Genomic DNA, 57,671 nt, shown 5'->3' with positions numbered 1-57,671 from the left:
CGCATGGCCCCTTTCGCCTGTGGGGGCAATGGTCTAACCTGAAATCCGCATAACCGATGGGATTGTCGAGATGACACAACGCCTGCACCTGGTCTTTGGCGGCGAGTTGGTGGACCCTGCGAAATCTGCCTTCAAGGATGTGGACAAGATGCATATCGTCGGTATCTTTCCCGATTATGCCTCGGCGTTTGCCGCCTGGAAAACCGAGGCCCAGCGCACCGTCGACGATGCCCATACGCGGTATTTCATTGCGCATCTGCACCGACTGCGCGACGAGGAAACCGCCGCCAGCCCGACCGAGGAACTAGGGTCCTAACCCGCAGCCCGATGGCCCGGAAATCGTTCTCTTTGCTGAACCGCATGCGCGCCTGGCTCAATCCGGCGGTTCTGCATAATACGCTGGTTGAAAACGAAACCTCGGGCGGCGGGGCGGCCTTGTTGCTCGACCGGCCGCTGCGCCCGGATCGCCCCCGCCCGGCGGGGCGTTTGATCTGGTTTCATGATTCATCGGTGGGCTCGGCCGCCCAGCTTGGCGATCTGGCCGCCGCGATGGATGAAGAGGCACCCGGGCTAAGCTTTCTGCTGACCAGCCATACGCATCAGGTGCTGTCACCCGCCGCCATGGACATCGCGATCCTGCAACAACGGCCGCCCGTTAACACGCCGGGCGGCGCGCGTGCTTTTCTGGATCACTGGAAACCCGATCTGGCGGTTTTCTTCGCATCGGCGCTGCCGCCGGCGCTGGTCGCCGAAGCGGCCCAGCGCGCCATGCCGATCTTCGCGATCTGCGATACCGCCCTGCCAGCATCGGCGCGGCCAATGTTGCGCCGCCTGGACAAAGCCTTTGCCGTTGATGACGCGCAGGCCGAAATTCTGCGCCGACGCGGCCTGCCCGACGAACGCACCGCAATTGTGGGCCCTCTTTATGCCAACCCGCCGGTGCCGCTGTGCAATGAGACCGAGCGTGAAAATTTCGCACGCCTGCTGGCTGGGCGCCCGGTCTGGCTGGCGGCCCAGACCACCGCGATCGAGGACGTCGCGATGATCGGCGCGCATGCGGGGGCGGCACGGCTGGCGCATCGGTTGTTGCTGATCCTGGTGCCCGATGACCCGATGCGCGGCACCGCCGTCGTGCAAGAGCTGCGCGCGCGGCGCTGGCGCGTCGCGCAGCGATCCGCAGATGAAGAGCCCGACGACGAAACCCAAGTTTACGTCGCCGACACCGAAGGGGAAATGGGGCTTTGGTATCGGCTGGCACCGGTTTCGTTCATGGGCGGCAGTCTGGATGGCACGGCCAGCCACCCCGCCGACCCCGCCATTCCGGCGGCATTGGGGTCGGCCATTCTGCACGGCCCCAATACCGGACCATACGCGCAGATGTATCAGCGGCTTGACATGGCCAAGGCCAGTCGTATCGCCCGGGATGGCGAGGGTTTGACGCGATTGCTGAATGTCGTCATGGCCCCCGACAAGGCCGCGGTTCTGGCGCAGGCCGCCTGGGAAGTGTCTTCGGGCGGAGCCGAAACCATATCACGCATTGCCGAAACGCTTCTGGCTGCGCTGGACGCGAAACAGGAGCACCCATAATGCAGGCGCCCGACTTCTGGTTCACCCATCCCGACCGGCCCGCCCTGGCCGCACGTCTGCTAACCCCTTTGGGCGCGATATATGCGGGGGCTACGGCACGCAGGCTGTCGGGCGACAGCGGGTTTCGCGCCACGGTGCCGGTGATCTGCGTCGGCAACCTGAACGCGGGGGGCACCGGTAAAACGCCGACAGTGATTGCCTTGGTGGCCTATCTGGCCGGACTTGGACGCCAACCGCATGTGGTTTCGCGGGGGCATGGCGGGCGTCTGACCGGGCCGGTCCGGATAGACGAAACCCGGCACAGCGCCGCCGATGTCGGGGACGAGCCGCTTTTGCTGGCGGCCTTTGCCCCGACCTGGATTGCACGCGACCGCGCGGCCGGAGTGCAGGCCGCGCAAAAGGCCGGGGCGGATGTGATCGTTCTGGATGATGGTTTTCAGAACCCCTCGGTCGCCAAGGATCTGTCGATCGTGGTCGTCGATGCCGTGACCGGTTTCGGAAATGGCCGGGTTCTGCCCGCCGGCCCCCTGCGCGAACCTGTCGATATCGGGCTGGCGCGGGCCGATCTTCTGCTCTCGATCGGCGAGGATGCCGCGCAGCGCCTGTTCGAGGACGCCTGGGCGGGCCAGATCACCGTGCCGCGCCTGACCGGCACGTTACGCCCCTTGCCCACGGGCATGGATTGGGCCGGATTGCGGGTTCTGGCCTTTGCCGGGATCGGACGGCCGGAAAAGTTCTTTGCGACATTGCGCGGCCTGGGCGCCGCGGTGATCCGGGCCGAAGCCCTTAGCGATCACCAACCCCTGACCGCCGCCCTTATGACACGCCTTGAAACCGAAGCGCGCCTGCGCAACGCGCAGCTTGTCACCACGGAAAAAGACGCCGTGCGGCTGCCGCGCAGCTTTCGCCCCAAGGTCGTGACGCTGCCGGTGCGGCTGGAGATTGCCGATATGCCCGCATTGATCGCCGCATTGGAAAAGATCGGTATTACCGCTTTGGATACCGCGCCCTGATCTGAGCACCGTCCTGGTCCAGCGCCGGGGCGGCCTTGTCCAGTATCAGTTCAGCGTTGGAAAAGCTCATCGGGCTGCGCAGGCCGGGCACGCCGGCTGCGTCGATCTGCATCTTGCGATGTATCACCTGAGGGTCGGCAAAGACATCGCCCATGTCATTGATCGGCCCCGCCGGAACGCCACGCGCTTCGCAGGCCGCCAGCAGGTCTGATCTGGTCTTGCGGCGGGTCTGGGCCGTCAGGGTTTCGGTCAGCGCCGCGCGATTGGCCAGGCGATCGGCATTGGTGGCAAAGCGTGAATCATGCGCCAGGGCCGCCAGCCCCAGCAGATCGCACAGCCGGGCGAATTGCGTGTCATTGCCGACCGCGATGATGATATGGCCATCAGCGCAATCGAATACCTGATAGGGAGCCAGATTGGGATGTGCATTGCCCATCCGCAGGGGCGCCGCGCCGGTGGTCAGGTAATTCATCGCCTGATTTGCGGTGATGGCGGTGGCAACATCCAGCAATGCCATGTCGATATGCTGGCCCTGCCCGGTTGCCTGACGTTGATGCAGGGCAGCCAGGATTGCGGCCGCGGCATAGACACCGGTGAAAATATCGGTGACCGCTACGCCGACCTTTTGCGGCTGGCCATCAGGTTCGCCGGTAAAGGACATCAGCCCGGACATGCCCTGGATCACGAAATCATAGCCAGCGCGATGGGCATAGGGCCCGGTCTGGCCGAATCCGGTGATCGAACAATAGATCAGCGCCGGGTTCAGCGCCGACAGGGCCGCATAATCCAGCCCGAATTTGACCAGCCCGCCCTGTTTGAAGTTTTCGATGACGATATCGGCATCCGTCACCAGATTGCGCACCAGCCGCAGATCATCCGCCTCACGAAAATCGACCGCAACCGACCGTTTTCCCCGATTGCAACTATGGAAATAAGCCGCAGAGCGATCCGCGCCCCGATCCACGAAGGGCGGACCCCAGCGGCGGGTATCGTCCCCGCCGGGGGCTTCCACCTTGATGACATCGGCACCCAGATCGGCCAGCATCTGCCCCGCCCATGGCCCGGCCAGAATCCGGGCCAGTTCGACCACCTTCAACCCGGCCAGCGGTGCGGCCATGGTTTATTCCGCCAGCGCGGCGTCAAGTTTCTTTTTCAGGTCGGCATAGCTGAGATTCCCCAGAATCTCGTCCCCGATCACCACTGACGGTGTGCCGGAAATGTCGTGCTCTTTTATCATCGCTTCGTAATGGGCATACATCGCCTCTGCCTTGGCCCCATCCGACAGGCACTGATCCAGTTGCGCCTCGTCCAGCCCGGTGGTCAGACCGATACGGCGCAAATTCTGCGAAATCGTCACGGGCTTGCCGTCACCGATCCATTCTTTCTGCTTGTCGAACAGCATGTCGACCACGCCGAAATACCGTGTGTCATCGCCACAACGGGCCACCAGCGCGGCCCAGATACCCGGCGCGTCGAAATAGACCTCGCGGTATTCGAACCGGACCTTGCCGGTATCAATATAGTCGGCTTTCAGGCTGGGATAGACTTCGTCATGAAACCGCGCGCAGTGAGGACATGTGAAAGATGCATATTCGATCAGCGTGACAGGTGCATCCTCTGCCCCCTGCACCATGTTCTGAATCACGATTTCGGACTTGTCCGAATCCGTCGCCGGCATTTGCGAATTCGTGGCGGTGCTGTCGGCGGCGAAGGCCGCGCCAGTATTGCCTGTCGGCGCTGCCAGCCAGAGTGCCCCGACAGCGGTCAGGGCAATTGCAGTATTTCGGATCGGCATGTGGTAGGGTCTCCTTACCGTTTCTGGCGGGATAGAACGTTTCTGCCCAGCGATTCAAGCGCAGCGCGCAAAGATGCATCGGTAACACCGTCTGACATCTGCGCGGCCTGCGCCACTGTCTGCGGGTCGGGCCGCCGGTCCGCACGAGGGGCCGGTTGAAAAACCGCCTGCCCTTCGGCAAAGCCGGTCGGCGCGGTCTGAGTCAGATGAATCCGCGAAATCGCAGCATAGCCATAGCAGGCATTCACCTTCTGGCGGATCTGTTCCTTCTGCATTTCCAGCATCGGGGCCTGCGCGCCGGTTGTCAGCACCGTCAGCGTCGCGCCAAAACCCTGATGCCCGTAATGGACTTTCACAGGCAGGGCGATACCGGCAATGTCTTCGCCCACGATCTCGGCCCAATGGGTCAACAGACGTGTCACGGCAAAACCGCGCGTTTCACCGGCATGGCGAATACGATCCGTCAGCAGGCTGGCGGTTCGCTCGAACCCCCGCTTGCGCCGTTTCGGCCCGTCTTGTGTCAAAGTGGTGGCCATGCTGCCTGTCATTCGTCGGTGTTGACGCTATTCTAGTGCACGACAGGCAGCACGCCAGACAAATAGCAGAACAGGGCATAAAGTTTGCGTTATTGCGATATGAGCACGGCATTGTTGGATTGGTATGATCGCCATGCCCGCGACATGCCCTGGCGGGTGGGGCCTGCTGCGCGGCTGGTCGGCATCCGCCCCGATCCCTATGCCGTCTGGCTGTCCGAGGTGATGCTGCAGCAAACCACTGTCGCGGCGGTGCGCGCTTATTTCCTGCGTTTCACCGCGCGCTGGCCTGACGTTGCCGCGCTGGCCGCCGCCGCAGATGCCGATGTGATGGGGGAATGGGCCGGCCTTGGCTATTACGCGCGGGCGCGCAACCTGCTGAAATGCGCCCGTGTCGTGGTAAGCGATCATGCCGGGCAGTTTCCCCGGACCCGGGCGCAGCTTCTGACCCTGCCCGGCATCGGCCCCTATACCGCATCGGCCATCGCGGCCATCGCCTTTGATGAACCCGCAACGGTTGTCGATGGGAATGTCGAACGGGTCATGGCACGGCTATTCGCGGTTGAAACGCCCCTGCCCCTTGCCAAACCGGAACTGACCGCGCTGGCCGAACGCCTGACACCCGTAAAGCGGCCCGGCTGTCATGCCCAGGCGGTGATGGATCTGGGGGCCACGATCTGCACACCCAAAGCGCCCGCTTGCGGCATCTGTCCGCTGCGCAATCCCTGTCAGGCCCGCGCCCAAGGCATCCAGGCCGAGCTGCCCCGCCGCAACCCCAAAGCGGCCAAGCCAACCCGCCATGGCATCGCCTATATCGCGCGGCGCGATGATGGCGCCTGGTTGCTGGAGCGCCGACCCGATCACGGGCTGTTGGGCGGCATGCTGGGCTGGCCCGGGTCAGACTGGGGCGATGCCCCGGCGCCATCACCGCCGCTGGCCACAAACTGGCGCGATCCGGGGGCCGAGGTGCGCCATACCTTCACCCATTTCCACCTGCGCCTTGCGCTGCAAGTGGCGGATGTGGCGGCCGACAGCATACCGACGCAGGGGCAGTTCATGGGTCCGGCTGAATTTCGCCCGTCTGACCTGCCCACTGTGATGCGAAAAGCGTTCGACATTGCGCAATCGGCTTTGAAACCGGACTGAGCGGGCGGTATCATCCGCCCATGATCCGTACCAACCCACCCTGCGCCCTGCCCTTCTGGCTGTCGCTTGCCCTGATCCCGCTGGCGGTGCTGGCGGCCCGGGCTGGGGGATGGGCGCTGGTCTTGCTGCCCCTGTCGGCATGGTGGCTGATCACGGCGCTGGACATGGCCTTTGGGCAGAGCTCCGACAACCCCGACCCCGACAGCGGCGCAGATCTGTTCTGGCACCGGCTTGTCACCCTTATCTGGGCTCCGATCCAGCTGCCGCTGATATTCGGCATGATCTGGTGGGCCACCCACAGCACCCACCTGAACACCGCCGAAATCATCGCGCTGTTTTTCGGCGTCGGCGTCATTTCCGGCACGATCGGCATGGTCTATGCCCATGAACTGATGCACCAGCGCAACCGGGGCGAACGCTGGCTGGCCGATCTGTTGCTGGCCTCGGTGCTCTACAGCCATTTCCGATCCGAACATCTGCTGGTGCATCACCCGCATGTCGGCACCCCGCGCGATGCGGTGACGGCCCGCTATAACGAAGGCTTTCATCGGTATTTCTGGCGGGTGCTTACCCATTGCCCGCAATCTGCTTGGCGGGCCGAGGCGCAACTTCTGGCGCGCGGCGGGCTGCCTGCCTGGCATATCCGCAATCCGTTCTGGCGCTACGGGGCGCTGCAAGGTGCGGCTGTGGTTCTTGCCTTCGCCATTGGCGGCTGGGCCGGGGTCGCGCTGTTTTTGTGGCAGGCGCTGGTGGCGATCTGGCAGCTGGAACTGACCAATTATGTCGAACATTACGGTTTGACACGCAAAAGGCTGGATAACGGGCGCTTTGAACCGGTCTTGCCGCGCCACAGCTGGAACGCGAACCATCGCGCGTCAAACTGGTTGCTGATCAACCTGCAACGTCATTCCGACCACCATACCAAGCCCGACCGCCGCTATCCGCTGCTGCAAACCTATGCCCCGGATGAGGCGCCCCAGCTTCCCTTCGGCTATCCGGCGATGACCGCCCTGGCCATGGTGCCACCCCTGTGGCGGCGGCGGATGAACCCGCGTGTGCGTGCATGGCGGCGGCAATTCTATCCCGAGATTTCCGACTGGGCACCCTATAACCGCTCCAAAAAGGTCTGACCCATCTTCTTGGCACAAATACTCGCGCCGCAGGCATGCGCCCGGAACGGGCGCATATATGAAAAAAGCCCCGCCGTTTGCACAGGCGGGGCCAGTAGGCGCCGTGGTGTCAGGCCACAGGCGCCGGCGGTAAACCGTATTTGAGGGAATTCAGTTGGGGCGATCTTCCATTTCGGCGCGGATCTGCTGGCGCAGAAGGTCGATCGGGATCGCCTTGCCGTCGCGCTTGAAGCACCAATAGGTCCAGCCATTACAGCTGGGCGCGCCTTCCAGCGCCGCCCCCACTTGGTGGATCGACCCTTTGACATCCTGGGCCACCAGCGTGCCATCGGCGCGCACCTTGGCCGTCTTGCCGCGCGGCGATGTCAGAACCTCGCCCGGGCGCAGCATGCCGCGTTCAACCAGCTGGCCAAAGGGCACGCGCGGCTCGGCCCGCTTCGATCCGGTGACCCCCAGCGATTCCGCGTCGAACTTGCGCACATTGGCGATGCGGGCCTCGGCAACCTTGCGATAGGCTTCCTCGCGTTCGATCCCGATGAAATCGCGGCCCAGTTTCTTGGCCACGGCACCCGTTGTGCCGGTGCCAAAGAACGGGTCCAGCACGACATCGCCCGGATTGGTGCTGGCCACCAGAACGCGGTGCAGCAGGCTTTCGGGTTCCTGGGTCGGATGGGCCTTGTCACCGGCGGCATCTTTGATCCGTTCATGTCCGGTGCAGATCGGCAGCACCCAGTCTGACCGCATCTGCACCCCTTCGTTCAGCGATTTCAGCGCCTCGTAATTAAACGTGTATTTGCTGGCTTCCTGCTTGCTGGCCCAGATCATCGTCTCATGCGCGTTGGTCAGGCGCTTGCCGCGGAAATTCGGCATCGGGTTCGACTTGCGCCAGACCACATCATTCAGCAGCCAGAAGCCCTGATCCTGCAACGCAGCGCCGACGCGGAAAATATTATGATACGATCCGATCACCCAGATCGCGCCATTTGGTTTCAGGATGCGCCGGGCAGCGGCCAGCCAATCGCGGGTAAACTTGTCATAGGCAGCAAAACTGGCGAATTGGTCCCAGGCATCGTCTACGGCATCGACGCGGCTGTTGTCGGGGCGATGCAGATCGCCCTTCAGCTGAAGGTTATAGGGCGGATCGGCAAAGATAAGATCGACCGAATTTTCGGGAAGTGCATTCATCACCTCCACGCAATCGCCGGCCAAAATCTGGTTGAGCGGAAGCGCGGACGCCCCCTTTTGTTTGGTCATGGTCTTCATCTCTGCCCCTGTCCCCGCGCCAGTTTCGGCGTCGCGTTGTTGTGGATAAAGATGAGTCAAAGGCGATTCGCCGTCAATTTCTTTTTTGAATCAATCACTTATAGATTTTTCTTGATACAAGATATTGTGGACAGGTTTGAACGAACGTCTATGGTGTGGGGTAACACCCAGATTTTGAAGCGCCAAAAGATGCGCTTTTGCGCCATAACCCATATTTGTATGCCAGCCATAGCCGGGATGCTGTTGCGCCAAATCCACCATGATCGCGTCGCGGCATGTTTTGGCCACAATTGACGCCGCCGCAATCGACAGGCTGCGCGCGTCGCCCTTGATGATCGCACGGCCTGCGCAGGGCAGATCGCGGGGCAACAGGTTGCCGTCGATCAGCGCCAGATCGGGGGCAACGTCCAGCCCGGCAATCGCCCGGCACATCGCCAGATGGGATGCGGCCAGAATGTTCAGCCGGTCGATTTCCTCGACGCTGGCATGGGCGATAGACACATCGGCCACGGCCATGATCTGTGCGGCCAGAAGCGCACGCCGGCCTGCGGTCAGTTTCTTGGAATCGTTCAGCCCTTCGGGGATGCGCGCCGGGTCCAGCCGGACAGCGGCAGCGGTCACCGGCCCGGCCAGCGGGCCACGCCCGACCTCGTCCACGCCCACGATCATCCGCGCCCCTTCGGCGCGGGCGGCGTTTTCAAAGCTGAAATCGGGCATCATGGGTGACATGGGCCATGTGATTCACGCTCTGGCCCATGGGCGCAAGAAAAATCAGCGGCGCAGGCTGCCGATCACATAGCCCTTTTGCAGCAGGCATGAGGCATCATAAGCATCCTGCCGCCCGTTGGGGCCGCGCAGGTCGATCGCGCAGGATCTGGGCAGGTTGGCCCGCAGGCCCGACCGATCCAGACAAGACCCGGTGAAAACATTCCGTGATCCGCCCTGCGATCGGACACGTTGCAGGCATTGCACCGGCAAGGCGGCTGCCTTCTTGCCATATCCTTTCTGCACAGGCGGGTGATAGGCTGCGGGCGGGCGGCGGTATTGCGGCTGTGGGTAATATGCCTGTGGCGCGGGTTGCCGGGTATATTGCTGGGGCGGGTTTCTGTTTTCCATCGTCTTGGCGATGCCAACCAACGCCGCGAAGCCCAATAACAGGGCCGCGGCCTTGTCACTGTTGGTATCGGCATGGGCGGGGGCCGCTGTCAGCCCTGAAAACGCCAGAGAAAGCGACAGTAAACCGGCGGTCATTTGCTTTTTCATATCTTGGTCCTTGGTCGATGTCCGTTGCGGGCCAGCCCCGCAGGCGACGTTATGGGCCAAGCATGGGCGCCAACCCCCATTGTCATGCAATAACAGCACAGTTCAGGCCCAAGCCGGCGTGGCTGTATCGCGATGATATTGAATAACCGCCCGCAGTGACCCATTGTGACCGCATGAAAAAGCGCATCTTCCTTATCCTTGGCCTGACCATGCTGACTGCCTTGCCAGCGCAGGCCGGATGCTTTGCCGATTACAAGGCCAAGCAGGACAGCCCCCTGCGCCTGCATTACGGCGTGATCGAATTGCCCGATGCAGCCTGCGCGTCACGCGCCGCCGCCAAGCAGGAAATCGAACGCCGCATTTCCCGTGACCGGTGGAAGCTGCTGAACGTCATGTCCGTCTTCGCCCAGGACGGGCTGGCCGAAAGGAAAGACAGTGCCGGGCAATTCTTCCTCAAATACTGACGGGCGGCGCCTCTCGGGGCATATCGTCCCGATGGGCGTTTCGGCGATCGTGTTGATCTTGCTGATCGCGGCGGTCCTGCTGTTCATCAACCTGCCCGACGCCAATGCCTTCAATATCCGGGTAGAGCGGATATTCGTCGACAATGACGGGCTGAACGCCCCCAGCGACATCCGGTTGCTGGAAATCCTGGCGCAATCCGGCACCGCCTTTTCCGATGTGCTGGCGTCTTATCGCATGATAATCTTGGTGCTGCTGATCTTTGCCACCGCGCTGCTGATCGCGTCGCTGGTATTTCTGGCGACGATCATAGCCCTAAACCGGCGGATGGACGAAATCGAGCGCGCGGGCATCCATATTACGTCGCTGCTGATCCGGCGGGCCGAAAACGCTGTGGTGCTGAACAACATGGAATTCCACCTGACCGAGGCCGCCATTGAAACACTGGCGGTTCTGGCCGAGGCGCGCATGGACGATGATGTGCTGACCGGCGCCGAGATCGAGGCGACGATTTCAGGCCGCAATGCCGCCGATTGCGACGAAGCCGCCGGCGCCACCCGCATCAAACGCCTGCGCGATGCGCTGGGCAATCAGATCGTGGGCGAACTGTTGGTCAAGAACATCGCCCGCAAGGGATACATGCTGTCGATCGACAAGGATGTCATTCGCATGGTGTGACTGGTGACCCCGGATGGATTCGAACCATCGACCTACCGCTTAGGAGGCGGTCGCTCTATCCCCTGAGCTACGAGGCCACGGGCGCAGTTGTCACCGCAAATCGGTTCTTGTTCAACCCTTCTCGATATTGCGTTGGGTGCTGCATGCGAAGGGGCTTGGAAATACGGATTGTTTACCGCTAACTATGAGAGCAGTCATATCCAGGGGCAAATCAGTGACACAATCCATGCCGCCGCGCCCGCGCCGCCCATTGACCCTTCGCGATGTCTCCGAGGCATCGGGGGTCAGTGAAATGACCGTCAGCCGGGTTTTGCGCAATCGCGGCGATGTCAGCCAGGCCACGCGCGACCGCGTTCTGGCGGCGTCGAAAAAGCTGGGCTATGTGCCCAACAAGATCGCGGGGGCGCTTGCCTCGCAGCGGGTGAACCTGGTGGCGGTCATCATCCCGTCGATGTCGAACATGGTTTTCCCCGAGGTCATGACCGGCATCAGCCAGGTTCTGGAAGACGGCCCGCTGCAACCCGTTGTCGGCATTACCCATTACAAACCCGAACGCGAAGAGGCGGTGCTGTTCGAAATGCTGTCCTGGCGACCTTCGGGCGTGATCATCGCCGGGCTGGAACACAGCGAGGCCGCGCGGGCGATGCTGATGAATGCCGGTATACCGATTGTCGAGATCATGGATACCGATGGCGAGCCGGTGGATTCGGTCGTGGGTATTTCGCATCGGCGCGCGGGCATCGAAATGGCACGGGAAATCGTCCAGGCCGGTTATCGCCGTATCGGGTTCCTGGGAACCAAGATGCCGCTGGACCATCGCGCCCGCAAAAGGTTCGAAGGCTTTACCGGGGCGCTGGCCAAGGCCGGGGTCGAGATGACCGATCATGAATTCTATTCCGGGGGGTCGTCCTTGCTGAAGGGCCGCGAAATGACGGCCGCGATCTTGCAGCGCAGCCCCGATCTGGATTTTCTGTATTACTCGAACGACATGATCGCGGCGGGCGGGCTGCTGCATTGTCTGGACAACGGAATTGAGGTTCCGGGCAAGCTGGGGCTGGCCGGGTTCAATGGCATCGAATTGCTGGATGGCATCAATCCGCGGCTGGCGACAATGGATGCCTGCCGGCGCGAGATTGGCACGAAGGCCGCCCAGATCATTGCCCAATGCACGCAAACAGGTGCCAGCAGTGCGGGCGAACGGGTCGAACTGACACCGCGCCTGCAGATCGGGGATACGCTGCGCCGCGGCTGACGGTGCCTGTGGGCGTGGTAGACAAGGCGGGTTCATTGGTGTTTAACGCCTGCAAATTCCACCCGTTTGCGCGGGATGACATGGGGCCAGCATGACGTCCGTCTCGATTGTTATTCCGATGAAAAACGAATCCGGCAATGTCGCGCCAGTGATCGCTGAAATCGTGGCCGCCTGTGACGGGCGCGCCGACTATGAGATCATCGTGGTCGATGACGGATCGACCGACGATACCGCGCAGCAGGTTCGTATGTTGCAGGCGAGTCATCCCAATCTGCGCCTGCTGCAGCATGCCCGTTCAGCGGGCCAGAGCGCCGGGGTTCACAGCGGCGCGTTGGCGGCGCGGGGACGTATCGTTTGTACGCTGGACGGCGACGGCCAGAACCCCCCCGCAGAACTGCCAAAGCTGTTTGCGCCGCTGCTGGACGATGTGACGGGGCGCTTGGGGCTGGTCGCCGGGCAACGGGTGGCGCGGCGCGATACGGCGTCGAAAAAACTGGCTTCGCGTTTTGCCAATGCCGTGCGGGCGTGGGTGTTGAAGGACGGCACCCGCGATACGGGCTGCGGGCTGAAAGGGTTCCGGCGCGATGCGTTTCTGGCCCTGCCCTATTTCGATCATATGCACCGCTATCTGCCGGCCTTGTTCCGACGGGATGGCTGGGATGTGTTACTGGTCGATGTGGCGCATCGCGACAGGCAGGCTGGCACGTCAAATTATAACAACCTGCAACGCGCATTGGTCGGGATCCATGATCTGATCGGCGTGGCCTGGCTGATCCGCCGCCGCAAGAAGGCCCGCGCCACCGAGGTAGACAATGGCTGAGTTCCTGTTTTCGCTGCTGCATGTGGATGGATGGCCCGAATTCTGGTGGGTGATCGTGGGGCTGGGCGGACAATTGCTGTTCACCGCGCGGTTTTTGGTGCAGTGGCTGGCATCGGAAAAGGCGCGCCGCTCGGTCATTCCCATGGCATTCTGGTATTTCTCGATCGGCGGCGGGATCATCCTGTTCGCCTATGCGGTATACCGCAAGGATCCGGTTTTCATTCTGGGCCAGTCGATGGGGCTGGTGATTTATATGCGCAATCTTTGGCTGATCCATGCCGAACGCCGCAATGGATGATCGAGGGCGCTGGATTCTACCTGCCGGGCTGATCGTTCTGGCAATCACGGCGCTGCGGTTGCTTCTGCTGGTCTTTAACCGAATGGATCTGTTCGTGGACGAGGCCCAATATTGGCTATGGGGCCGCGATCTGGCTTTGGGCTATTACTCCAAGCCGCCGATGATCGGCTGGGTGATCGGCCTGACGACACGGTTGGCCGGCAGTGATGCCGCGTTCTGGGTGCGGGCACCCGCGCCGGTGCTACACGGGATCACGGCGATGATCCTGGGCCATATCGGCGCAAGGCTGTTCGGGACCCGCGCCGGAGTTCTGACAGCATCCGGCTTCGTGACGCTGCCCATGGTGTCGCTGGCCTCGATCCTGATGTCGACCGACACGGTGATGTTCCCGTTTCTGGCACTGGCGCTTGCGGCCTATCTGCATCTGTTGCGGGGCGGCAGCCATGGAACGGCGCTGTTGGCGGGGCTGGCGCTGGGGCTGGCATTCCTGTCGAAATACGCAGCGATATATTACCTGATCTGCGCGGTACTGGCTGCCATCGCCTTGCCCGCGGCCCGGCCACGACCAGGCACCGCCTTGCTGATCCTGCTTGCCTTTGCCGTGGCGATTTCACCGAACCTGATCTGGAACGCCCAGAACGGGTTTTCGACGGTCGAACATACATTGGACAATGCAAATTGGGTGCGCGATCCGGGAACACGGGCGGGTTTGAATCCTGGCGCGCTTGTTGAGTTCCTGGTCAGTCAGTTCGCGGTGTTCGGGCCGGTTCTGTTTGGTGGCCTGATCTGGATAGCGGCGCGGTTCCGGTATCAGAGCCCCGATCGCAAGTTCCTGCTGATCTTTGCGCTGCCGGTGCTGGCGGTTGTCTGCGTACAGGCGTTGTTGTCGGGTGCCTATGCCAATTGGGCGGCGGCGACCTATCTGGCGGGCACGGTCGCGGTTTTGCCATGGCTGGCGCGCGGCTGGCGTGTCGGCTCGTTCGTGATCAATGGCGCGCTGGCGGTGGCGCTGCCCGTGCTGGGGGTATTTGGCGCGGCGGTCATCCTGCCCGGTGGCCAACCGGCCCTGGCGCGTTATATGGGACGCGCGGACATGAGCCGCGCGCTTATCGACACCGCGCGCGCCAATAATCTGGATACGATCGTGGCGCAGAACCGCGATGTGCTGGCCGATCTGTTCTATACCGGTCGCGACAGCGACATGCGGTTTTTCGCGGTGCCGGTCCGGGGTCGCGCACCCAACCATTATGCGCTGAAATACCCCTATCCGGGGGGCAGTGGCCGGGTTCTGTTCGTCAGCGACACCGCTGATCCGCCGGCCTGCGCCGCAGGCACAGAGGCCTTGGGGCGGATCGCGCCCCAAACCGGTGCCTATCGCGGGAAACCGAAGACGCTGTTTGCCATTCCGGCCGGGTGCTGGGCAGAGGGCTGAAGTTGGTCCGCCAGTCATTCGGATTTACGGAAAATTATCGGCAGCATGGCTGCGCAGATCAAGTGATGGTTAACCCGCACGCCCGATCCTGCACCTGATGATACCGGGTGGAAAAGGTGGTGCAGCGTGGGCTTTCTTACCCACAGGGGAACTGTTCTTGATGGTGTTCTTGCAACGCCATCGCTGATTGCCCGTCTGGACATCGACAGCGCGGGGCAGTTGGTGCTGACCGATAACGGCGCGGGCCATCATGTCGAATTCGGGCTGACCATCGGTATGCTGGCGCAGATGGTGGCCCATATCGTCTATCCTCCATCCCTGCCCAACACTGTTCAGATCGTGCTTGGTGGCGAGATGGTCCGGCTGGGGCAGGACGATATCGCGCTTGTCGCCACGTCCCCAGACCCGGCCAGCATTCCCCTATACGCGAACAGATCAGGCCTGCAAATCGACAGACTGTCCGCGATAGCGGTCGATCTGGCCGGGCAGACAGTTATTTATCTGGCACCGGCGTCAGGGTCCGGCATCGCGGGTTTTCAGCTGCATCCGAACGGGTCGCTGACGCCAGTCACAACCCTTGCCGATGGACCGTCGATCTATGCGGGGGGCATTGCCGCGATGGCCCGTGTGACGCTGGCCGGGGAAACCTATATCGTCGCGGCTTCGGCCACGCAGAACGGATTGGGCAGTTTTCAGGTTGCGGCTGACGGCAGCTTGACCCCGGTGCAATCGCTGGGCGCTGCCGAGCTGCTGCCGATTGCCACCCCGCAGATGCTGCAGGCGGTGCAGTTTGGCGGCACCACATTCGTGATAGCCGCGTCGGCGGGCAGCAGCAGCCTGACCGTTCTGCAGATGGGCGCAGACGGGCAGATGGTCGCCGTGGATCAGGTAACCGATACGCTGATCACCCGCTTTGCCGGGGCGGATCTGATTGAAAGTTTCACCTATGGCGGCAGGGTTTTTGTTCTGGCGGCGGGGCGCGATGACGGCCTGTCGCTGTTCACCTTGTTGCCCGACGGGCGGCTGATCCTGCTGGAAACGCTTGCAGACACCGCACAGGTCGGGCTGGCGCATATTACCGATATCGCCACCCGCACTGTCGGGGCCGAGGTGCAGATATTCACCCTGTCGGGAACCGATGCGGGGATGGAACAGTATACATTCACCCCCGGCGCGCTTGGCGTGGTGCAGTCTGCAACCGGCCCGTCGCTGGCGGGAACTGCGCAAAACGACATGTTGGCGGCGCGGTCTGCCGGCTCTGACCTGGATGGCGGGGCGGGCGATGATATCCTGATCGACGGGGCTGGAATTGATCGGCTGACCGGCGGGGCCGGGGCCGATCTTTTTGTGCTGTCGCCCGACGGGCAGGCCGATACCATCACCGATTTCGAACGCGGGCGCGACAGGCTGGATCTGTCATCCTATCCGATGTTGTATGGTCTGTCCGGCATCACCGTGACGCCAACCGCAAGCGGTGCCATCCTGTGGGTGCGGGGCGAGCAGATCATCCTGAACAGCGCCGACGGGGGCACCATATACGCCAGCATGTTGCGCGATTCCGACATCGTGAATGTCAGCCGTGTGTCGCTGGATACATCAGGTTCGTTGCCGCCCCCAGTGATCGAAGGGGATGCGGCCAACGATCATGTTGTTGGCGGGGCCGGCGTGCAGGCGTTGTTCGGTTGGGGCGGTGATGATCTGCTGACGGGCGGCGCCGGTGCCGACACGCTGGACGGCGGCGCGGGCATTGATCTGGCGGATTATTCGACCGCGCTGGCGGGGGTGGTGGTCAGCCTGTCGCAACCCGCCAGCAATACGGGCGACGCCGCGGGCGACAGCTTTGCCGGCATCGAAGGTCTGTCGGGCAGCCCGTTCGACGATATGCTGACCGGCGATGCAGGCGGGAACATCCTGCGCGGGCAGGCGGGGGATGACCTGCTGATCGGGCTGGAGGGTGACGATACCCTTTGGGGCGGCACGGGCCGTGACCGGCTGGAAGGCGGCATGGGCAACGATACGCTGGATGGTGGTGACGGGAATGACCAGATCCTGGGCCATGATGGCGATGACATCCTGTGGGGCGGGGCTGGAAACGACAATATTTCCTCATCGGACGGGAACGACATCGTGCATGGCGGTATTGGCCACGATCAGATTGGCGGCGGTAATGGCGATGACCGGCTGTATGGCGATGCCGGGAATGATACGATCGGCGGTGGGCCGGGCAATGATTTCATCGATGCGGGCGATGGCAATGACGTGACCAGCGGCGGTTACGGTGCCGATTTGCAATATGGCGGTCTTGGTGATGACACGATGGCGGGCAGCTATGGCAATGACGTCATCTGGGGCGGGCCCGGCAATGACAACCTTGGCGGCGGCACCGGCAAGGACCAGATCCATGGCGAAGACGGCGATGATGCAATCGGCGGCGGCAGTTTCGATGATATGGCATGGGGCGGCGCCGGGAATGATTTCGTCGCCGGGGGCGATGGCAATGACCAGTTGTGGGGTGAATCGGGTGATGACATCCTGAATGGCGGGTTTGGCGATGACATCCTGTCGGGCGGCACCGGTTCAGACCTGTTCGTGTTCAACGATCTCATGTCAGGTGAGGTTGACCAGATCACCGATTTCGAACCCGGTGTCGACCTGCTGCGACTAAGGGCTGTGGCGGGGGGCTTTGGCGGGCTTTCGATCACGGCGCATGCTGCGTCCGGTGGCACGGTAATCACTTATGGCGGCCATATGATCGTGCTGGCGGGCATCGACATCACACAAGTGGATACCGGCGATTTTGTGTTCATATGACCGGCAAAAGTCTTTGCAACCATCACGGATTCAGCAACAGTTTGTAAACCATGCCCGCCTAACCTTGGCCTTATCCGAAGGGCGGCAGAACGCGGCCCCGACAATTGGGAAGGGGCAGGCATGGCGCAGCATATACGTATTGTCATGGCGGTGCATCATCCGGAACCTGACTATCTGCGCGCACAGATCCAGTCGATCGCGGCGCAAACGCATACCGACTTTTCCGTTCTGTTCGTCGCGGCAGATTGTCGTGCATCCGCGCTGATCAAGGCAGAGGCGCGGCGCGCCGGTCTGACCCATACCATCGAAACCCCAGCCAACCCGCTGGATGTGGTGCGGGCGTTCGAATTCGGGCTGTCGGCGGCTCTTGAGGCGCTGCCAAGGGCCGATTTTTTCGCGCTGGCCGATCAGGATGACGTCTGGCACCGGTCGCGGCTGTCGCAGGGTCTGGCATCGCTTGAACGATCGGGGCGCGATATGGTGCATAGCGATGCGCGCGTCGTCGACAGTGCCGGACGGGTGCTGCACCGCTCGCTGTTCAAGCTGGAACAGCGGCGCAAGGCGGTCGACCTGCGCGGCTTGCTGTATCGCAACACCGTTACCGGCATGACCACGTTGATGACGCGGCGGCTGGTTCAGGCGGCATTGCCGTTTCCCGCGCAGAACGGCGTTCATTTCTATCACGACCTGTGGCTGGCGCTGGTGGCGCAGGTCTTGTCGGGGCTGGCCTATATCGACAAGCCGCTGGTCGATTACCGCCAGCATGAGGCGAATACCGTTGGCGCAATCCTGAAAGGTGCGCGGCGGCACCGGTTTGGCAGTCGGGCCTGGCTGCGGGGGCGGGCCGCCTCTTATGCGCTGGCGATGTATCTGGCGCGTTGTCTGGTTCTGCGCATGGGGCAAACGCCCGCAAACCTTCCCCGCCTGAACGCGCTGAAGCCCTTTTTGGGTCGCATGACGCTTGGCCCGCGTTTTGTTCTGGACGGGCTGGGCCTGCTATTGCGCGGTTTTCCACAACTTGCCGGGGTCGCCATCGGCTATGCGGTGGTCGCCACGGGGCGGTCTGTCTGGGCACTGAAACGGTCGGTCGGGCCGGGCTTCGTCGCGGCGTTGAGCGACTTTGACAGCCGTGTTTATGCTCTGTCGCCGGGACAGCCGCCGCAACCCGCGCCCGAGACGAGCCGAACGCCTGCTGTGCCGATCCAATGGCAGGCCTATCGCGACACCCGGTTGACACCCGGATGGAGGCCCGATTTTCGCGCCACTATGCCATCGGTCACGGTTTTGATTCCCAGTCTGAACCCGACCGAAATGTTCGCAGGCATCACCACCGCGCTGGATCTGGGCATCGCAATGGCCGGACAAGGCATTCCGGTTCGGTTCGTGGCAACCGATCTGCCGATCGCGTCGATCGCGGCTTCGCGCGATTTCATATTGCGACGCATCCCTGCCGGGGCGGGGGCCCGGGCCGTCGGGGCGGCCATCAACCTGCAGTGCGGGGTGACTTCGGCATCAATCATCGCACATCCTGCCGATCAGTTTCTGGCAACCGCCTGGTGGACCGCCCTGCAAGCAAACCACATCCTTGCATCCGGTGATTTCCTGCATCGGCGGTTCATCTATCTTATTCAGGATTTTGAGCCAAACTTCTATCCTTGGGGCCGGGATCACGCCGGGGCCGAGGAAAGCTATCGGCTTGATTTCACCCCTGTCTTCAACACCAATCTGCTGCGCGAACATTTCATGGCAGCGGGCCATGCCTTTGCACGGCCCGGCGCGCCGACCTTTCACCCCTCGATCGACATGACGCGCTATACCGGGCTGCCCTCGCGCCGCCGGGGCGATCAACGCCTGCTTGCCGTCTATGGTCGGCCTGAGGTCGAGCGAAACATGTTTCCGCTGGCGGTTGCGGCGCTGGCCGGTTTCATTCAGCAGGCCGGGATGGGTCCGCGGGATATGCGCGTCGTCAGCGTCGGCCTGCCGCATCGCGATATCGGGCTGCCCGGGGGTATCAGAATGGAAAGCCTGGGCAAGCTGCCCTGGTCGGATTACCCCGATTTCCTGTCGCGTGTCGATCTGGGGCTGTCGTTGATGCTGTCGCCCCATCCCAGCCATCCACCGCTTGAAATGGCCGCAGCGGGCGCAAAGGTTGTCACCAACCGCTATGGCGCGAAGGATCTGTCGCGCCTGACCCCGGCCATCTTTTCCGGCGATCCGACCGAAGCCAGCCTGACGCAAACCCTGATCACCGCGTGGAACGCCCCGGCCCCGGATGCCGCAGAACGCAACTTTGATCTGGGCGGCCTGGGCGCGCCGCTGGATCAGGTCGCCGGACAACTGGCCATGATGATCCGCCAGCCCTGGATACAAGATCGGCACGCCGCGTGATGCGCAGGCTGACAGTTCACATTGGTGCCCCCAAATGCGGTTCGACCTATCTTCAGCGGGTGCTGCTGCAGAACCGGGCGCGGCTGGCGTCAGCCGGTATTGCCTATCCGCATGATGGTGCGGGGCATCCCGGCAATGGCCTGGCGGTTCTGGACAGCGCGGCGGCGTGGTTAAAAGAATATGATCGAAACATCGGGCATCTGGTCCTGTCGCATGAAGACCTGTTCGCCGCGCCCGCCCATGCCGACCGCCTGGCGCAGATTTGCGGGCGTGAGAGAATAGATGTTCAGGTCATCGCCTTTCTGCGCCCCTTCAGCAGTTTCATTTTTGGCGATTATTCGCAGTTCATCAAACAGCATCTGGATCAGTTCCTGGCGGCGGGCAGGGCATTTGACGGGCGTGGTTTCGAACAGTTTGCCGTTGATCGGGCACATGTTCTGAACGCCGCCGGATTTTTGCGCGGCTGGATGGGGCGCCTGCCACGGAACCCGCCGGTCATCGCCTCGCATGCTGAAATTCGCAGCACGATCGAGCGGGTTCTCGACAGTCCGGGCCTTGACTGGCAAATCGGCCTGTCTGCCGCGAATCCTTCGCTGCGCATGCAGGATTGCGACAGTATCGTCAGGGCAATCAACGCGGGCTGCGACGCCGCATCGGTTCGCCTGATGCTGCGCGATGCGCTGCTGCAGACGCAACAGCCTGATGCCGGCAAAACGCCCGAGCGCATAGCATGGCTAGAGGCATTGTTTCATCGCCAGAACACCGCGTTGCTGCAGCAATTCGGGTACGACAACAGGCGATAGGGCAGCTTTTGACGCGGCAATATTGTGCAATTCTGTCCCAGCTGCCGCCAGGAATGGGGTGGATGGTTATTTATGCGTCATCGTGGCGTGACTTAATATGGCCAAATTGCTAACTGAAAAAGCAAAGCAACAGACAGCGTTCAGGCGGAGACAGGCAGTGCAGGTCACGGATACGAAGCTCGCGGGGGTCAAGTTGATTGTCCCCAGGCGTTTTGGCGACCATCGCGGATTCTTTTCAGAAAGCTGGAGCCGCAAGGCGATGGAGCAGGCGGGGCTGTTTTTCGATTTCGTTCAGGACAATCATTCGCTGTCGCGGCAAGTTGGCACGGTGCGCGGGCTGCATTTTCAATCACCGCCAGCTGCACAGGATAAACTGGTGCGTTGTGGGCGAGGGCGGCTGTTTGATGTCGCGGTGGATATCCGGCGCGGATCACCCACCTATGGTCAGTGGGTCGGGGCAGAGCTGTCTTTTGAAAACGGGCATCAGCTGTTGATCCCCAAGGGGTTTCTGCACGGTTTTGTCACGCGTGAACCGGATACCGAGATCATTTATAAATGTTCGGACTATTATTCGCCCGATTGCGATGGCGCGGTGCGCTTTGACGACCCTGATATCGGCATCGACTGGGGCCTGGGCGACACGGCCCCGGTGCTGTCGGACAAGGATGCCGCGGCACCCCTGCTGGCCGATTTTGAAACGCCGTTCATCCATGAGGGCTGAGCTATGAAAATTCTTGTAACGGGCGGCGCCGGATTCATCGGATCTGCAGTGGTGCGGCTGGCCATTGCGCGCGGTCATGCGGTGGTGAACCTGGATGCGTTGACTTATGCCGCCTGCCTGGACAATGTGGCCAGTGTGGCGGACAATCAGGCATATGCCTTTGTGCAGGCCGATATCCGGGATCGCGCCGCACTTGACCGGATATTCGCCGCCCATCAACCCGATGCGGTGATGCATCTGGCGGCGGAATCACATGTCGATCGCTCGATCGACGGCCCCGGCACCTTTATCGAGACGAATGTGAACGGCACTTTTCATCTGCTGGAAGCCGCACGCGCCTATTGGGTGGCGCAGGGGCGGCCGGCAGAATTCCGGTTTCACCATATCTCGACCGACGAAGTATATGGCACATTGGGCGAGACGGGGCAGTTCACCGAAGATACGGCCTATGCGCCGAACAGCCCCTATTCGGCGTCAAAGGCGGCCTCGGATCACCTGGTGCGGGCCTGGCACGAAACCTATGGGCTGCCGGTGGTGCTGACCAATTGCTCCAACAATTACGGGCCGTTCCATTTCCCCGAAAAGCTGATCCCGGTTGTCATCCTGAAGGCGTTGGCCCGCCAGCCGATCCCGGTTTACGGCAAGGGCGAAAACGTGCGTGACTGGCTGTATGTCGAAGATCACGCCGATGCCCTGCTGAAGGTGCTGCAAGAGGGGCAGATCGGGCGCAGCTATAACATCGGCGGCGAGAACGAGGCGCGCAATATCGACCTTGTGCGCATGATCTGCGCCATTCTGGATGAAAAGCGGCCCGCGGCGGCGCCCTATGCCGATCTGATCACATTCGTGACCGACAGGCCGGGCCATGATCTGCGCTATGCCATCGACCCGGCCCGTATTCGTAGCGAACTGGGCTGGCGCCCATCGGTGACGCTGGAACAGGGTCTGGAAAAAACGGTGCAATGGTATCTGGATAACGAACCATGGTGGCGCGCCCTGCAAGATCGCGCCGGGGTTGGTCAGCGTCTGGGGAAAACCGCATGAAGTGTCTGGTTTTCGGAACGACCGGGCAATTGGGGATCGAACTGGCGCAGCGCAGTCCCGCCGGCGTAGAACTTGTCGCGCTTGGGCGCGATGTGGCCGATCTGACCGATCCTGCCGCCATCGCCGACGCGATTGCCCGCACGGATGCGGATGTGATCATGAACGCCGCCGCCTATACAGCCGTTGACCGCGCCGAAAGCGATGAGGCAACGGCGATGGCCGTGAACGGCGCGGCCCCCACCGCGATGGCGCGCGCCGCTGCCGCGCGCGGCCTGCCGTTCTTGCATGTCTCGACCGATTACGTTTTTGACGGGACCGGCAGCGCGCCCTGGCCCGTTGACGCGCCAACCGGCCCGCTGGGCGCCTATGGGCGCAGCAAACTGGCCGGCGAACAGGGGATCGCCGCCGCCGGCGGGCAATATGCGATCCTGCGCACATCATGGGTGTTTTCGGCGCATGGCAATAATTTCGTCAAGACCATGCTGCGGCTTGGCACCGAACGCGAGACGCTGACCATCGTGGGCGATCAGGTGGGCGGGCCGACCGCCGCTGCCGATATTGCCGATGCGCTTTATACCATGGCAGCGGCCTTTCATCGCGGCACCGGGCGCAGCGGGGTTTACCACTTTTCGGGCGCGCCCGATGTCAGCTGGGCGGATTTCGCGCGGGAAATATTCCGGCAAGCCGGACTGGCCCCGGCGGTGACGGATATTGGCACCGCCGATTATCCAACCCCGGCGCGCCGGCCAGGAAATTCGCGGCTGGATTGCCGCGAAACACAGGCCGTCTTTGGTATTTCGCGCCCGGATTGGCGCATCAGCCTGCAAGCCGTTCTGGCGGAATTGAAAGCGTAACGAGGATCAGATGACACAGACAAAACAGCGCAAGGGCATCATATTGGCCGGCGGATCGGGGACGCGGCTTTATCCGATCACCCTGTCGGTGTCGAAACAGCTTTTGCCGGTTTATGACAAGCCGATGATCTATTATCCGCTGTCTGTTCTTATGCTGGGCGGGATCCGCGAAATCGCTGTCATCACGACCCCCGCCGATCAGGATCAGTTCCGCCGGCTGCTGGGGGACGGGTCGCAATGGGGGATCAGTTTCACCTATATCACCCAGCCATCACCCGACGGGCTGGCGCAGGCCTATATTCTGGCCGAAGAGTTTCTGGATGGCGCGCCCTCGGCCATGGTTTTGGGCGATAACATATTTTTCGGGCATGGATTGCCGGAAATGCTGACTGCCGCAGATGCACAGCCCGTGGGCGGCACGGTTTTCGGTTATCGGGTGGCAGATCCTGAACGATACGGCGTGGTCGATTTCGACACGGAAGGGCGGGCCCGGGCGATCATCGAAAAACCCAAGGTTCCGCCGTCGAACTATGCCGTGACGGGGCTGTATTTCCTTGACGGAAGCGCGCCCGAAAAGGCGCGTCAGGTAAAACCGTCAGACCGGGGCGAGCTGGAGATCACCACATTGTTGGAGATGTATCTGACGCAGGGGCAGTTGACCGTTCAGCGCATGGGCCGCGGATATGCCTGGCTGGATACAGGCACGCATGGTTCCTTGCTGGATGCCGGGAATTTCGTGCGCACACTTGAACAGCGCCAGGGCCTGCAAACCGGCAGCCCGGACGAGATCGCCTATCTGCAAGGCTGGATCAGCCGCGACAAGCTGATCGCGCGGGCCGAAAAATTTCAGAAGAACGATTACGGCCGCTATCTGCGCAACCTGCCCTAGTAATCACGTTCATAAAATGCGCCCACACCGGTATTGCCTTCGCTGTCGAGCGACCCTTTCAGCGTGACCATGGGCGAGACATCCAGATTGAGATGAATTTCGCTTTTGCCAGTCGAATCGATTGTCACGTCGGTATAGACATTCCGTGAAAGATACTTGCCCGCGCTGACCGCAGCATTGCCTTCATCGTCGGTGGTGACATCGAAATCATCCAGTCCGAAATCCTGCCGCAGCCTGGTCAGCAGACCATCGTCATTGCGACCGGCCAGTGTCGCAACCGCGTTGGCCAGTTGTGCGGCCTGCACGGCAGACAGGGTTTCGATGCCACGCCCAAACAGAAGGCGGGCCAGAATTTCGTCTTGCGGCAATTCGGGTTGCGACAGAAAGCTGACATCAGGCGCAGAGATGGAGCCTTCGGTAACGACCTGCACCTGAGTATCGTCGGCCTGTGTCGCGGCGACCAGCCGGATATAGGGATCGAACGCACCTTGCAGGCTGATCTGGCCCTCTTGCATGGTCAGTCGTTTGCCCAGGATATCCAACCGCCCGCGGATCAGGTCGAACTGGCCGATGGGAATGATATTTGCAGTGCTGCCCGTCAGGCGCAACTGGCCGCCAAGTTCGGCATCCAGACCGCGGCCGCGCACGAAAATCTGGTTTGGCGCGCGGATCAGCAGGTCGATCCCAAGCGCCTGCCGGGCGGTGGCAGATGCTCCGGCGCCGCCGGGGCCATCTGTCATTCCGGCACGCTGCCGGGTGGCCCGCGAAGCGCCGGGTTCGTTCAGGTGCCTCAACGACTCCGGGATCGCACCGCGCGCACCGCCAATTGTTGAGGGAATCAGAACTTCAGTTCGGCCCAGGTCGATACCGCCGCGCACCATACCGCCACCGCCCAGGGGGCCCTGAACCTGAACCGTGCCGCTGGCCGTGGTCTGAAACAGTTCGGGATCACGCAGAACAATCGAGCCCAGCGTAATCTGCAACGATGCGTTATTCGGCGCAGTCAGGCCGATCTGGCCACGCATGTCCACAGTGCCGCCCCCCACGACCGATCCGGCCGCCGTGATATCGGCCTGGCTGTCGGCCAGCCGGATATCCGCGCGCAAGCCTTGCAGCGCCAGGCCCAATGTCGGCGCAGCAACACGCGCATCAGCAGTTGAAACCGTTCCGGACAGCGCCGCCAGCCCCGGCTTGCCGTTCAGGCGCAGATCATAGCGCGCCGTGCCCTGAATGCTGCGCGGCGCAATGAAGCTGTTGGCCAGCCCCAGCGGCGCGCTGCCTGACAACCCAAGATCGGCATCCTGTCCGTTACCCGACATGCGGCCTTCTATCCGGCCGGTGGTGCCGCCCGGCCCGGTTGCGTCGATATCCAGCACCCAGTTGTCGCCATCCGGTGTGGCGGTGCCGCTGACCGTGGCCGGTCCGGGAAAATCAGGCACGATCACGCCCAGGTTTCGCAGGTTTGCCCGTATATTCAGCGCGCCACTGCCATCTGGGGCGCCCTGCACCTGTGCGCTGCCTTGTGGGGTGGTCAGATCAAGATGCCCGATGCGGATCAGGCCGCCGCTGCGCGATGCCGAGGCGGACAGATCTGTCTTGCCCGAAAGCAGCCTGTCGAAGTCGCCCAGCCCAAAGGTCAGGTCGCCGCCCGATGCCACCACATCCAGATCGAAACCTTGCCCCTGCAACTGGACGCTGCCACGGGCGGTCATCTCAATTGCGCCGCGCAGTCGGCGTTTGGCAATTTCAGCAAAGCGCGACAAATCGCCCGCCTTAAGTGTGGCCGACCCGACAAGAGGTCGCGCAGGATCGTCGAGATCCAGCGTACCCTGCGCCTGAAGGCGATCATCGCCCGCCGTCAGTGTCAGGGTGTCGATCTGAACAGGTTGGTCCTTGAGCCAGTTCACGCTGAGATCCAGATTGGCGGGGCCGCTGATGCCTTCCAGTGCCGTGGCAAGATCGGCCAGCCGTGCGCTCAGGGTCAGATCGCCCGCTTCGCTGCTGATGCTGCCGGTTGCACGCAGGCGCGCGGCGTCATTATCCAGCGCCAGCAAATCCAGCACCGTGCCAGCCTGGTCGCGCCGCGCGCGCATGTTCAGCCGGCTTTCGCCTGTCAAAAGCGGGTCGATCTGCGCAATGCCCACCGCCAGATCACGCGTCAGCGCGTCCAGTTCCAGATCGAAGGCCCCGCCCAGCAGCGTGCCTGATCCCTGCAGATCCATTCGCGCGGCCCCTGCCAAAGGCCGCCCTGCAAGACCTGAAAACCGCGAGATATCATCGCTTGTCAGCCGCAACCGGCCGTCAATCGGCACACCTTTGGCAATGCCGTCAATCGTGCCCTGCCCCGACATGGCAAGGCCCGCACCCGTGATGCTGAGCGCCGAAACGGTGATCGGGTTGCGGTCCTGCCATTCAAGCACCGCGCCCGCGCGCAGATCAGTGCCCAGCGCCGCCGAAAGGGCCGCGTCTTCCAGCACGAGCCCGGTGATTTCGGCACCGATATTGGCAGTGATCCGCCCCGGTTGCACCGGAGCAATGGTGCCGCTGCCCGATAACAACGCGCGCGACAGGCGGTAACCGCCACGGATGAATTCTTCGGCGGTCAGGCGTGCGGTCCATCCATCACCCTGCGCGGCATCATAGGCGGCGGATATCTCGACCGAATCAACATAGGTATCCGGCCCCGATACCGGCAACAACACCGGCCCATCGCCAGCGATACGCCCCTGCAGATCGAATTTTTGCGGCAATCCGCCCGCCGCCAATTGCAGGCTGCCGCGCAGGTTCAACGCCGTCGAGGACAGCGCGACCAAGGGCAGGTCAAGGCTGCCATCCGCGTTGCGGGTGCCAGACACCGAAAGCCGCATTTCAGGCCCGAAGAATGGTCGCAGGCGCGGGGCGAACAGCGGCGCGATATCGCCCCCCAGATTGGCCGAAAATCCGCGCGTCACGCCGGCTTGTGTGGTGTCGGCCGTCAGCCTGACCTGCCCTGCGAACCGGTCGGTTCCATCGGATGACAGCGCAATATCGGCCGTGAAGTCCGACAGGGGCGCATCCCCCCGCACCCGCAGCGACAGCGCCGGCCTGTCGGGCAGTCTTAGCAGGTTTGCGGCAATGCCATCCGGCCCTTCGGTCAGATCCAGGTTCAAGCGAAGCTGCTGTGTGTCATTGGCATAGGCCGCATCCAGCGTCACATCGCCCCTTTGCCCGTCAATGCGCCGGATTTGCAGCGCCGCGTTCCCGGCCCCACCCGCAAGCGACAGGCTGCCATCGAGGCTGAGGCTGGCCGCCGTGCCAATGACAGGCTGGCCCAGAACCAGTTCTGCAATGGCGATCGTGCCGATATTGATCGACACCGGCAGTTCGGGCAGTTGAAATACCTGCGCTTCGGCATTTGGCATGTTGTTCGCGGCCATGGGCATGCGGGGCAGATCGACCTGTTCAGCCGACAGTTCATTGACCTCCAAGCGCCCTGCCAGAAGTGCGGCGCGCGACCAGTCAAGGCGAACGTTACGCAGCGTGATCCACACGCCTTGCGCATCGGCGATACTGATCAGTTCCACATTGGCCTGCGATGACAGGGCGCCGGAAAATCCCTGAATCGTCACGGTGCGTCCGGCGCTGGACAGTCTGTCTTCGAGAAATCGTTGCAAGATGCCGCGATCATTCTGCTGGGCGTGCACCGGCATCGCGCAGATCAGCAGGGCTATGATCATCAAAATCCGCATCAGAATGCTTGCCCGATACCGATATAGACCTGAACGCCGTTGCCGGTATTGCCGCTGACCGGGGCCGCAACATCCAGCCGGATCGGCCCGATGCCGGTGTCATAGCGCAAGCCAAGCCCGGCACCCGAATGCCACGTGCCGCCATCGAAAGGCAGCGCCTTGTCGCCGATCAGCCCTGCATCGGCAAAACCGACGACAGCGATATTGGCGGTCACGCCAACCCGCATTTCAGCCGAAAGACCGAAAAACCCGCGCCCGCCGATTGTGCCGGTGGGCAGGTTCACCCCAAGCGATTGATAGGGTTGCCCTCGCACCGTGCCGCCGCCCCCCGAAAAGAACAGCATATCGGGCGGCACCGATCCCAAACCTGCGCCAAAGACACTGCCCATCTGAACACGACCGGCGAAAACAACACGATCCTGCGCCCCGAACCCACGATAGGCCCGCCCGTCCGCCGTCAGCCGCAAACCTGATGCGGTGCCCGCCAGCCCCACAAAGGGTGTGACAGTGGCATCCAGATATTCGCCTGCCCTTGCGTTCAGCGGGTCATCACGCAGATCAAGGGTTCCGGTTACGGGAAACAGCAGGTTGGTAAAGCTGCGATTGCCCAGCGGATCCTGCACGACAGACCTGCTGAACGTTATGCCAGCGCCAAGCGTCAGGTCATCATTGACGGTGCGGCGCAGACCGATGCCAAAGCTGAACCTGTCCTCGAAATAGCTTGGCTCGTCCAGGCGTTCCAATTCGGTCATCAACAGCAGCGTGGTATTGGCGGTAAAGGTCGCGGGGCGCGCGAAACTGACGCCCAGTGTGTAATCCTCGCCGCCGGTGCCGCCACCCAGCCCGCTGATCTTGCCATCAATGCGCAGACGTTCAGCCCCGCGCAGCAGGTTGCGATGCAGCCAATAGCCCGACACCGTCAGCCCTTCGAGCGAATCGATCTCGATACCAAATCCCAGGCGGCGTTTCTTTTCGTCAGTCAGAACCGCCGTGATGTCGAGACTGCCATCGGCATTCGCGCTTTCTGCTTCGGTCATCGCCACGGACCGGAACGCGCCGCTGCGGCGCAACCGGGTGGTGGCGCGCTCGATTTCGTCGGGGTCGAAGACCGACCCCGTCGGCAACCCGGCAATCGCCAGTATCCGTTCCGGCCGCACGCGGCTTTGGCCGGAAATGCGCAAATCGCCGAATGTCAGTCGGCGGCCCGGGGTCAGGCTGATATCGGCCGCCAGGCTGTTGGCCCTGTGATCGGCAACGATTTTCTGCCCGGCGGTTCGGGCCTTGGCATATCCTTGCGCGCGCCATCCATTGATACCTGCGCGGGCTGCGTCGGCTATGATGGTGCTGCGGGCAATCTGGCCGGGCGCGAAACTTTCAGGCAGCAATGTCTGAGGTGCCAGCGGTGTCACGCGGGCCTGCGAAAACCGGAACTCTGCCCCGGGGTTGACGGCGATGACGATGGTGTCGATGCGCGGAGGGGCTGCATAGGGCGCGACCGAAGCGGCCTCTTGCCCGTCGATCATAATATTGATGACAGGCCCGTAATAGCCCTGTGCATAAAGGATGCCGATCAGGTTGCCATATTCAGCACGCGCCGCAGCGAATAGATCTTGTGCGGTCGCGGTATCGGTTCCGGCGGCTGAAAACACCAGCGAGGCCGATTGCAACATCTTGCGCAGATCTTTTGAGGCGCCGGGTGTGTCGAGCCTGACTTCGGTCGCATAGACAGACCCGCCGCAGGCGATGGCCACGACGAATATCATCAATGAATTTGCTATGCGGCGCATGGGAGCCTTCTGCGGATTGCCACTTTCCAACCCCTAGCACTCACCCCCGGTTCCCGAAAGAAACAAAAAGGCGAGCAATCGATTCAGGGGTATTCTTGCAGATCCAGCGGATGGGTCGCCAGTGCGGCCAGTCGGCGGTTGCTGTCGCGAAAACGGTCGGCAAATACCTGTTCGACATAGGCGCTGACGGGTTTGCGACCCGACAACAGAACGGGAAAAGGTGCGCGGCGCAGCGTGTATCCGACCGCGCGATAGGCCAGCCGCCTTTCCGCACCCAGCGCCAGAACGGGCCGGGGGTTCATCGGGCCGGTTTGAAAATGGTTCAGCCGCCGCAAGACCGGCGCGGCATATTCGGGATAGCTTTGAAAATAGGTTGCCGCGCTGTTGGCGGCAAGACCGCGAAACAGACGATTGCCGCAAAACGCTGCAAGATTGCTCAGAGCGGTATCGCGGCCCTGTCGCAGGCTTTCCTGAGTAAGGACATAAACATTTTCGGGGCCGAACAGCCGCTGGTAATGGGCGATCAGCCGGTCATATTCGAAATGCACGGGCGAAAAGGCCAGATATCCCCACTCGGACTGCCCCTGAAAGAAACGATCATAAGGCATCGTGCCCCCGCGCAGCAGATATTGCATATAGACCGAGGGCAGAATGCGCAGTTGTGACCTGATCGAGATCAGGATCTTTGCAGCCGGAGCGATCGTTTTCAGCCGCTGCGCAAATACATCGCTTTCGTGACCACCGAAAAAGGCGTTTCCCGACAGGATTTCAGATGACACCACCCCCACCCCGCCGCAGGGTATCTGTGCCATCTGCGGGGCAATCAACCCGGCAAAGATGTCTGGATCGAAGGTCAGCCCATGCGGGCGGGTGATGTGCGCGTCAACCTCGGCATGACCTGCCAGGGGGACATAGCCGTTCGAGGGCTTGAACAGGTGGTGTTGCATCCATGACGTGGCCGTTTTGTGATAGCCGACATGAAACAGGATGGGCGCGGTCATGGGCGCGTCTTTCGGTTCAGAATCCGTTTACCGATCGCGATAGAATGTATCGGCGCAACGAAGTCATCACCCCCACTGATATGATGAACATGACACAGGCCAGCCCCAGTATCCAGTGCGGCGCGATCAGTGGCGACTGCGCGAACTGAACGGTCCAGCCATAGGCCGCCAGGGCGCCCAGAAAGCCGAAACTGGCCACAGAGCTGGCCACGATGCGCGACAGCGGGAACCCGATCCGCCCGCCCAGCAGGCCCATGCCGATTATGTAACCCAGAATTTCGGCCCCAGTGGCGATGAAGATCACCGTCATCAGACCATGACTGTTTGCCGCTGCATACCAGGAAATAGGGATCGACAGCACGCGGCACAGATTGGCCCACATGGCATTATCCGTGCGCCCGACCGCCAGCGCGATAATGGAAGAGCCGGTCTTGAATACCCGTATCGCGTGCAGGATGGTCAGCCAGACCAGCAGCGGCACCAGCCCCTCATAAGCCTGACCCAGAACATTACGGATCAAGGGCGGCCCCAACAGCATCACACCGCCGCAGACGATCAGACCGTTCAGCAGATTGACCTCGACCGTTGCGGCACCCAGCAGGGAAAATCTTTCGCGGTCATCCTGTGCGGCCGAAAGCTGTGGCAGGAAGAAGGACTGGATTGCGCGGGACAGAACCAGTGTCGGCGTCAGGGTCAGGGTAAAGCCCATGGCGAACAAGGCCAGCGTCTCGACACCCAGTTCGCGACCCACAACCAGCTTTTCGCCGTGAAAGACCCCGAACAGCAGCAGCCCATTGACCAGCAGCGGCCAGCCAAAGCTGAGGCCGCGGGTCATCGTCTTTCTGTCGAATATCATGCGATAGCGGCTTTGGGCCACCAGATGCGACATCAGAAGGGTCAGAAAAGCCTGAAACAGAATCGAATACAGCATGACGCGGTAATCGTTGAACAGCCGGTCCAGCGGCCAGATTACAACCACCGAAAGAATTGCCGGCACGGACATGGTCAGAACATGCGGCACATAGTTCATCTGCCGCTGCACACGGAAAACATCGAAATGCAGGAAACCCCGCGTCAGCGGCACCAGCGCCATGGCCTGAAACGCCCAGGCAATCTCTTCCACGCCAAGAAACCAGGCCAAGGGATAGGCCAGCGCGAACTGAATCACCGCGCCCAAAACCCCCCGCAGGGCCTGGAATCCCTGCAACCCGGCCTGCAGCTGGGGGTTGTTGCCATCCTTGTCCTGCACGATCAGCTGTTGCAGGCCCAGTTGCGACATCATTTCGATGACGGCCATGGTGATCGCGAATGTCGCGGCGATCCCATAGTTTTCGACGCTGACCAGCCGCGCGACCAGCAAATTCCGGACCAGTTGCATCAGCGCGCTGAATGCATTGCCCGAAACCAGCAGAAATACCGACTTGATCATGGCCGCAATCCATTGGCGGCTTTCCCAATAGGGTCAAGGGCTTTTCAGCGATTGTTGCGTGTTTCAGCCTATCGCCGCGCCCGGTGCCGGATTGATCAACATCGCGCGCCCGACCGCCTTGAAAAGCGGGCCGGGGCGCATCGGTCCTGGGTCAGGACAAGCCTCTTATGCCGGTTGCCGTGGTGCCGGTGGCAAGAACCCGGACGACCCGAATCGGAAAGGCCATTCCGGCCGCGATGAAAATATCGGTCACGTCGCCTGAAAGCGTTTCAATCCGCAGCGTGCCTGCATTTGCCACGTTGATGGCGCGCGTCACATGGGCCAGTTCGGTGATATCGTCGGGGATGATTTCCTCGACCCGCAGGGCGGGGCTTTGCAGGCCGTGGGTATGGCCATCATATGCATCGTTTGACATCGTGTTGCGCTCCTTGTTGGACCAGTGTGAATTCTCTTGGCCCAAATCCTTAGGAGTCGGGGGTTGTCACGGTCCTAACCCTGCGCACGCCGTCTCTGCATATTGCGCAACAACAGATGTCACCCTGCGGCTGGAAGCAGCCCTTGCAGACTCGGATCAGGCAGCGTATATGCATGCCAACAGCGGCGGTTTGGTCTCCACCCCCAAACCTCCACCGGACAGTTTTGAACGGGCCGCGCGCCCGTTTTTTTGTTTCTGGACCACCGATGAACGACCTGATTGCCAAAGCAGCCATCGACCGGCGACTTGCCGAGATTCTTCAGCCCCTGATCGAGGGCATGGGGTTTGAACTGGTGCGCATCCGGCTGATGGGGGGCAAGGTGCCCACCTTGCAAATCATGGCCGAACGCCCCGAAGGCGGGATCGAGGTTGATGATTGTGCCCGGATCTCTACGGCGGTTTCGGCCCTGATGGATGTCGAAGACCCGATCGAAGACAATTATACATTAGAGGTTTCAAGCCCCGGGATCGACCGACCGCTGACGCGGCTCAAGGATTTCGATACCTGGGAGGGCTATGAGGCCAAGATCGAAACCTCCGAAATGATCGACGGACGCCGCCGCTTCAAGGGGCAGCTTGCCGGCACCGAGGGCGACGAAGTGCTTATCGCCATCGACGAAGGAACCATCGGGCTGAAATTCGACTGGCTGAGCGATGCAAAGCTGGTGCTGACGGATGAACTGATCCGCGAGATGCTGCGCCAGCGCAAAGCGGCCGGGATCGTGGACGAAGACCTGTATGACGACATCGAAACAGAAGACGAAGACACCGCTTCCGAGGAGGAATGAGAATGGCGATTACCTCTGCTAACCAGTTGGAACTGCTGCAAACCGCCGAGGCGGTGGCGCGCGAAAAGATGATCGACCCCGAACTGGTGGTCGAGGCGATGGAAGAATCCCTCGCCCGTGCGGCCAAGTCACGCTATGGCGCGGAAATGGATATCCGCGTCAAGATCGACCGCAAGACAGGGCGGGCGGCCTTTACCCGCGTGCGCACTGTGGTCGCCGATGACGAGTTGGAAAACTATCAGGCGCAACTGACCGTCGAACAGGCCAAGCCTTATCTGGAAAATCCGCAGATCGGCGATGAAATTCGCGACGAGGTGCCGCCGGTTGAAATGGGTCGCATCGCGGCACAATCGGCCAAGCAGGTGATCCTGCAAAAAGTCCGCGAGGCCGAGCGCGACCGCCAGTACGAAGAATTCAAGGACCGTGTCGGCACGATCATCAACGGCCAGGTCAAGCGCGAGGAATATGGCAACGTCATCGTCGATATCGGCCGGGGCGAGGCAATCTTGCGCCGCAATGAAAAGATCGGTCGCGAAAGCTATCGCCCGAATGACCGGGTTCGCGTCTATATCAAGGATGTCCGGCGCGAAGCCCGCGGTCCGCAGATCTTCCTGTCGCGCACCGACCCGCAGTTCATGGCCGAACTGTTCAAGATGGAAGTGCCGGAAATCTATGACGGTATAATCGAGATCAAGGCCGTGGCCCGCGATCCGGGCAGCCGCGCCAAGATCGCCGTCATTTCCTATGATAACAGCATCGACCCGGTCGGTGCCTGCGTGGGGATGCGCGGCAGCCGCGTTCAGGCGGTCGTGAACGAATTGCAGGGTGAAAAGATCGACATCATTCCCTGGAACGAGGATCAGGCGACTTTCCTGGTCAACGCGCTGCAGCCGGCCGAAGTATCCAAGGTCGTGATCGACGAAGAAGCCGGCAAGATCGAGGTGGTCGTGCCCGATGAACAGCTTTCGCTGGCCATCGGCCGGCGCGGTCAGAACGTGCGGCTGGCGTCGCAACTGACCGGTCTGGATATTGATATCATGACCGAATCCGAAGAATCGGAACGGCGTCAGGCCGAATTCACCGAGCGCACCAACATGTTCATGGAGGCGCTGGATCTGGACGAATTCTTTGCCCAGCTGCTGGTTTCGGAGGGGTTCACCTCGCTGGAAGAGGTCGCTTATGTCGATCTGGACGAGTTGCTGGTCATCGAAGGTGTGGATGAGGCGACCGCCGCGGAATTGCAGGCGCGCGCCCGCGACAACCTGGAGGCCGCCAACCGCAAGGCGCTGGAACATGCGCGCGAACTGGGCGTTGAGGACAGTCTGGTCAATTTCGAAGGCCTGACCCCGCAGATGATCGAGGCGCTGGCGCTGGATGATGTGAAAACACTGGAAGATTTCGCGACCTGCGCCGATTGGGAACTGGCCGGTGGCTGGACCACCGTGAACGGCGAGCGCGTCAAGGACGAAGGCGTACTTGAGAAATTCGACGTCAGCCTGGAAGAGGCACAAAACCTGGTCATGACGGCGCGTATTCAGCTTGGCTGGGTCGATCCGACCGAATTGCAGGCCGATGAAGAAGAGCAACTCGAAGAAACGGAGGCCGGGGCCTAACCGGGCCCTGGAAACGCGCCTTGGGCCGCGGTGGACAAACACTTAATCAGGACGATTCGGAACGGCGCTGCATCGCCACCGGAGAAGTTCAGCCAAAAGGCGGCCTGATCCGGTTTGTCGTCGGTCCGAATGGCACGATCGTGCCTGATCTGCTTGGCAAACTGCCCGGTCGCGGTATATGGGTGGCCGCCAACCGGGCTGCGCTGGATACCGCGATCCGCAAAAAATTGTTCGCCCGCAGCGCGAAACAGCCCGTGACCGTTCCCGACGACCTGTTCGATCAGGTCGAGGCCGGGCTGGCCAAACGGGTGGTCGATGGCATATCGCTTGCGCGCAAGGCGGGCATTGCGGTCGCCGGGTATGAAAAGGTAAAAGGCTGGCTTACCAATGGCGATGCCATTGTGTTGATACAGGCCAGCGACGGGTCAGAGCGCGGCAAGACCAAGCTGCGCCTGCCATCGGATACGTCAGTCTTTATTGGCTGTCTGACCGCGTCGGAATTGGGTTTGGCTTTCGGGCGCGAACATGTGATACATGGCGCGCTTGCGGCTGGCGGACTCACACGGCGTGTTGTAGAGGATGCGACCAGGCTTTCAGGTGTGCGCAAAGCGGACGCAGGCAAAGCCTCTGGAAAGGGTGTTAAGACCACATGAGCGATAGTGACGGCAAGAATACTCTGGGTTTGCGCGGCGGTCCGCGGTCTGGCCAGGTAAAGCAAAGCTTTAGCCATGGGCGGACCAAGAATGTCGTGGTCGAGACGAAGCGCAAGCGCGTTATCGTTCCCAAACCCGATGCCGGAAAACCGACCGCAGGATCGCCCCATCTTGGCGATCCGTCCAAGCGCCCCGCCGGGATCAGCGACGCCGAGATGGAGCGCCGCCTGAAGGCCTTGCAAATGGCCAAGGCCCGCGAGGCCGAAGATGAAACCCGCCGTGCCGAGGAAGAAAAGCAGCGCGAAGAAGATCGCCAGCGCCGCCGCGAGGAAATCGAGGCCAAAGAGCGCGAGGAACAGGAACGCGAAGAGCGCCTGCGCGCCAAGGCCGAAGAGGAAGAGCGCGAGCGGCTTGCCAAACTGGCATCGGAAAAACGCGCCGAGCAAAAGGCGACCGAACCCAAGGCCGCGGCAGGACCCGGCCCTGTCGAGGATTCGGACACTCGGGGCGGCGCCAAGCCAGCCCCCAGAAAGGTTGACCGCGAACGCGATGTTCGCGATGACCGCCCCGCCAAGGCCAAGACCCGTGAGGATGACAGCCGCCGCGCGGGCAAGCTGACCGTCAACCAGGCACTGACCGGTGGCGAAGGCGGGCGTCAGCGTTCGCTGGCAGCGATGAAGCGCAAACAGGAACGGATGCGCCTAAAGGCGATGGGTGGTGGCGACAGCCGCGAAAAAGTCGTGCGCGATGTTCAGGTTCCTGAAACCATCGTGGTTCAGGAACTGGCCAACCGGATGGCCGAGCGGGTGTCGGATGTTGTCAAGTCGCTCATGAAAATGGGCATGATGGTCACGCAGAACCAGCCGATCGACGCCGATACCGCCGAATTGATTATCGAAGAGTTCGGGCACAAGATCGTCCGGGTTTCCGACGCGGATGTGGAACAGGTCATCGATCAGGTCGATGACAAGGCTGAAGATCTGCAGCCGCGCCCGCCCGTCATCACGATCATGGGCCATGTCGACCACGGCAAGACATCCTTGCTGGACGCCATCCGCAATGCCAAGGTTGTTGCTGGCGAAGCTGGCGGCATCACGCAGCATATCGGGGCCTATCAGGTTACCACCGATACCGGTGCGGTTCTGACATTCCTGGATACCCCGGGTCACGCGGCCTTTACGTCGATGCGGGCACGCGGCGCGCAGGTGACCGATATCGTGGTGCTGGTCGTGGCGGCGGATGACGCGGTCATGCCTCAGACAATAGAGGCGATCAACCACGCCAAGGCCGCCAAGGTGCCGATGATCGTTGCGATCAACAAATGCGACAAGCCCGAGGCCAATCCGCAAAAGGTGCGCACCGATCTGTTGCAACACGAGGTCGTCGTCGAGGCGATGTCGGGCGATGTGCAGGATGTCGAAGTATCTGCGAAAACCGGCAAAGGGCTGGACGATCTGCTGGAAGCCATCGCTTTGCAGGCCGAATTGCTGGAGCTCAAGGCCAACCCGGATCGCGCCGCGCAGGGCGCCGTGATCGAGGCACAGCTGGATGTCGGACGCGGCCCCGTGGCCACGGTTTTGATTCACAACGGCACGTTGCGCCAAGGTGACATCTTCGTTGTCGGCGAACAATGGGGCAAGGTCCGCGCGTTGATCAATGACAAGGGAGAACGGGTGGCCGAAGCCGGCCCTTCGGTTCCGGTCGAGGTTCTGGGCCTGAATGGCACGCCCGAGGCCGGCGACGTTCTGAACGTGGTCGAGACCGAAGCACAGGCACGCGAGATTGCCGAGTATCGTGAAAAAGCGGCCAAGGAAAAACGTGCCGCTGCCGGTGCCGCCACGACGCTGGAACAGCTGATGGCGAAGGCAAAGGAAGACAAGAATATCGCCGAATTGCCTGTACTGGTAAAAGCCGATGTTCAGGGCTCGGCCGAAGCCATCGTTCAGGCGATGGAGAAGATCGGCAACGAAGAGGTGCGCGTGCGTATCCTGCATGCCGGGGTTGGCGCGATCACCGAAACGGATGTCGGCCTGGCCGAGGCGTCGGGCGCACCGATCATCGGTTTCAACGTGCGTGCCAATGCGCCTGCGCGTCAGGCGGCGAACCAGAAAGGTGTGGAGATCCGTTATTATTCGGTCATCTACGATCTGGTCGACGATATCAAAGCTGCGGCTTCGGGGCTGCTGTCGGCCGAAATTCGCGAAACCTTTATTGGCTATGCCCAGATCAAGGAAGTGTTCAAGGTTTCCGGTGTGGGCAAGGTCGCCGGTTGCCTGGTGACCGAAGGCGTTGCCCGTCGGTCGGCTGGCGTGCGGCTGCTGCGTGACAGCGTTGTGGTGCATGAAGGCACGCTCAAGACACTCAAACGGTTCAAGGACGAAGTTGCCGAGGTTCAGTCTGGTCAGGAATGCGGTATGGCATTTGAAAACTATGACGATATCCGCCCCGGCGATGTTATCGAGATCTTCACCCGGGAAGAGATCGAGCGAAAACTGGCCTGACCACGGCGCCAAAATAAAAAAGGACGGTCTTTATGACCGTCCTTTTTACATGTGAGTGATGGCGTTTCTTCGTATCAGGCGGCTGTTTTGCCGACCGGACGGCCTTCAAATACGCGCTCACCTACGCGGACCTGAATATTGCCGTTTGCAAGTTTACGCACAAATGCGCCCTGCACAGACACACAACTGCCCATTGATATTGTTCTCAGCATGCCTACTCCCCAGATTAGCCAGCGGTTTAGAAACAATACCCGAAAAAAATTAAAAAACACTCTAAATTTCGTGCCCGTTTCACAAATATAGCACAAATGTTGTGCAAAAAATTGATATGCCTAGGCAAATAGGCCCGATTCCAGGGTTTTTCCTGTTTCCGTATTGCAAACGACCTAAAGCCAATCCCTCAGAATTGGAATCAGCGGCAAATCAGCTGGCGGCATGGGATAGTTGCTCAGATCGCGCGCGCGCACCCATTTCAGATTTTGACCTTCGCGGGGAATGGGAATGCCCTGCCACTTTCGGCAGGCAAAAACTGGCATGAGCAGATGAAAATCTGCATATCCGTGGCTGGCGAAACACAGCGGCGCAAGGCAACTGGCCCAGGTGTTTATGCCCAGTTCCTCTTCCAGCTCACGGATCAGGGCAGTTTCGGGGGTTTCACCGGGTTCGATCTTGCCGCCGGGAAATTCCCACAGCCCCGCCATGGATTTACCCGGCGGGCGCTGGGTCAGCAGAATGCGCCCTTCAGCATCAATCAGAGCGACGGCGGAAACAAGAACCAGCTTCACGACCGGTAATCGGCGTTGATCTCGATATAGCGATGGGTCAGGTCACAGGTCCAGACGGTTGCCCGCCCCTTGCCCAGGCCCAGATCCGCGCCGATGGTCAATTCGGATTGCTTCATATAGGCGGCCCCGGCTTCCTCGGTGTAATCGGGTGAAACCCAGCCTTTTTCCGCCACCAGGATATCGCCGAACCGGACCGACAACAGATCGCGATCGGCCTGCGCCCCCGATTTGCCGACCGCCATCACGACACGGCCCCAATTAGGATCTTCGCCGGCAACGGCGGTCTTGACCAGCGGCGAATTGGCGATCGACATGGCAACCTTGCGGGCGTCAGCATCATTTGCGGCGCCGGTTACTTCGACAGCGATGAATTTGGTCGCGCCCTCTCCGTCCTTGACCACCTGATGAGCCAGATCCAGCATCACCCCGCGCAGCGCCTGGGCGAAATCCCTGGCCGCGCGGCTGCGCATATCTGTGATCTCGGGCGCGCGGGATTTTCCGGTTGCGGCCAGCAGCAGCGTGTCGGATGTCGAGGTATCGCCATCGACAGTGATCGCGTTGAATGTTTCATCCGTCAGTCGCGACAGCATCTTTTGCAGCGCGGCCCGCCCGATCTTGGCGTCTGTAAAGATATAGACCAGCATTGTTGCCATATCAGGGGCGATCATGCCGGACCCTTTGGCGATGCCCGCGATGGTTACGGGTTCGCCCTCCAGTTCAATGACGGCGCTGGCGGCCTTGGGGAACGTATCCGTCGTCATGATGGCACGGGCGGCGTCGGCCATCGCGCCTGCGTCCAAGCGGGCTGTCAGATCGTCCAGAACGGCTGTGATTCGCTCGAACGGCAGTGGCTGGCCGATAACGCCGGTCGAGGATGAAAACACCCGTTCCTGCGGCACCCCTGTTGCAGCCGCAACCGCCGCGGTGATCGCCGAAACGGCCTTCTGGCCGCCTGCCCCGGTGAACGCGTTCGAATTACCGGCATTCACGATAATCGCCGCTCCGGCACCGCCATCGGGCCTCGTGATCTTGGCCTCGCAATCCAGAACGGGCGCTGCGCGCGTGGACGAACGGGTAAACACACCGGCGATCTGGCTGCCCGGCGCAAGGCGCGCCAACATGACATCAACCCGCCCCTTGTATTTCACACCGGCGGCGGCACTGGCGAATTCAACACCCTCTATGACGGGTAAATCGGGCATGCCCCCCGCAGGTGCCAATGGCGACACCCCCGTTTGGGCGGGCTTTACAGAGGCCTGTTCGACCGATTTCAGCTTTTTGCGAAGCTTGGCCAGCTTCTGCTTCAACTGCGTGACTTCATCCTTTTCAGAACCCGTCGATTTTGTCTTGGGTTTCGATTTTGCCTTGGCCATGACTGTCCCCAATGTCGCGCTCAGCGTTTCAGCAATTCAATATTACGCAGCTGGGCCGGGTCAATCTCTGTTTCGGGGCGCACAACCTCTACTTTACCAGTCAGTTCGGCGATTGCCGATTCGGCCGCAGCCTGTTCCAGACCGGACCGGATTTCTTCACGCATCTCATCAAGGGTGGGCTTGGGTTGTTCGCGGGTTTCGGCCAGTTTGATGACATGCCAGCCGAATTGCGTCTGGATCGGATCAGATATCTGACCAGGCGTCAGGGCCACAACCGCCGCTTCAAACTCGGGCACCATCATGCCCTTGCTGAACCAGCCCAATTCACCACCCGAAGGGCCCGAGGGCCCGGTGGATTTTTCCTTGGCGAGCGTTGCGAAATCGGCACCTGCGTCCAGTTCTGCCTTGACGGCTTTTGCGTCGTCCTCGCTGGCCAGCAGGATATGCGCGGCATTGTATTCCGTAACAGGCTCGGCATTGCCATATTGTTCGTCATAGGCGGCCTTGACCGCATCTTCGGTCACGGATTCCGACAAGGCCTTGTCCAGCGCTGCGCCAGCCAGCAATGACCGCTTCTGGTTTTCAATGGTCAGGTTATCGCTTTTCGAAAGAACCCCGTCACCCGATTGTGCCACGGCGGCCTGGCGAACCAGTTGCTCAAGTATCGCGCTATACAAGACATCATCGGGCAGCGACTGATATTCCTGCGGCAACTGGGATGCCATCACGATCATGTGCCCAAGGGTGATGGTATCGCTGCCGACGGTGGCAACGACGGTATCGGCAGAGGGTTCCTGCGCCTGCACGGCGCCGCCAAGACCCATCGCAAGAACAAACACCATCGCGGATTTCATGAATTCAGGCATCGGGGCAACTCCATTTCGGCCGCGCGGTAAGGCGACGTTGACACTCATTGGGCTGGCCCTTACATCCCAGCAAGGTCCGAAAGTGCAGGACTGCCCTGTTTCTTGCCCCTAACTATGCGCAGGCGACGGTGCGGACAAGGCATGCTCTTGCACGATCCCGAAAAAGACACATCCAGGCGGAGAAAACATGCTGGGCATCGGAACAATCGCCAAAAAGGTTTTTGGCACACCGAATGATCGCAAGGTAAAATCCATCCGGCCGATTGTGGAACAGATCAACGCGCTAGAGGCCGAGATTTCGGCGCTCAGCGACGAGGGGATCAAGGACAAGACCAAGGAACTGGCCCAGCGGGCGCAAAATGGTGAAAGCCTGAACGACCTGCTGCCAGAGGCCTTTGCCAATTGCCGCGAAGCCGCCAAGCGCGCGTTGGGCCTGCGGGCCTTCGATGTGCAGTTGATGGGCGGCATCTTCCTGCATCAGGGCAATATCGCCGAAATGAAGACAGGCGAAGGCAAGACCCTGGTCGCCACCTTTCCGGCCTATCTGAACGCGCTGACCGGCAAGGGCGTGCATATCGTCACGGTCAACGACTATCTGGCCAAGCGCGATGCCGAATGGATGGGCAAGGTTTACGCCCAGCTTGGCATGACCTGTGGCGTCGTCTATCCCCAACAGCCCGAGGCCGAGAAGAAGGCTGCATATGGTGCCGATGTCACCTATGCCACCAATAATGAACTCGGCTTTGACTATCTGCGCGACAATATGCGCGCCGAGCTGTCACATATGTCGCAGCGCGATCACAACTTTGCCATCGTCGACGAGGTGGACAGCATCCTGATCGACGAGGCGCGCACACCGCTGATCATTTCCGGCCCCAGCCAGGACCGTTCAGAACTTTATGTCACGCTGAACGATGTCATCCCGCTGTTGACGGCCGAGCATTTCAATATCGACGAAAAGCTGCGCAACGTGACCTTTACCGAAGAAGGCAACGAATTCATGGAAGGCGAATTGTCCCGCCGCGGCATTCTGCCCGAAGGACAATCACTGTACGATCCCGAAAGCACGACCATCGTGCATCACGCGCAGCAGGCGCTCAAGGCGCATCGGCTGTTCAACAAGGACAAGGATTACATCGTCAGAAACGGTGAGGTGATGCTGATCGACGAATTCACCGGCCGCATGATGGCCGGTCGGCGCCTGTCGGATGGGCTGCATCAGGCGATCGAGGCCAAAGAGGGCGTCACCATCCAGCCGGAAAACGTGACGCTGGCATCGGTCACCTTTCAGAATTACTTCCGCCTCTATGACAAACTGGCCGGGATGACCGGCACCGCCCTGACCGAAGCCGATGAATTCGCCGAAATTTACGGCCTTGGCGTGGTCGAGGTGCCCACGAACCGCCCTGTCGCCCGGGTTGACGAACATGACCAGGTGTTCCGCACGGCCGCTGAAAAATACGCGGCCATCGTGGAGACCATTCAAAAGGCCCATGCGGCGGGTCAGCCTATCCTGGTGGGGACGACCTCGATCGAAAAATCCGAATTGCTGTCGAACATGCTGAAACAGGCAGGCGTGGCGCATAACGTGCTGAATGCACGGCACCATGAACAGGAAGCCCAGATCGTGGCCGATGCGGGCCGGTCGGGCGCGGTGACAATTGCCACCAACATGGCTGGGCGCGGAACCGACATTCAGCTTGGCGGTAATGTCGAAATGAAGGTCATGGAGGCGCTTGCCGCCGATCCGCAGGCCCATCCCGACGAAGTGCGCGCCCGGATCGAGGCAGAGCATGCCGATGAAAAGGCCAAGGTTCTGGCCGCGGGGGGTCTGTTCGTTCTGGCCACGGAGCGGCACGAAAGCCGCCGGATCGACAACCAGCTGCGCGGCCGTTCGGGCCGTCAGGGCGATCCGGGCAAATCGTCGTTCTTTCTGTCGCTGGAAGATGACCTGATGCGCATTTTCGGCTCGGAGCGGCTGGACAAGGTTCTGTCCACCCTTGGCATGAAGGAAGGCGAGGCGATCACCCACCCTTGGGTCAACAAGTCACTGGAAAAGGCGCAGGCCAAGGTCGAAGGGCGCAACTTTGATATCCGCAAGCAGTTGCTGAAATTCGACGATGTGATGAATGACCAACGCAAGGTGATCTTTGGCCAGCGTCGCGAAATCATGGAAGCCGCCGACCTGTCAGAAATCGTTCAGGATATGCGGCATCAGGTCATTGAAGACCTGGTGGAAGAGTTCATTCCGCCAAAGACCTATGCCGACCAGTGGAACGGCGAAGGTCTGCAAGCCGCCGTTCTGGAAAAACTGAACATCAATGCCCCGGTGAGCCAATGGGTCGCCGAAGAAGGCGTTGACGACGACGCAATCCGTGAGCGTCTGGAAAAGGCATCGGACGAGGCCATGGCAGCCAAGGCCGCCCAGTTCGGCCCGGAAAACATGCGCAATATCGAAAAGCAGGTATTGTTGCAGACCATCGACACCAAATGGCGCGAGCATCTTCTGACCCTGGAACATCTTCGGTCAGTCGTGGGGTTTCGCGGCTATGCCCAGCGCGACCCGCTGAACGAATACAAGACCGAAGCCTTTGCCCTGTTCGAAGGGTTGCTGAACGCGCTTCGGGCCGATGTCAGCCAGAAGCTGGGCCAGATCAGGCCGCTTTCTGCCGAAGAACAGGCCGCGCTGTTGCAACAGATGGCCGCCCAACAGCAGGCACTGCAGGCCCCGGCAGACACGGCAGAGAACGCGCCAGAACCGCTGGCACCCGGTTTCGATGAATCCGACCCGTCGTCATGGGGTAATCCGGGCCGCAATGACCCCTGCCCCTGCGGATCTGGCAAGAAATTCAAACATTGCCATGGTCGTCTGGCCTGACACGCCCGGGGCGATATTTACAGAGAGGGCACAATTTCGGCAGTTTTGCCTTAATTGTGCCCTGCCTTGCCTGATCTAGTGTCTTGTGCGGGCGATCCGCCCAGATATGTGCTCTGCGCAGTGTTCATATTGGCGCAACAATTCCCCTTCTGAACAATCATTTGCCCATTTCATCAGCTAAGAATGGATGACGAAAGATGGAAAGGGGCCGTCGTGCAGTCGTACAAAACATATCTGACCATTGGCGCAACAATGGTTATCGCCATTGGCGCAGGTCATGCGGTGCAGACATCGGGCCGATCGACACTTCGCCAGCATGTAGCAGCACCTGCAACGGTGCCCGCGACAGCACCTTCGACCAACCTGGCCTTTGCCCGGCGCGGGTTCAGCTTTGACAGCGTCACACCGCTGGCCGCGCCTTCGGATATCGGCGCGATGTTGCAGAATGCGGCCTATTCGGTAACCTTGCCCGAATTCCCGAATGTCAGCCCGCATCTGGGTGGCCAGGACAGCGATCCAAAAATCTTGGCCGACCGGCTGGCAAAACTGGAACGCGGATATCCAGCACCTGAATATAACGCGCAGGAATTGAACCAATACGGTTTGCCCTGCACCATCGATCTGAAGGCGGTTCCTGCCCCCGGCGGGATGGTGCACCTGATCCTGAACACCCCCTGTCGCCCCGACAGCCGGGTCGAAATATCACATGAACGGCTGGTTTTCACCGCCCAGACCACCAACACGGGCGCGCTCTCGCTGTCGGTTCCTGCCTTGGCAGTGCGCGCGACCTTTATCGCGCAGTTCGAAGACAACAAGATGCTGGTGGCAACAACCGCCGTGCCCGAGGCCGCAAATTATGAGCGGGTCGCGCTTCAGTGGCGGGGCGACACAGGGATGCATCTGCATGCCTATGAGTTCGGCGCCAAGTTCGGCAGCAGCGGCCATGTCTGGGCCCAAGCCCCGCGAGAGCCCGCAAGCGCCGACAAGGGTGGCTTCATGACCGCGCTTGGGGACGCAACAGTGCTGCCCCCACGAATGGCCGAGGTCTATAGCTTTCCACGCGGCGATCTGCCGGCCAGCGGCGTCGTGCGGCTGAATGTCGAAACCGAAATTACCCCGCAAAATTGCGGCCGCGAAATCGCGGGCGAGACACTGCAGCCTGGCGCAGAAGGTGGCATACAGGCCGTCGAAATTTCGGTATCTGTTCCCGCCTGCGATGCGGTTGGGGAATTTCTGGTGTTGAAAAATATCCTCCGGGACCTAAAGATCGCGGGCAACTGACGTAAAGCAGTTTGACCATGATCAGGTATCTTTTCGGCGCGGCAATTCTAGCCGCGCTAACTTTGTGTTGTGCCCCGGTATTCGCGCAGGATGTCACCCTTACGTCGCGTGACGGAAAGGTGAAACTTTCCGGCACGCTGACATCCTATGACGGTGAATTCTATCGCATCGACAGCGTGTATGGCCCCCTCGTGCTTGATGGTCAGGGGGTCGTCTGTTCGGGAACAGGTTGCCCGGACATGGAGGCCTATGTCGCCCGGTTCACCCTGTCCGGTGCGCCGGGGTTGGGCGATGTGCTTATGCCCCTGCTGCTGGAGGCTTTTGCCGCCCGCCGTGGTCTGGCTGTGCAGCGCAGCATCATATCCGCCGATGATTTCACCTATCGGGTATTCGATCCGGTGGCGGGGCGGGATCTGGCGCGCATTGTCTTTCACGTCAATTCCACCGATCAGGGCTTTGCCGATCTTCTGGCGGCCGAAGCCGATATCGCGATGGCCACCCGCGCCCTGCGCCCCTCGGAGATCGCGCTGGGCCGCGATGCCGGGCTGGGCGACCTTACAGATCCTGCGCGCCTGCATGTTGTCGCACTGGATGCGCTGGTGCCTGTCGTGGCGCGCGGGAACCCGGTGCGGCAAATGGCGGTCGATCAACTGGCGGGTATTCTTTCCGGCGAGATCCGCAATTGGGATGAGAACGGCACGCCGATCATACTTTACGCGCGCGATTCCGGCTCGGGGTTGCAACAGGCGGTGCATGATCTGTTGCTTGCGCCGTCAGGCTTGGCCTTTAGCACGTTGTCGGTTATCCGGGAATCGGACGCCGATCTGGTTGATGCTGTGGCTGTCGATCCGGCCGGTCTGGGGGTCGCGCGATTCTCTGAAATGGGAAATACGGTGCCTGTGCAATTGCTGGACAATTGCGGCATGGTCCTTTCACTGACGGCGCGCACCATAAAGACTGAAGATTATCCCTTCGTCATCCCGATGTTTCTCTATAGCGCACCGGGTCGCCTGCCATTATTTGCCCGCGAGTTCATGTCATTTCTGGCCAGCAGACAGGCGCATCAGATCATCCGGCGGGCGGGATACGTGGATGTCGGCCGTGAAGAGATCACAACCGGCGATCAGGGCCTGCGGTTCGTGAATGCAATCGGCGCGGCGGGTGCCGAAATTTCGTTGGTCGAATTGCAAAGGGTCTCTGATGCGCTGAAAGACGCAAGCCGTCTGACAACCACCTTTCGGTTTCAGGGCGGATTATCCGATCTGGACATGCAATCCGCCGCGCTAGTCACCACTTTCGCGCGTGCGCTTGAGCGGGGGGAGCTGAACGACCGCGATATCATCTTTGCGGGTTTCAGCGATGGGGCGGGCAATTGGCAAGTCAATCAGCGAATCGCCGGCGAGCGCGCCAGTGCGGTTCTGCAGGCGGTGCGAAAGGCCGCGCCAACGGCCGACTTTTCGCGCATCCACATGCGGGCCGAGGCCTTTGGCGAAACCATGCCACTGGCCTGCGACGACACGGCATGGGGGCGCAGCGTCAACCGGCGGGTCGAGATCTGGCTGCGCGAATAGACCTTCACAAATAGCTCTGGCTGCGAAAGCTCAACTCGCGTGATTTTCCGACGATGATATGATCATGCAGCGTCAGCCCAAGTGCGCTGGCGGCGTCGTTTATCTGGGCTGTCATCGTGATATCTGCGTCGGATGGCGTAGGATCGCCTGACGGGTGATTATGCACAAGAATCAGCGCCGATGCATTGAGTTCCAGCGCACGTTTTACCACCTCTCGCGGATAGACCGGAACATGGTCAACCGTGCCCCGCCCCTGTTCTTCATCGGCAATCAAGATGTTCTTGCGATCCAGATACAGCACCCGGAACTGTTCGGTTTCGCGATGCGCCATCGTTGTGTGGCAATAATCCAGCACCGCGGCCCAGCCCGACAGGACCGGGCGGTCGATCACCCGCGCGCGGGCCAGACGGTGCGCGGCGGCCTCGACGATCTTCAGTTCCTGCACTACGGCGTCACCTACACCCGGCACTTCGTTCAGGCGCGGGATCGGGGCAGACAGCACGCGGTTGAAATCACCAAACCGGTCCAGCAATAGCCGCGCCAGCGGTTTGACATCCTGCCGGGGGATGGCGCGAAACAGCACCAGTTCCAGCAATTCATAATCCGGCATGGCCTGCGGCCCACCGGTCAAAAACCGTTCGCGAAGGCGTTTGCGGTGATCGCGGATATAGCTGGGCAGCCGGGCGCCGGGGACCAAGACCGGCGCGACGCTGTTGCTGTCGAACAGCGGCAAGGAAGATTCGGCAAAGGTGTTTGACGGGCTCATATGCCGAAAATGGCAAAACATGCTGAATGAAAGGTTAATGCCACAAGGGGATCAGCTTTTCATCCCGTCCCAGAATCCTTTGACCTTTGTAAAAAAGCTGCTGCTTTCGGGGTTGTTGTGCTCGCTCAACTTTTCGAATTCACGCAGAAGCTCTTTTTGCCGCGACGTCAGGTTGACCGGTGTTTCAACGGCCAGTTCGATAAACATGTCGCCCGTGCCGCCGCCACGCAGGGCGGGCATGCCCTTGGACCGCAGGCGCATCTGCTTGCCAGACTGGCTGCCTGCCGGCACCTTGACCCGGCTGCGCCCACCGTCGATGGTCGGCACCTCGATTTCACCCCCCAACGCCGCCGTGGTCATCGACACCGGCACATGGCATGACAGGTGAACGCCTTCGCGCTGAAAGATCGGGTGGTCCATGACCTCGACAAAGATATAAAGATCGCCGGTCGGACCGCCACGCAGGCCGGCCTCGCCCTCGCCCGCCAGACGAATGCGGGTGCCGGTTTCAACCCCGGCGGGGATATTCACGTTCAGCGTGCGGTCTTTTTCAACCCGCCCGGCACCGCCACAAACCTTGCAGGGGTTCTTGATGATCTGGCCCAGTCCGCCGCAGGTCGGACAGGTGCGTTCAACGGTGAAAAAGCCCTGCTGGGCACGCACCTTGCCCATGCCTGAACAGGTCGGGCAGGCGGTCGGTTCGGCACCGCTTTCGGCGCCGGTGCCGCTGCAGGATGAGCAGCTGACCGATGTCGGCACGTTGATTGTCTTTTGCAGACCGCTATAGGCATCTTCCAGCCGAATTCGCAGATTATACCGCAAATCCGACCCGCGCGCTGCGCGCTGACGCCCGCCGCCACCGCCGCGCCCCCCCATGAAATCGCCAAACAGATCGTCGAACACATCGGAAAAGGCGCTGGCGAAATCGCCCTGCGGATGGCCGCCGCGGGGACCGCCGCCGCCGCCCATGCCGCCTTCAAAGGCAGCGTGGCCGAACCGGTCATAGGCAGCCTTTTTGTCGGCGTCTTTCAGGACGTCATAGGCCTCGTTCACCTCCTTGAACCGGGCTTCGGCATCGGGAACATCCGAATTCCGATCGGGGTGCAGTTCCTTGGCCTTGGCGCGATAGGCTTTCTTCAGCTCATCGGCCGAGGCCCCTTTGCCGACACCCAGAATTTCATAATAATCGCGTTTCGCCATTGGATCGCCTTTCGAGGAAACAAACGGCGCCCGGCCCGGTGTTACCCGAACCGGACGCCATTATTCCGCGGCTCTTACGAGCGTTTATCGTTACCAAGATCCTCGAAATCGGCATCGACGATATCATCGTCAACGCTGCGCGGTTCATCCATATCGGGGGCACCGCCATCCTGGGATTCCTGCTGCGCCTTATAGATCGCTTCGCCCAGCTTCATGGCCGCTTCGGTCACGTTCTGGATACCCGACTTGATCTTGCCGGCATCATCCGTTTCCAGCTGATCCTTCAGCGCAACGATGGCCAGTTCGATTGCCTCGATCGTGGTCGGGTCAACCTTGTCGTTATGCTCTTCCATCGCTTTTTCGGTCGAATGGATCAGGCTTTCAGCCTGGTTCTTCGCCTCGACCAGCTCGCGCCGGGCCTTGTCTGCCTCGGCATTCGCCTCGGCATCCTTGACCATTTTTTCGATGTCGGCTTCCGACAGACCGCCCGAGGCCTGGATGGTAATCTTCTGCTCCTTGCCGGTGCCCTTGTCCTTGGCGCCAACCTCGACAATGCCGTTGGCGTCGATGTCAAAGGTCACCTCGATCTGGGGCATGCCACGCGGGGCGGGCGGAATGTTTTCCAGGTTGAACTGGCCCAGCAGTTTGTTATCGGCCGCCATTTCGCGTTCGCCCTGGAAGACGCGCAGGGTCACGGCGTTCTGGTTATCCTCGGCGGTCGAAAAGATCTGCGACTTTTTCGTCGGGATTGTGGTGTTGCGGTCGATCAGCCGGGTGAACACGCCACCCAGCGTTTCAATGCCCAGCGACAGCGGGGTCACGTCCAGCAGAACCACATCCTTGACGTCGCCCTGCAGAACGCCGGCCTGAATGGCGGCGCCCAGCGCCACAACCTCGTCCGGGTTCACGCCCTTGTGCGGCTCCTTGCCGAAGAACTTGGTGACCTCTTCGACCACTTTGGGCATGCGGGTCATACCGCCGACCAGAACCACCTCGTCGATGTCGCTGGTGGACAGGCCGGCATCCTTCAGCGCAGCCTGACAGGGCTTCATCGAGGCCTTGATCAGATCGCTGACAAGGCTTTCCAGCTTGGCCCGCGTCAGTTTCATCACCAGGTGCAGCGGCGTGCCCGAAGAGGCATCCATGCTGATGAAGGGCTGGTTGATCTCGGTTTGCTGGGACGACGACAGTTCGATCTTGGCTTTCTCGGCGGCCTCTTTCAGCCGTTGAAGGGCCATCTTGTCTTTCGTCAGATCGACACCGTGTTCCTTTTTGAACTCGTCGGCCAGATAGCTGACGATCCGCATGTCGAAATCTTCACCACCCAGGAAGGTATCGCCATTGGTCGATTTGACCTCGAACAGGCCATCGTCGATTTCCAGAATGGTGATATCGAAGGTGCCGCCGCCAAGGTCATAGACCGCGATGGTTTTGGCCTCTTTCTTGTCCAGACCATAAGCAAGGGCGGCGGCCGTCGGTTCGTTGATGATCCGCAGCACTTCCAGACCGGCGATCTTGCCGGCATCCTTGGTGGCCTGACGCTGGGCGTCGTTGAAATAGGCAGGAACCGTGATGACGGCCTGTGTCACGTCTTCGCCCAGATAGCTTTCGGCGGTTTCCTTCATCTTTTGCAGGATGAAGGCGGAAATCTGGCTGGGGCTGTATTTTTCACCCTTGGCTTCGACCCATGCGTCGCCATTGCCGCCATCGACGATGGAATAGGAAACGTGTTTCTTGTCTTTCGCAACTTCCGGATCGTCGGCGCGACGACCGATCAGGCGCTTGACTGCGAAAATGGTGTTGGTGGGGTTGGTGACAGCCTGCCGCTTGGCGGCCTGTCCGACCAGACGCTCGTTATCCGTAAAGCCGACAATCGAGGGCGTCGTGCGCGCACCTTCGGCGTTTTCGATCACACGGGGCTTCGATCCGTCCATGATCGCTACGCAGCTATTTGTCGTCCCAAGGTCAATCCCGATGACTTTAGCCATAATACTCTACCTCTTCTTTCGGCGATGTTGTGAGAACAGAACCCTGCAAAGGCTTTCCGTCCCCGATCCCAGTTGCGGCAGGTTCGTCCGTTACCGCGGTTCTGGGCGTATATAAGGACGCCCCAAAGGCCCTGCAAGCCATCGAGATAACGTAAATGTGAGCCAAATTGCCGGAATTGCGCCCCATCCGCCCCTAGCGCCGCGCACCCCAACTGGCCGAGACGAACCGGCGCGTGTAAAATTCGCCCATCAGGCCGATCATGATCAGCGCCAGCGAGACATAGATTGGATAGCTTACCGATGAAAAATGCGGGTTGTAGTTAATGAAAATGAACCCACGCGCCTGATCTATCGTGTGAAACAGCGGATTCCAGTCGAACATCGCCAGCATGTATCCGGGCAAGGTATTGGCCACGAACATCTTGCCGGATGCGATCATGTTGGCGCGCTGATAGACGGTCGACACAATGCCGGTAAAGCCCGGAAACCAGGGCTTCAGCCCCAAGAAGATCATCCCGATGGATGCCCCGGAAAACCATGACAGCAGCACCATGCCCATCGCGCCGATCGGCTTGTCGATGGTGATCGGGGTAATGGCCACGTGATAAAAATATAAAACGACTGTCATCGACAGGATCTGAATATACAGCGCGGCCAGGGCCGCAGAGCTGATCGCGACGACGGTATTCATGGGCGCATGTTTCATCATCGGCGATGCCGGGCCATCAGACCCGGCCACGGCCCCCAGCGCCTTGTTATGGGTCATGAACAGGAAAATGCCCGACATGATATACAAGATGAAATCGCCGCGGATCGCGTTCTTGCGCAGCCCCAGAATGTCGAACATCACATAGAACGCGCCGACCAGCATTACGGTCTGCATGATGCTTTTCAGCAGCCCCAGCAAGGCATTGCCGTGGTTGCGACGAATATTTCGCACTGTCGAATGATAAATCAGAACGATCAGGTCGATCGCCCGCAAGACCATATTCTTGTTCGTTCTGCCCGGCGGATGCATTGCTGACCGTTGCCTTCGGTTTTCGGGCAATTTCATTGCCCCGCTTGCCGTTCTTATTGCACATCATCATAAGGGGGTTGCGTAATTCTTACAACGTCCGGTTACCCCGGCATTGCATGTTAAATATTCAGGAGACCCAGCATTGGATTATCAGAAACTGACATCGGTCATGCGTCGTGCTGCGCTGGATGCTGGCGCCAAGATCATGGAAATCTATGATGGCGACGATTTCGAGGTAAAATCCAAATCCGACGCCAGCCCCGTGACCGAGGCGGACGAAGCCGCCGATGCCCTGATATCTGCCGCGTTAAGGGCAGCCTTTCCCGATGTGCTGATCGTGACAGAAGAACAATCCGACAGTCATCTGGAAACCGCCCGGAACTTCCTGATCGTTGACCCGCTGGATGGAACCAAGGAATTCGTTCAGCGCCGCGGCGATTTTACGGTGAATATCGCCTATGTCGAAAATGGTGTGCCTGTGCGCGGGGTGGTCTATGCACCTGCCAAGAACCGCCTGTTCTATACCGGTCCCGATGGCGGATCGGTCGAGGAAACCGGCGATTTCGCGCTTGATGCCGTCGGACCGGTCGCGCCGATTGCGGTCTCACGGCCCGATAATGCGGCGCTGGTGGTGGTGGCCTCCAAATCGCACCGCGATCAGGCCACGGATGATTATATCGGAAAATATGCAGTCAAGGACATGACCAGCGCCGGATCGTCGCTGAAATTCTGCCTTGTGGCGACGGGCGAGGCGGATCTTTACCCGCGCCTGGGCCGCACGATGGAATGGGATACCGCCGCAGGCCATGCCGTTCTGAACGGTGCCGGCGGCCAGGTCATACGTTTCGACGATCATACGCCGCTGACCTATGGCAAGACCGATTATGCCAATCCGTTCTTCATCGCCTATGCGCCGGGCGTCGTGCTGAAGGGCGCATAATGTCGTTTCTGATCGTGATCCCGGCGCGCTATGCCTCGACGCGCTATCCCGGCAAGCCCCTGGTCGGGCTCAAGGGTGCCAACGGGCAGGAACGCAGCCTGATAGAGCGATCATGGCGGGCGGCGATGGCGGTTGCGGGCAATCCGCGCGTCGTGGTCGCCACAGATGACGACCGCATCCGCGATGCCGCCACCGCCTTCGGGGCCGAGGTGGTAATGACATCGGTCGATTGCGCCAATGGCACGGAACGCTGCGCCCAGGCGCATGACGTTCTGGGCGGCGGCTATGATATCGTCGTCAACCTGCAGGGCGATGCCCCCCTGACGCCATCCTGGTTTGTCGAGGAACTGGTCGCCGCTCTGCGGGCCGATCCCACAGCCGGTGTCGCCACCCCCGTGCTGCGTTGCGATGGCGCCACGCTGCGCGCCTTGCAGGATGATCGTCGCGACGGGCGCGTCGGGGGCACAACGGCCGTTTTCGCCACCGATCACAAGGCGCTGTATTTTTCGAAAGAGGTCATTCCCTTCACCGGGCGCAGCTATCCGAAATCGGACGATACGCCCGTCTTCCATCATGTCGGCGTTTATGCCTATCGAGCGGGCGCGCTTGCCGCATATTCCAGTTGGGCCCCCGGGCCGCTGGAACAGCTTGAAGGACTTGAACAGCTGCGTTTTCTGGAAAACAGGCAGCCTGTCCTGTGCGTCGAGGTTCAGGCGCGCGGACGGCAGTTCTGGGAGTTGAACAACCCCACAGACGTGCCGCGAATAGAATCAATGCTGGCCGCGATGAACATCGACTGAAAACAGGCCGACGTGGCGATAACCGACACCTTCGATCCTGTCGCGTTCATTTGGCACATCGCCACCCCATAATTATGCGCATACCATTCACAAATTGCGCAAGGATTTGTCAGATTGGATTCGCATTTACCCTTTTGCGACATAAAATAGACAAAAGAACCGGAAACAATGATATCGAAGCCGCGTTGACCCGGCGACGATGTTGATAAACAGAATTCTGAGGTATGGTGCACGTATGAAACGCAAAGTAACGAAGGCAATTTTTCCCGTTGCAGGCTTGGGAACACGGTTTCTTCCGGCCACGAAATCGGTTCCGAAGGAGATCATGACGCTGGTTGATCGCCCGTTGATCCAATATGCGATCGACGAGGCGCGTGCCGCCGGTATCAAGGAATTCATCTTCGTCACCTCGCGCGGCAAAAGCGCGCTTGAGGATTATTTTGACACGGCCCCCCTGCTTGAGGCCGAATTGCGGCGCAAGGGTAAGGACGACCTGCTGGAGCTGCTCAAGACCACGAACATGGACAGCGGCGCAATTGCCTATATCCGCCAGCAAAAGGCACTGGGTCTGGGGCATGCCGTGTGGTGCGCCCGCCGTCTGATCGCCAATGAACCCTTCGCTGTCATTCTGCCCGATGACGTGATCGCCGCAGAAACACCCTGCCTTCAACAGATGGTCGAAGCTTATGCTGAAACTGGCGGCAACATGGTTGCAGCGATGGAGGTTTCAGATGAAAAGATCGGCTCCTATGGCGTTCTCGACGTCAAGGAAGACATGGGGTCGATGGTGTCCGTCAAGGGAATGGTCGAAAAACCCGATGCCGGCAGCGCGCCTTCGAACCTGGCCGTGATCGGGCGTTATATTCTGACACCCAAGGTAATGCAGAACATCAACCGGATGAAACAGGGCGCGGGCGGCGAAATTCAGCTGACAGATGCCATCGCCGATCAGGTGAACACCTCGGAAGGCGTGTATGGCTTCCGCTTTCGGGGGCAGCGTTTCGATTGCGGATCCAAGGCTGGGTTCTTGCAGGCCACCGTGGCCTTCGCGCTGGCGCGTGACGATCTGCGCACCGAGTTCATGCAGTTCCTGAACGAGATGACAGCGATCAACAAAGCCGCGCAATGATCTGTTCGGGATGTCTGTGACACATATTCTGGTTACAGGTGGCGCGGGTTATATCGGCTCGCATGCCTGCAAGGTCTTGCATCAGGCCGGATATGTGCCTGTGACCTATGACAATCTGTCAACCGGATGGGCCGAGGCCGTGAAATTCGGCCCGTTCGAACAAGGCGAGTTGTCGGATCGCACCCGGCTGGATCAGGTTTTTGCCCGATACAAACCAGCGGCGGTCATGCATTTCGCGTCCCTCAGCCAGGTCGGCGAGGCGATGCGTGAACCCGGCCTGTATTGGCGCAACAATGTCGTAGGTTCGCTGACGCTGATCGAGGCGGCGGTTGCGGCAAAATGCCTGGATTTTGTCTTTTCTTCCACCTGCGCCACATATGGCGATCAGGACGGCGTCGTTCTGGACGAGAACAGCACCCAGATACCGCTGAATGCCTATGGTGCATCGAAGCTGGCGATCGAAAATATCCTGCGCGATTTCGGGGTCAGCCACGGGTTGCGATCGGTGATCTTCCGCTATTTCAACGTCGCAGGTGCCGACCCCGAGGCGCAGATCGGCGAGTTTCATCAGCCCGAAACCCATCTGATCCCCCTCATGCTGGAAGCGATCGACGGGAAGCGCCCGGCTTTGACAGTGTTTGGCACCGATTACGACACGCCGGACGGAACCTGCATTCGTGACTATGTTCATGTGATGGATCTGGTTCGGGCCCATGTTCTGGGTCTGAAATGGCTGCAGGAGGGCAAGCCAAGCCGCGTTTTCAATCTTGGCACCGGCAGCGGTTTTTCCGTGCGCGAGGTGATCGAACATTCGCGCAGCGTTACCAACCGGGCGGTTCCCTTTGTCGAAGGTCCGCGTCGGGCAGGGGATGCTGTCAGGCTGGTTTCGGGCAGTGTGCGGGCGATAAGCGAACTGGGGTGGCAGCCGGAACGTTCGACCCTTGATACCATGATTGCAGATGCGTGGCGCTGGTATCAGAATGGGGGATATGCACGCTAGAAACTGGTCTGTCGGGGGGCATTCCAACACATGATCGCCACCCAAGATCTCTGGGCCACTTATCGGCTGCGTCTGAAACGCAGGGCCTTGTTATGGCGGGCCTTTCGCGCGCGTCACCAACTGCGGCCGCTCAATACCCGCACGAACCTGATCCGCCCCGACGCTATTCTGGGTTTTGCAACCGTCCGCAATGAATCACTTCGCCTGCCGCATTTTCTGAACCACCACCGGGAAATGGGCGTTGATCATTTTCTGTTCGTCGATAATGGCAGCACCGATGGCACCACAGATTATCTGCGTCAGCAGCCCGATGTGTCGCTTTGGTTCACGACTGATGGCTATAAGGCGTCGCGCTTCGGGCTGGACTGGACCATGTGGCTGTTGATGCGCTACGGGCATCGCCATTGGTGCCTGACATTGGATGCCGATGAAATCTTCATCTATCCCCATCATGACAGCCGCAGCCTGCGTGAGCTGACGACATTTCTGGATGAAAGCGGCATACCAGCAATGGGGGCGTTGATGCTGGATATGTATCCACGCGGCCCCCTGGCAGATCAAACCTATCGCCCCGGCGATGATCCTTTTGACGTGCTGGCCTGGTTTGATGATGGCCCCTTCAGCGTTCAGCGCCAGATGCCAAAGCAGAACCTCTGGATTCAAGGGGGTGCACGGGCGCGATATTTCTTTGCGGATGATCCGCGCCGCGCACCGACGATGAACAAAATACCGCTGGTGCGTTGGAACCGGCGTTATGCCTATGTCAATTCCACGCATTCGATGCTTCCAAGGCCCCTTAACCATGTTCACGATCTTCCGGACGATGGCCTGATATCAGGGGCCCTGTTGCATACGAAGTTCCTGCCCATGGCGATTGCGCAGGCCGCCGAGGAAAAACAACGCCGACAGCATTTCGCCAACAGCGCACTGTATGAAGGCTATTACGACGGGCTGGCCGCCAACCCGGATCTGTGGTGGGAAGGCGCCCGGCGTTTCGATGGATGGCAGCAGCTTGAATCGTTGAAACTGATATCGCGCGGCATGTGGCGATAACCGGGGCCGGACGTATCTGAACGGTTTACGTGAAACACCCAAACGCCTATTCTTTGCGGAACATATGGGTGGGCGGCAGTGGTCTTCATACTACAGGTCGGTTTTCGTTCAGGTTGGCGGATGTCGCGGCGCGTGTCTCAACATTGCGTTAAGCGGCAACCTCTAGCTATGTATCGGGTGCACCCACAGGCGACGGCGCGGACAGGAAATTGAGCATCTGGCAATCATATCGCCTTGGGCTGCGCCGCAAACGCTGGCGGATACGCGCGTTTCGCAAGCGCCGCCAGTTGCGCCCTGTTCGCAATCTGACGGCGGCGATTGCGGCCGATGACATATTGCTGTTCTGCACCTTGCGAAATGAAAACCCGCGCCTTCCGTTTTTCCTTAAATATTACCGGGCGATGGGCATCCAGCATTTCCTGTTTGTCGATAATGACAGTGATGATGGCGGGCGCGAGTATCTGGCAGAACAACCCGATGTTTCGCTTTGGACCACCACCGGCAGATATAAATCGGCACGCTTTGGCGTGGATTGGCTGAACTGGCTGATGCTGCGCTATGCCCATGGGCATTGGTCGCTGACCGTTGATGTGGACGAGTTCTTTACCTATCCATTCTGCGATACCCGCCCGATCAAGGCGCTGACGGATTGGCTGGACACATCCGATATTCGCAGCTTTTCGGCCATGTTGATCGACATGTATCCGCGTGGGCCCATCGCGGCGGCGCGCTATCGCCGTGGACAGGATCCAGCCGAGGTGGCAGGTTGGTTCGACAGTGGCAATTACACGATCAGCCGCAATTTCAAGATGGGCAATCTGTGGATCCAGGGTGGCCCGCGCGCGCGCGCCTTTTTTTCCGACAAA

49 protein-coding genes and 1 tRNA gene (1 of these 50 only partly in view) are annotated in these 57,671 nt (G+C 60.7%); 31 read left to right on the top strand and 19 right to left on the bottom strand.

What is annotated here, in order from left to right:
- Positions 1–70 precede the first annotated feature (70 nt).
- The 3 genes from ACTCHC_RS02820 to lpxK are packed head-to-tail and all read left to right on the top strand — an operon-like array spanning position 71 to position 2,600.
- Positions 71–316 (top strand): DUF4170 domain-containing protein, encoded by a 246-nt coding sequence (locus ACTCHC_RS02820; RefSeq protein ID WP_463020932.1) that lies wholly within the window; start codon positions 71–73, stop codon positions 314–316.
- Between the two features lie 11 nt (positions 317–327).
- On the top strand, positions 328–1,587 hold the full coding sequence (locus ACTCHC_RS02815; RefSeq protein WP_463020931.1) for a 3-deoxy-D-manno-octulosonic acid transferase: 1,260 nt from the start codon (positions 328–330) through the stop codon (positions 1,585–1,587).
- Positions 1,587–2,600, top strand: a complete 1,014-nt coding sequence (lpxK, locus tag ACTCHC_RS02810; protein WP_463020930.1) for a tetraacyldisaccharide 4'-kinase — start codon at positions 1,587–1,589, stop codon at positions 2,598–2,600. Before ACTCHC_RS02815 ends, lpxK begins: the two co-directional genes overlap by 1 nt.
- Here lpxK and ACTCHC_RS02805 read toward each other — a convergent pair.
- From ACTCHC_RS02805 to ACTCHC_RS02795, 3 genes are read right to left on the bottom strand one after another with little or no spacing between them, the layout of a single operon-like run.
- Positions 2,575–3,717, bottom strand: a complete 1,143-nt coding sequence (locus ACTCHC_RS02805) for a CaiB/BaiF CoA transferase family protein (protein WP_463020929.1) — start codon at positions 3,715–3,717, stop codon at positions 2,575–2,577. The genes lpxK and ACTCHC_RS02805 overlap by 26 nt on opposite strands.
- A 3-nt stretch (positions 3,718–3,720) precedes the next feature.
- Positions 3,721–4,395, bottom strand: a complete 675-nt coding sequence (locus ACTCHC_RS02800; protein ID WP_463020928.1) for a DsbA family protein — start codon at positions 4,393–4,395, stop codon at positions 3,721–3,723.
- A gap of 14 nt (positions 4,396–4,409) precedes the next feature.
- Positions 4,410–4,931 (bottom strand): DUF721 domain-containing protein, encoded by a 522-nt coding sequence (locus tag ACTCHC_RS02795; protein WP_463020927.1) that lies wholly within the window; start codon positions 4,929–4,931, stop codon positions 4,410–4,412.
- A gap of 99 nt (positions 4,932–5,030) precedes the next feature.
- On the opposite strand from ACTCHC_RS02795, the gene mutY reads away from it, so the two are divergent.
- Complete coding sequence (gene mutY, locus ACTCHC_RS02790; protein WP_463020951.1) at positions 5,031–6,074, top strand: A/G-specific adenine glycosylase; 1,044 nt, start codon at positions 5,031–5,033, stop codon at positions 6,072–6,074.
- A 20-nt stretch (positions 6,075–6,094) separates the two neighbouring features.
- Complete coding sequence (locus ACTCHC_RS02785; protein ID WP_463020926.1) at positions 6,095–7,204, top strand: alkane 1-monooxygenase; 1,110 nt, start codon at positions 6,095–6,097, stop codon at positions 7,202–7,204.
- Positions 7,205–7,354: 150 nt separating this feature from the next.
- Here the strand turns inward: ACTCHC_RS02785 and ACTCHC_RS02780 are convergent, their stop codons facing one another.
- The 3 genes from ACTCHC_RS02780 to ACTCHC_RS02770 form a co-directional block, all read right to left on the bottom strand.
- Complete coding sequence (locus tag ACTCHC_RS02780; RefSeq protein ID WP_463020925.1) at positions 7,355–8,467, bottom strand: DNA methyltransferase; 1,113 nt, start codon at positions 8,465–8,467, stop codon at positions 7,355–7,357.
- Between the two features lie 90 nt (positions 8,468–8,557).
- Entirely contained in the window at positions 8,558–9,187 is a 630-nt protein-coding gene (locus ACTCHC_RS02775) for a ribonuclease HII (protein ID WP_463020950.1), read from the bottom strand.
- A 51-nt stretch (positions 9,188–9,238) separates the two neighbouring features.
- Complete coding sequence (locus tag ACTCHC_RS02770; RefSeq protein WP_463020924.1) at positions 9,239–9,730, bottom strand: hypothetical protein; 492 nt, start codon at positions 9,728–9,730, stop codon at positions 9,239–9,241.
- 173 nt (positions 9,731–9,903) lie between these two features.
- Between ACTCHC_RS02770 and ACTCHC_RS02765 the strand changes: the two genes are divergently transcribed.
- Positions 9,904–10,194, top strand: a complete 291-nt coding sequence (locus tag ACTCHC_RS02765) for a hypothetical protein (protein ID WP_463020923.1) — start codon at positions 9,904–9,906, stop codon at positions 10,192–10,194.
- A gap of 31 nt (positions 10,195–10,225) precedes the next feature.
- Positions 10,226–10,870, top strand: a complete 645-nt coding sequence (locus ACTCHC_RS02760; RefSeq protein WP_463020922.1) for a winged helix-turn-helix domain-containing protein — start codon at positions 10,226–10,228, stop codon at positions 10,868–10,870.
- A gap of 1 nt (position 10,871) precedes the next feature.
- Here ACTCHC_RS02760 and ACTCHC_RS02755 read toward each other — a convergent pair.
- Positions 10,872–10,947 (bottom strand) — tRNA-Arg (locus tag ACTCHC_RS02755).
- Between the two features lie 149 nt (positions 10,948–11,096).
- Here ACTCHC_RS02755 and ACTCHC_RS02750 point away from each other — a divergent pair.
- The 11 genes from ACTCHC_RS02750 to rfbA all read left to right on the top strand — a co-directional run bounded on the left by ACTCHC_RS02750 (position 11,097) and on the right by rfbA (position 24,182).
- Positions 11,097–12,122, top strand: a complete 1,026-nt coding sequence (locus ACTCHC_RS02750; RefSeq protein WP_463020949.1) for a LacI family DNA-binding transcriptional regulator — start codon at positions 11,097–11,099, stop codon at positions 12,120–12,122.
- Positions 12,123–12,213: 91 nt separating this feature from the next.
- Positions 12,214–12,942 (top strand): glycosyltransferase family 2 protein, encoded by a 729-nt coding sequence (locus ACTCHC_RS02745; protein WP_463020921.1) that lies wholly within the window; start codon positions 12,214–12,216, stop codon positions 12,940–12,942.
- Positions 12,935–13,240 (top strand): lipid-A-disaccharide synthase N-terminal domain-containing protein, encoded by a 306-nt coding sequence (locus ACTCHC_RS02740; protein ID WP_463020920.1) that lies wholly within the window; start codon positions 12,935–12,937, stop codon positions 13,238–13,240. The genes ACTCHC_RS02745 and ACTCHC_RS02740 overlap by 8 nt, the downstream gene beginning before the upstream one ends.
- A complete protein-coding gene (locus ACTCHC_RS02735; protein WP_463020919.1) occupies positions 13,233–14,672 on the top strand; it encodes an ArnT family glycosyltransferase in 1,440 nt (479 codons plus the stop codon). The genes ACTCHC_RS02740 and ACTCHC_RS02735 overlap by 8 nt, the downstream gene beginning before the upstream one ends.
- 126 nt (positions 14,673–14,798) lie before the next feature.
- Positions 14,799–17,483, top strand: coding sequence for a calcium-binding protein (locus ACTCHC_RS02730; protein WP_463020918.1), 2,685 nt, complete (start codon positions 14,799–14,801; stop codon positions 17,481–17,483).
- Positions 17,484–17,603: 120 nt separating this feature from the next.
- On the top strand, positions 17,604–19,871 hold the full coding sequence (locus ACTCHC_RS02725; RefSeq protein WP_463020917.1) for a rhamnosyltransferase WsaF family glycosyltransferase: 2,268 nt from the start codon (positions 17,604–17,606) through the stop codon (positions 19,869–19,871).
- Entirely contained in the window at positions 19,871–20,674 is an 804-nt protein-coding gene (locus tag ACTCHC_RS02720; RefSeq protein ID WP_463020916.1) for a hypothetical protein, read from the top strand. Before ACTCHC_RS02725 ends, ACTCHC_RS02720 begins: the two co-directional genes overlap by 1 nt.
- Before the next feature lie 157 nt (positions 20,675–20,831).
- Positions 20,832–21,395, top strand: a complete 564-nt coding sequence (gene rfbC, locus ACTCHC_RS02715; protein WP_463020915.1) for a dTDP-4-dehydrorhamnose 3,5-epimerase — start codon at positions 20,832–20,834, stop codon at positions 21,393–21,395.
- Positions 21,396–21,398: 3 nt separating this feature from the next.
- Positions 21,399–22,439 (top strand): dTDP-glucose 4,6-dehydratase, encoded by a 1,041-nt coding sequence (gene rfbB, locus ACTCHC_RS02710; RefSeq protein ID WP_463020914.1) that lies wholly within the window; start codon positions 21,399–21,401, stop codon positions 22,437–22,439.
- Entirely contained in the window at positions 22,436–23,293 is an 858-nt protein-coding gene (gene rfbD, locus ACTCHC_RS02705) for a dTDP-4-dehydrorhamnose reductase (RefSeq protein WP_463020913.1), read from the top strand. The genes rfbB and rfbD overlap by 4 nt, the downstream gene beginning before the upstream one ends.
- Positions 23,294–23,303: 10 nt before the next feature.
- The gene (gene rfbA, locus ACTCHC_RS02700) at positions 23,304–24,182 is read left to right on the top strand and encodes a glucose-1-phosphate thymidylyltransferase RfbA (protein ID WP_463020912.1); all 879 of its coding nucleotides are present in this window, start codon (positions 23,304–23,306) and stop codon (positions 24,180–24,182) included.
- Here rfbA and ACTCHC_RS02695 read toward each other — a convergent pair.
- From ACTCHC_RS02695 to ACTCHC_RS02675, 5 genes are all read right to left on the bottom strand, one after another.
- A complete protein-coding gene (locus ACTCHC_RS02695) occupies positions 24,179–27,898 on the bottom strand; it encodes a translocation/assembly module TamB domain-containing protein (RefSeq protein ID WP_463020911.1) in 3,720 nt (1,239 codons plus the stop codon). The two genes, rfbA and ACTCHC_RS02695, sit on opposite strands and share 4 nt — an antisense overlap.
- 11 nt (positions 27,899–27,909) lie before the next feature.
- Positions 27,910–29,697 (bottom strand): autotransporter assembly complex protein TamA, encoded by a 1,788-nt coding sequence (locus tag ACTCHC_RS02690; RefSeq protein WP_463020910.1) that lies wholly within the window; start codon positions 29,695–29,697, stop codon positions 27,910–27,912.
- Positions 29,698–29,780: 83 nt separating this feature from the next.
- On the bottom strand, positions 29,781–30,698 hold the full coding sequence (locus ACTCHC_RS02685) for a hypothetical protein (RefSeq protein WP_463020909.1): 918 nt from the start codon (positions 30,696–30,698) through the stop codon (positions 29,781–29,783).
- A 16-nt stretch (positions 30,699–30,714) separates the two neighbouring features.
- Complete coding sequence (locus tag ACTCHC_RS02680; RefSeq protein ID WP_463020908.1) at positions 30,715–32,127, bottom strand: oligosaccharide flippase family protein; 1,413 nt, start codon at positions 32,125–32,127, stop codon at positions 30,715–30,717.
- A 151-nt stretch (positions 32,128–32,278) separates the two neighbouring features.
- Positions 32,279–32,542 carry a spike base protein, RCAP_Rcc01079 family gene (locus ACTCHC_RS02675; protein WP_463020907.1) on the bottom strand — a complete coding sequence of 88 codons (264 nt, stop codon included), beginning with the start codon at positions 32,540–32,542 and terminating at the stop codon, positions 32,279–32,281.
- Between the two features lie 266 nt (positions 32,543–32,808).
- On the opposite strand from ACTCHC_RS02675, the gene rimP reads away from it, so the two are divergent.
- The 4 genes from rimP to infB are packed head-to-tail and all read left to right on the top strand — an operon-like array spanning position 32,809 to position 38,157.
- A complete protein-coding gene (rimP, locus tag ACTCHC_RS02670) occupies positions 32,809–33,390 on the top strand; it encodes a ribosome maturation factor RimP (protein WP_463020906.1) in 582 nt (193 codons plus the stop codon).
- 2 nt (positions 33,391–33,392) lie between these two features.
- A complete protein-coding gene (gene nusA, locus ACTCHC_RS02665; RefSeq protein WP_463020905.1) occupies positions 33,393–35,003 on the top strand; it encodes a transcription termination factor NusA in 1,611 nt (536 codons plus the stop codon).
- A 20-nt stretch (positions 35,004–35,023) separates the two neighbouring features.
- Positions 35,024–35,656 (top strand): RNA-binding protein, encoded by a 633-nt coding sequence (locus tag ACTCHC_RS02660; protein ID WP_463020904.1) that lies wholly within the window; start codon positions 35,024–35,026, stop codon positions 35,654–35,656.
- Positions 35,653–38,157, top strand: coding sequence for a translation initiation factor IF-2 (gene infB / locus ACTCHC_RS02655; RefSeq protein WP_463020903.1), 2,505 nt, complete (start codon positions 35,653–35,655; stop codon positions 38,155–38,157). Before ACTCHC_RS02660 ends, infB begins: the two co-directional genes overlap by 4 nt.
- 386 nt (positions 38,158–38,543) lie before the next feature.
- Here infB and mutT read toward each other — a convergent pair whose 3' ends face one another.
- From mutT to ACTCHC_RS02640, 3 genes are read right to left on the bottom strand one after another with little or no spacing between them, the layout of a single operon-like run.
- A complete protein-coding gene (gene mutT, locus ACTCHC_RS02650) occupies positions 38,544–38,942 on the bottom strand; it encodes an 8-oxo-dGTP diphosphatase MutT (RefSeq protein ID WP_463020902.1) in 399 nt (132 codons plus the stop codon).
- Positions 38,939–40,315, bottom strand: a complete 1,377-nt coding sequence (argJ, locus tag ACTCHC_RS02645; protein WP_463020901.1) for a bifunctional glutamate N-acetyltransferase/amino-acid acetyltransferase ArgJ — start codon at positions 40,313–40,315, stop codon at positions 38,939–38,941. The genes mutT and argJ overlap by 4 nt, the downstream gene beginning before the upstream one ends.
- 20 nt (positions 40,316–40,335) lie before the next feature.
- Positions 40,336–41,181 carry a peptidylprolyl isomerase gene (locus ACTCHC_RS02640; protein WP_463020900.1) on the bottom strand — a complete coding sequence of 282 codons (846 nt, stop codon included), beginning with the start codon at positions 41,179–41,181 and terminating at the stop codon, positions 40,336–40,338.
- A 187-nt stretch (positions 41,182–41,368) separates the two neighbouring features.
- On the opposite strand from ACTCHC_RS02640, the gene secA reads away from it, so the two are divergent.
- From secA to ACTCHC_RS02625, 3 genes are all read left to right on the top strand, one after another.
- Entirely contained in the window at positions 41,369–44,059 is a 2,691-nt protein-coding gene (secA, locus tag ACTCHC_RS02635) for a preprotein translocase subunit SecA (RefSeq protein WP_463020899.1), read from the top strand.
- Positions 44,060–44,272: 213 nt separating this feature from the next.
- Positions 44,273–45,340, top strand: a complete 1,068-nt coding sequence (locus tag ACTCHC_RS02630; RefSeq protein WP_463020898.1) for a hypothetical protein — start codon at positions 44,273–44,275, stop codon at positions 45,338–45,340.
- Positions 45,341–45,357: 17 nt separating this feature from the next.
- Complete coding sequence (locus ACTCHC_RS02625) at positions 45,358–46,911, top strand: substrate-binding domain-containing protein (RefSeq protein ID WP_463020897.1); 1,554 nt, start codon at positions 45,358–45,360, stop codon at positions 46,909–46,911.
- Positions 46,912–46,915: 4 nt separating this feature from the next.
- Here the strand turns inward: ACTCHC_RS02625 and radC are convergent, their stop codons facing one another.
- From radC to ACTCHC_RS02605, 4 genes are all read right to left on the bottom strand, one after another.
- On the bottom strand, positions 46,916–47,677 hold the full coding sequence (gene radC, locus ACTCHC_RS02620) for a RadC family protein (RefSeq protein ID WP_463020896.1): 762 nt from the start codon (positions 47,675–47,677) through the stop codon (positions 46,916–46,918).
- Positions 47,678–47,728: 51 nt separating this feature from the next.
- A complete protein-coding gene (gene dnaJ, locus ACTCHC_RS02615) occupies positions 47,729–48,877 on the bottom strand; it encodes a molecular chaperone DnaJ (RefSeq protein WP_463020895.1) in 1,149 nt (382 codons plus the stop codon).
- Between the two features lie 74 nt (positions 48,878–48,951).
- Positions 48,952–50,865: a molecular chaperone DnaK gene (gene dnaK / locus ACTCHC_RS02610; RefSeq protein WP_463020894.1), complete on the bottom strand. Its 1,914-nt coding sequence runs from the start codon at positions 50,863–50,865 to the stop codon at positions 48,952–48,954.
- A gap of 193 nt (positions 50,866–51,058) precedes the next feature.
- Positions 51,059–51,853, bottom strand: a complete 795-nt coding sequence (locus ACTCHC_RS02605; RefSeq protein ID WP_463020893.1) for an ABC transporter permease — start codon at positions 51,851–51,853, stop codon at positions 51,059–51,061.
- A 172-nt stretch (positions 51,854–52,025) separates the two neighbouring features.
- Here ACTCHC_RS02605 and cysQ point away from each other — a divergent pair, with 172 nt between their 5' ends.
- From cysQ to ACTCHC_RS02575, 6 genes are all read left to right on the top strand, one after another.
- A complete protein-coding gene (cysQ, locus tag ACTCHC_RS02600; protein WP_463020892.1) occupies positions 52,026–52,823 on the top strand; it encodes a 3'(2'),5'-bisphosphate nucleotidase CysQ in 798 nt (265 codons plus the stop codon).
- Positions 52,823–53,623 (top strand): 3-deoxy-manno-octulosonate cytidylyltransferase, encoded by an 801-nt coding sequence (locus ACTCHC_RS02595; protein ID WP_463020891.1) that lies wholly within the window; start codon positions 52,823–52,825, stop codon positions 53,621–53,623. Before cysQ ends, ACTCHC_RS02595 begins: the two co-directional genes overlap by 1 nt.
- Before the next feature lie 235 nt (positions 53,624–53,858).
- Positions 53,859–54,752: a UTP--glucose-1-phosphate uridylyltransferase GalU gene (gene galU, locus ACTCHC_RS02590; RefSeq protein WP_463020890.1), complete on the top strand. Its 894-nt coding sequence runs from the start codon at positions 53,859–53,861 to the stop codon at positions 54,750–54,752.
- 16 nt (positions 54,753–54,768) lie between these two features.
- A complete protein-coding gene (galE, locus tag ACTCHC_RS02585; RefSeq protein ID WP_463020948.1) occupies positions 54,769–55,752 on the top strand; it encodes a UDP-glucose 4-epimerase GalE in 984 nt (327 codons plus the stop codon).
- A 30-nt stretch (positions 55,753–55,782) separates the two neighbouring features.
- Positions 55,783–56,805, top strand: coding sequence for a glycosyltransferase family 2 protein (locus ACTCHC_RS02580; protein ID WP_463020889.1), 1,023 nt, complete (start codon positions 55,783–55,785; stop codon positions 56,803–56,805).
- Positions 56,806–57,014: 209 nt separating this feature from the next.
- Positions 57,015–57,671: the 5' portion of a glycosyltransferase family 2 protein gene (locus ACTCHC_RS02575; protein WP_463020888.1), read on the top strand. It continues 354 nt past the right edge of the window; the window shows 657 of its 1,011 coding nt (coding positions 1–657); its start codon is at positions 57,015–57,017; its stop codon lies beyond the right edge, outside the window.

This window comes from Actibacterium sp. (genome assembly GCF_055134745.1).
Note: the sequence above shows the minus strand (reverse complement) of the source record. Positions and strands in the feature narration are given on the sequence as shown.

Coding starts and splice junctions, on each gene's coding strand:
- ACTCHC_RS02820 (WP_463020932.1), top strand. CDS start 71: ATGACACAACGCCTGCACCTGGTCTTTGGCGGCGAGTTGGTGGACCCT.
- ACTCHC_RS02815 (WP_463020931.1), top strand. CDS start 328: ATGGCCCGGAAATCGTTCTCTTTGCTGAACCGCATGCGCGCCTGGCTC.
- lpxK (WP_463020930.1), top strand. CDS start 1,587: ATGCAGGCGCCCGACTTCTGGTTCACCCATCCCGACCGGCCCGCCCTG.
- ACTCHC_RS02805 (WP_463020929.1), bottom strand. CDS start 3,717: ATGGCCGCACCGCTGGCCGGGTTGAAGGTGGTCGAACTGGCCCGGATT.
- ACTCHC_RS02800 (WP_463020928.1), bottom strand. CDS start 4,395: ATGCCGATCCGAAATACTGCAATTGCCCTGACCGCTGTCGGGGCACTC.
- ACTCHC_RS02795 (WP_463020927.1), bottom strand. CDS start 4,931: ATGGCCACCACTTTGACACAAGACGGGCCGAAACGGCGCAAGCGGGGG.
- mutY (WP_463020951.1), top strand. CDS start 5,031: ATGAGCACGGCATTGTTGGATTGGTATGATCGCCATGCCCGCGACATG.
- ACTCHC_RS02785 (WP_463020926.1), top strand. CDS start 6,095: ATGATCCGTACCAACCCACCCTGCGCCCTGCCCTTCTGGCTGTCGCTT.
- ACTCHC_RS02780 (WP_463020925.1), bottom strand. CDS start 8,467: ATGAAGACCATGACCAAACAAAAGGGGGCGTCCGCGCTTCCGCTCAAC.
- ACTCHC_RS02775 (WP_463020950.1), bottom strand. CDS start 9,187: ATGATGCCCGATTTCAGCTTTGAAAACGCCGCCCGCGCCGAAGGGGCG.
- ACTCHC_RS02770 (WP_463020924.1), bottom strand. CDS start 9,730: ATGAAAAAGCAAATGACCGCCGGTTTACTGTCGCTTTCTCTGGCGTTT.
- ACTCHC_RS02765 (WP_463020923.1), top strand. CDS start 9,904: ATGAAAAAGCGCATCTTCCTTATCCTTGGCCTGACCATGCTGACTGCC.
- ACTCHC_RS02760 (WP_463020922.1), top strand. CDS start 10,226: ATGGGCGTTTCGGCGATCGTGTTGATCTTGCTGATCGCGGCGGTCCTG.
- ACTCHC_RS02750 (WP_463020949.1), top strand. CDS start 11,097: ATGCCGCCGCGCCCGCGCCGCCCATTGACCCTTCGCGATGTCTCCGAG.
- ACTCHC_RS02745 (WP_463020921.1), top strand. CDS start 12,214: ATGACGTCCGTCTCGATTGTTATTCCGATGAAAAACGAATCCGGCAAT.
- ACTCHC_RS02740 (WP_463020920.1), top strand. CDS start 12,935: ATGGCTGAGTTCCTGTTTTCGCTGCTGCATGTGGATGGATGGCCCGAA.
- ACTCHC_RS02735 (WP_463020919.1), top strand. CDS start 13,233: ATGGATGATCGAGGGCGCTGGATTCTACCTGCCGGGCTGATCGTTCTG.
- ACTCHC_RS02725 (WP_463020917.1), top strand. CDS start 17,604: ATGGCGCAGCATATACGTATTGTCATGGCGGTGCATCATCCGGAACCT.
- ACTCHC_RS02720 (WP_463020916.1), top strand. CDS start 19,871: ATGCGCAGGCTGACAGTTCACATTGGTGCCCCCAAATGCGGTTCGACC.
- rfbB (WP_463020914.1), top strand. CDS start 21,399: ATGAAAATTCTTGTAACGGGCGGCGCCGGATTCATCGGATCTGCAGTG.
- rfbD (WP_463020913.1), top strand. CDS start 22,436: ATGAAGTGTCTGGTTTTCGGAACGACCGGGCAATTGGGGATCGAACTG.
- rfbA (WP_463020912.1), top strand. CDS start 23,304: ATGACACAGACAAAACAGCGCAAGGGCATCATATTGGCCGGCGGATCG.
- ACTCHC_RS02695 (WP_463020911.1), bottom strand. CDS start 27,898: ATGATCATAGCCCTGCTGATCTGCGCGATGCCGGTGCACGCCCAGCAG.
- ACTCHC_RS02690 (WP_463020910.1), bottom strand. CDS start 29,697: ATGCGCCGCATAGCAAATTCATTGATGATATTCGTCGTGGCCATCGCC.
- ACTCHC_RS02685 (WP_463020909.1), bottom strand. CDS start 30,698: ATGACCGCGCCCATCCTGTTTCATGTCGGCTATCACAAAACGGCCACG.
- ACTCHC_RS02680 (WP_463020908.1), bottom strand. CDS start 32,127: ATGATCAAGTCGGTATTTCTGCTGGTTTCGGGCAATGCATTCAGCGCG.
- ACTCHC_RS02675 (WP_463020907.1), bottom strand. CDS start 32,542: ATGTCAAACGATGCATATGATGGCCATACCCACGGCCTGCAAAGCCCC.
- rimP (WP_463020906.1), top strand. CDS start 32,809: ATGAACGACCTGATTGCCAAAGCAGCCATCGACCGGCGACTTGCCGAG.
- nusA (WP_463020905.1), top strand. CDS start 33,393: ATGGCGATTACCTCTGCTAACCAGTTGGAACTGCTGCAAACCGCCGAG.
- infB (WP_463020903.1), top strand. CDS start 35,653: ATGAGCGATAGTGACGGCAAGAATACTCTGGGTTTGCGCGGCGGTCCG.
- argJ (WP_463020901.1), bottom strand. CDS start 40,315: ATGGCCAAGGCAAAATCGAAACCCAAGACAAAATCGACGGGTTCTGAA.
- ACTCHC_RS02640 (WP_463020900.1), bottom strand. CDS start 41,181: ATGCCTGAATTCATGAAATCCGCGATGGTGTTTGTTCTTGCGATGGGT.
- secA (WP_463020899.1), top strand. CDS start 41,369: ATGCTGGGCATCGGAACAATCGCCAAAAAGGTTTTTGGCACACCGAAT.
- ACTCHC_RS02625 (WP_463020897.1), top strand. CDS start 45,358: ATGATCAGGTATCTTTTCGGCGCGGCAATTCTAGCCGCGCTAACTTTG.
- radC (WP_463020896.1), bottom strand. CDS start 47,677: ATGAGCCCGTCAAACACCTTTGCCGAATCTTCCTTGCCGCTGTTCGAC.
- dnaJ (WP_463020895.1), bottom strand. CDS start 48,877: ATGGCGAAACGCGATTATTATGAAATTCTGGGTGTCGGCAAAGGGGCC.
- dnaK (WP_463020894.1), bottom strand. CDS start 50,865: ATGGCTAAAGTCATCGGGATTGACCTTGGGACGACAAATAGCTGCGTA.
- ACTCHC_RS02605 (WP_463020893.1), bottom strand. CDS start 51,853: ATGGTCTTGCGGGCGATCGACCTGATCGTTCTGATTTATCATTCGACA.
- ACTCHC_RS02595 (WP_463020891.1), top strand. CDS start 52,823: ATGTCGTTTCTGATCGTGATCCCGGCGCGCTATGCCTCGACGCGCTAT.
- galU (WP_463020890.1), top strand. CDS start 53,859: ATGAAACGCAAAGTAACGAAGGCAATTTTTCCCGTTGCAGGCTTGGGA.
- ACTCHC_RS02580 (WP_463020889.1), top strand. CDS start 55,783: ATGATCGCCACCCAAGATCTCTGGGCCACTTATCGGCTGCGTCTGAAA.